The 56922-nt window shown below is 63.4% G+C and carries 60 protein-coding genes (2 of these 60 cut by a window edge); 43 read left to right on the top strand and 17 right to left on the bottom strand.

What is annotated here, in order from left to right:
* The 7 genes from AC1Q6C_RS21095 to AC1Q6C_RS21125 all read left to right on the top strand — a co-directional run.
* Positions 1-359 carry the 3' end of a 5-(carboxyamino)imidazole ribonucleotide synthase gene (locus tag AC1Q6C_RS21095; protein ID WP_371698842.1) on the top strand. Its footprint begins 841 nt before the window's first position, so 359 of the gene's 1200 nt are visible here — the last part of the coding sequence; its start codon lies beyond the left edge, outside the window; the stop codon is at positions 357-359.
* A complete protein-coding gene (gene purE / locus AC1Q6C_RS21100) occupies positions 343-855 on the top strand; it encodes a 5-(carboxyamino)imidazole ribonucleotide mutase (RefSeq protein ID WP_030535024.1) in 513 nt (170 codons plus the stop codon). The genes AC1Q6C_RS21095 and purE overlap by 17 nt, the downstream gene beginning before the upstream one ends.
* A gap of 7 nt (positions 856-862) precedes the next feature.
* Positions 863-1240 carry a hypothetical protein gene (locus AC1Q6C_RS21105; RefSeq protein ID WP_065352221.1) on the top strand — a complete coding sequence of 126 codons (378 nt, stop codon included), beginning with the start codon at positions 863-865 and terminating at the stop codon, positions 1238-1240.
* Positions 1241-1275: 35 nt separating this feature from the next.
* A complete protein-coding gene (locus AC1Q6C_RS21110) occupies positions 1276-2463 on the top strand; it encodes a sensor histidine kinase (RefSeq protein ID WP_030535022.1) in 1188 nt (395 codons plus the stop codon).
* 35 nt (positions 2464-2498) lie between these two features.
* Positions 2499-3191 carry a response regulator gene (locus tag AC1Q6C_RS21115; protein WP_003940960.1) on the top strand — a complete coding sequence of 231 codons (693 nt, stop codon included), beginning with the start codon at positions 2499-2501 and terminating at the stop codon, positions 3189-3191.
* A 135-nt stretch (positions 3192-3326) separates the two neighbouring features.
* The gene (locus tag AC1Q6C_RS21120; RefSeq protein ID WP_042450120.1) at positions 3327-4124 is read left to right on the top strand and encodes an ABC transporter ATP-binding protein; all 798 of its coding nucleotides are present in this window, start codon (positions 3327-3329) and stop codon (positions 4122-4124) included.
* A complete protein-coding gene (locus tag AC1Q6C_RS21125) occupies positions 4121-6571 on the top strand; it encodes an ABC transporter permease (protein ID WP_047271709.1) in 2451 nt (816 codons plus the stop codon). Before AC1Q6C_RS21120 ends, AC1Q6C_RS21125 begins: the two co-directional genes overlap by 4 nt.
* Positions 6572-6574: 3 nt before the next feature.
* On the opposite strand, the gene AC1Q6C_RS21130 is transcribed toward AC1Q6C_RS21125, so the two are convergent.
* Together AC1Q6C_RS21130 and AC1Q6C_RS21135 are read right to left on the bottom strand one after the other, a co-directional pair.
* On the bottom strand, positions 6575-7288 hold the full coding sequence (locus AC1Q6C_RS21130; protein WP_003940786.1) for a TIGR03089 family protein: 714 nt from the start codon (positions 7286-7288) through the stop codon (positions 6575-6577).
* Positions 7289-7326: 38 nt separating this feature from the next.
* Positions 7327-8859, bottom strand: a complete 1533-nt coding sequence (locus AC1Q6C_RS21135; RefSeq protein WP_269465951.1) for an LCP family protein — start codon at positions 8857-8859, stop codon at positions 7327-7329.
* Between the two features lie 66 nt (positions 8860-8925).
* Between AC1Q6C_RS21135 and rfbD the strand changes: the two genes are divergently transcribed.
* Genes rfbD through AC1Q6C_RS21155 form a run of 4 tightly spaced genes read left to right on the top strand, consistent with a single transcriptional unit; the run spans position 8926 to position 12605 of the window.
* Positions 8926-9765, top strand: a complete 840-nt coding sequence (gene rfbD / locus AC1Q6C_RS21140) for a dTDP-4-dehydrorhamnose reductase (RefSeq protein WP_230359719.1) — start codon at positions 8926-8928, stop codon at positions 9763-9765.
* 43 nt (positions 9766-9808) lie between these two features.
* A complete protein-coding gene (locus AC1Q6C_RS21145) occupies positions 9809-10723 on the top strand; it encodes a glycosyltransferase family 2 protein (protein WP_492666763.1) in 915 nt (304 codons plus the stop codon).
* Positions 10720-11802, top strand: a complete 1083-nt coding sequence (gene manB / locus AC1Q6C_RS21150) for a mannose-1-phosphate guanylyltransferase (protein WP_037125580.1) — start codon at positions 10720-10722, stop codon at positions 11800-11802. Before AC1Q6C_RS21145 ends, manB begins: the two co-directional genes overlap by 4 nt.
* Before the next feature lie 32 nt (positions 11803-11834).
* On the top strand, positions 11835-12605 hold the full coding sequence (locus tag AC1Q6C_RS21155; protein ID WP_003940765.1) for an SGNH/GDSL hydrolase family protein: 771 nt from the start codon (positions 11835-11837) through the stop codon (positions 12603-12605).
* Here the strand turns inward: AC1Q6C_RS21155 and AC1Q6C_RS21160 are convergent.
* Genes AC1Q6C_RS21160 through cofD form a run of 3 tightly spaced genes read right to left on the bottom strand, consistent with a single transcriptional unit; the run spans position 12596 to position 15535 of the window.
* On the bottom strand, positions 12596-13156 hold the full coding sequence (locus AC1Q6C_RS21160) for an NUDIX hydrolase (protein WP_003940680.1): 561 nt from the start codon (positions 13154-13156) through the stop codon (positions 12596-12598). The genes AC1Q6C_RS21155 and AC1Q6C_RS21160 overlap by 10 nt on opposite strands.
* Before the next feature lie 4 nt (positions 13157-13160).
* Positions 13161-14546, bottom strand: a complete 1386-nt coding sequence (locus AC1Q6C_RS21165; protein ID WP_230359720.1) for a coenzyme F420-0:L-glutamate ligase — start codon at positions 14544-14546, stop codon at positions 13161-13163.
* On the bottom strand, positions 14543-15535 hold the full coding sequence (gene cofD / locus AC1Q6C_RS21170) for a 2-phospho-L-lactate transferase (protein ID WP_003940958.1): 993 nt from the start codon (positions 15533-15535) through the stop codon (positions 14543-14545). The genes AC1Q6C_RS21165 and cofD overlap by 4 nt, the downstream gene beginning before the upstream one ends.
* A 380-nt stretch (positions 15536-15915) precedes the next feature.
* On the opposite strand from cofD, the gene AC1Q6C_RS21175 reads away from it, so the two are divergent.
* Positions 15916-16194: a WhiB family transcriptional regulator gene (locus tag AC1Q6C_RS21175; RefSeq protein WP_020907098.1), complete on the top strand. Its 279-nt coding sequence runs from the start codon at positions 15916-15918 to the stop codon at positions 16192-16194.
* Between the two features lie 175 nt (positions 16195-16369).
* Here the strand turns inward: AC1Q6C_RS21175 and AC1Q6C_RS21180 are convergent, their stop codons facing one another.
* Entirely contained in the window at positions 16370-16858 is a 489-nt protein-coding gene (locus AC1Q6C_RS21180; RefSeq protein ID WP_003940797.1) for a metallopeptidase family protein, read from the bottom strand.
* Positions 16859-16937: 79 nt separating this feature from the next.
* On the opposite strand from AC1Q6C_RS21180, the gene AC1Q6C_RS21185 reads away from it, so the two are divergent.
* The 18 genes from AC1Q6C_RS21185 (at position 16938) to secA (ending at position 37421) form a co-directional block, all read left to right on the top strand.
* Positions 16938-17324 (top strand): DUF3499 domain-containing protein, encoded by a 387-nt coding sequence (locus AC1Q6C_RS21185; protein ID WP_007731177.1) that lies wholly within the window; start codon positions 16938-16940, stop codon positions 17322-17324.
* Between the two features lie 127 nt (positions 17325-17451).
* The gene (locus AC1Q6C_RS21190; protein ID WP_492666764.1) at positions 17452-18825 is read left to right on the top strand and encodes a phosphomannomutase/phosphoglucomutase; all 1374 of its coding nucleotides are present in this window, start codon (positions 17452-17454) and stop codon (positions 18823-18825) included.
* Positions 18826-18988: 163 nt separating this feature from the next.
* Entirely contained in the window at positions 18989-20083 is a 1095-nt protein-coding gene (locus AC1Q6C_RS21195; protein WP_269609984.1) for a tobH protein, read from the top strand.
* A complete protein-coding gene (manA, locus tag AC1Q6C_RS21200) occupies positions 20084-21316 on the top strand; it encodes a mannose-6-phosphate isomerase, class I (RefSeq protein ID WP_063316634.1) in 1233 nt (410 codons plus the stop codon).
* An 8-nt stretch (positions 21317-21324) separates the two neighbouring features.
* Positions 21325-22284, top strand: a complete 960-nt coding sequence (locus tag AC1Q6C_RS21205) for a cation diffusion facilitator family transporter (protein WP_042450115.1) — start codon at positions 21325-21327, stop codon at positions 22282-22284.
* 86 nt (positions 22285-22370) lie between these two features.
* On the top strand, positions 22371-23867 hold the full coding sequence (locus AC1Q6C_RS21210; RefSeq protein ID WP_007731185.1) for an amino acid permease: 1497 nt from the start codon (positions 22371-22373) through the stop codon (positions 23865-23867).
* A 111-nt stretch (positions 23868-23978) separates the two neighbouring features.
* Positions 23979-25205 carry an alkane 1-monooxygenase gene (locus AC1Q6C_RS21215; RefSeq protein WP_492666765.1) on the top strand — a complete coding sequence of 409 codons (1227 nt, stop codon included), beginning with the start codon at positions 23979-23981 and terminating at the stop codon, positions 25203-25205.
* A complete protein-coding gene (locus tag AC1Q6C_RS21220) occupies positions 25205-25390 on the top strand; it encodes a rubredoxin (RefSeq protein WP_003940827.1) in 186 nt (61 codons plus the stop codon). Before AC1Q6C_RS21215 ends, AC1Q6C_RS21220 begins: the two co-directional genes overlap by 1 nt.
* Positions 25387-25569, top strand: coding sequence for a rubredoxin (locus AC1Q6C_RS21225; protein WP_003940894.1), 183 nt, complete (start codon positions 25387-25389; stop codon positions 25567-25569). The genes AC1Q6C_RS21220 and AC1Q6C_RS21225 overlap by 4 nt, the downstream gene beginning before the upstream one ends.
* 48 nt (positions 25570-25617) lie before the next feature.
* On the top strand, positions 25618-26259 hold the full coding sequence (locus AC1Q6C_RS21230) for a TetR/AcrR family transcriptional regulator (RefSeq protein WP_003941024.1): 642 nt from the start codon (positions 25618-25620) through the stop codon (positions 26257-26259).
* Positions 26260-26319: 60 nt separating this feature from the next.
* Positions 26320-27798: an adenosylhomocysteinase gene (gene ahcY, locus AC1Q6C_RS21235; protein ID WP_003940766.1), complete on the top strand. Its 1479-nt coding sequence runs from the start codon at positions 26320-26322 to the stop codon at positions 27796-27798.
* A gap of 80 nt (positions 27799-27878) precedes the next feature.
* A complete protein-coding gene (locus tag AC1Q6C_RS21240; protein WP_007731190.1) occupies positions 27879-28520 on the top strand; it encodes a dTMP kinase in 642 nt (213 codons plus the stop codon).
* A 116-nt stretch (positions 28521-28636) separates the two neighbouring features.
* The gene (gene mtrA / locus AC1Q6C_RS21245; protein ID WP_003941013.1) at positions 28637-29314 is read left to right on the top strand and encodes an MtrAB system response regulator MtrA; all 678 of its coding nucleotides are present in this window, start codon (positions 28637-28639) and stop codon (positions 29312-29314) included.
* On the top strand, positions 29311-31050 hold the full coding sequence (gene mtrB, locus AC1Q6C_RS21250; protein ID WP_019747781.1) for an MtrAB system histidine kinase MtrB: 1740 nt from the start codon (positions 29311-29313) through the stop codon (positions 31048-31050). The genes mtrA and mtrB overlap by 4 nt, the downstream gene beginning before the upstream one ends.
* Positions 31047-32825, top strand: coding sequence for an MtrAB system accessory lipoprotein LpqB (gene lpqB / locus AC1Q6C_RS21255; protein ID WP_492666766.1), 1779 nt, complete (start codon positions 31047-31049; stop codon positions 32823-32825). The genes mtrB and lpqB overlap by 4 nt, the downstream gene beginning before the upstream one ends.
* A 33-nt stretch (positions 32826-32858) precedes the next feature.
* On the top strand, positions 32859-33590 hold the full coding sequence (locus AC1Q6C_RS21260; protein ID WP_064074961.1) for a ComF family protein: 732 nt from the start codon (positions 32859-32861) through the stop codon (positions 33588-33590).
* Positions 33591-33765: 175 nt separating this feature from the next.
* Positions 33766-34446, top strand: coding sequence for a ribosome hibernation-promoting factor, HPF/YfiA family (gene hpf / locus AC1Q6C_RS21265; RefSeq protein WP_003940893.1), 681 nt, complete (start codon positions 33766-33768; stop codon positions 34444-34446).
* 131 nt (positions 34447-34577) lie between these two features.
* Complete coding sequence (gene secA, locus AC1Q6C_RS21270) at positions 34578-37421, top strand: preprotein translocase subunit SecA (RefSeq protein ID WP_007731191.1); 2844 nt, start codon at positions 34578-34580, stop codon at positions 37419-37421.
* 36 nt (positions 37422-37457) lie between these two features.
* Here the strand turns inward: secA and AC1Q6C_RS21275 are convergent, their stop codons facing one another.
* Complete coding sequence (locus tag AC1Q6C_RS21275) at positions 37458-37976, bottom strand: Rv3235 family protein (RefSeq protein WP_277376881.1); 519 nt, start codon at positions 37974-37976, stop codon at positions 37458-37460.
* A 130-nt stretch (positions 37977-38106) separates the two neighbouring features.
* Here AC1Q6C_RS21275 and AC1Q6C_RS21280 point away from each other — a divergent pair, with 130 nt between their 5' ends.
* The 6 genes from AC1Q6C_RS21280 to AC1Q6C_RS21305 all read left to right on the top strand — a co-directional run bounded on the left by AC1Q6C_RS21280 (position 38107) and on the right by AC1Q6C_RS21305 (position 44337).
* A complete protein-coding gene (locus tag AC1Q6C_RS21280; protein ID WP_003940859.1) occupies positions 38107-38532 on the top strand; it encodes an HAD-IA family hydrolase in 426 nt (141 codons plus the stop codon).
* The gene (locus AC1Q6C_RS21285; protein WP_007731194.1) at positions 38526-39935 is read left to right on the top strand and encodes a WS/DGAT/MGAT family O-acyltransferase; all 1410 of its coding nucleotides are present in this window, start codon (positions 38526-38528) and stop codon (positions 39933-39935) included. The genes AC1Q6C_RS21280 and AC1Q6C_RS21285 overlap by 7 nt, the downstream gene beginning before the upstream one ends.
* 23 nt (positions 39936-39958) lie before the next feature.
* Positions 39959-40459: a DUF6912 family protein gene (locus AC1Q6C_RS21290; RefSeq protein ID WP_030535010.1), complete on the top strand. Its 501-nt coding sequence runs from the start codon at positions 39959-39961 to the stop codon at positions 40457-40459.
* Positions 40460-40551: 92 nt separating this feature from the next.
* Positions 40552-41670, top strand: coding sequence for a ferredoxin reductase (locus AC1Q6C_RS21295; protein ID WP_492666767.1), 1119 nt, complete (start codon positions 40552-40554; stop codon positions 41668-41670).
* A gap of 24 nt (positions 41671-41694) precedes the next feature.
* Complete coding sequence (locus AC1Q6C_RS21300) at positions 41695-42957, top strand: fatty acid desaturase family protein (protein WP_003940901.1); 1263 nt, start codon at positions 41695-41697, stop codon at positions 42955-42957.
* A 138-nt stretch (positions 42958-43095) separates the two neighbouring features.
* A complete protein-coding gene (locus AC1Q6C_RS21305; protein ID WP_003940700.1) occupies positions 43096-44337 on the top strand; it encodes a fatty acid desaturase family protein in 1242 nt (413 codons plus the stop codon).
* Positions 44338-44435: 98 nt separating this feature from the next.
* Here AC1Q6C_RS21305 and rsgA read toward each other — a convergent pair whose 3' ends face one another.
* On the bottom strand, positions 44436-45473 hold the full coding sequence (gene rsgA, locus AC1Q6C_RS21310) for a ribosome small subunit-dependent GTPase A (protein WP_037129054.1): 1038 nt from the start codon (positions 45471-45473) through the stop codon (positions 44436-44438).
* Complete coding sequence (aroA, locus tag AC1Q6C_RS21315; protein ID WP_042922161.1) at positions 45422-46735, bottom strand: 3-phosphoshikimate 1-carboxyvinyltransferase; 1314 nt, start codon at positions 46733-46735, stop codon at positions 45422-45424. The genes rsgA and aroA overlap by 52 nt, the downstream gene beginning before the upstream one ends.
* A 49-nt stretch (positions 46736-46784) precedes the next feature.
* On the opposite strand from aroA, the gene AC1Q6C_RS21320 reads away from it, so the two are divergent.
* The gene (locus tag AC1Q6C_RS21320) at positions 46785-47537 is read left to right on the top strand and encodes an SOS response-associated peptidase (protein ID WP_492666768.1); all 753 of its coding nucleotides are present in this window, start codon (positions 46785-46787) and stop codon (positions 47535-47537) included.
* Positions 47538-47540: 3 nt separating this feature from the next.
* Here AC1Q6C_RS21320 and AC1Q6C_RS21325 read toward each other — a convergent pair whose 3' ends face one another.
* The gene (locus AC1Q6C_RS21325) at positions 47541-48254 is read right to left on the bottom strand and encodes an SIMPL domain-containing protein (RefSeq protein ID WP_065352229.1); all 714 of its coding nucleotides are present in this window, start codon (positions 48252-48254) and stop codon (positions 47541-47543) included.
* Positions 48255-48278: 24 nt separating this feature from the next.
* Entirely contained in the window at positions 48279-48773 is a 495-nt protein-coding gene (gene ybaK, locus AC1Q6C_RS21330) for a Cys-tRNA(Pro) deacylase (protein WP_030535005.1), read from the bottom strand.
* 207 nt (positions 48774-48980) lie between these two features.
* Between ybaK and AC1Q6C_RS21335 the strand changes: the two genes are divergently transcribed.
* Positions 48981-49679: a sigma-70 family RNA polymerase sigma factor gene (locus AC1Q6C_RS21335; RefSeq protein ID WP_054782092.1), complete on the top strand. Its 699-nt coding sequence runs from the start codon at positions 48981-48983 to the stop codon at positions 49677-49679.
* Positions 49676-49957, top strand: a complete 282-nt coding sequence (rsrA, locus tag AC1Q6C_RS21340) for a mycothiol system anti-sigma-R factor (RefSeq protein ID WP_003940722.1) — start codon at positions 49676-49678, stop codon at positions 49955-49957. Before AC1Q6C_RS21335 ends, rsrA begins: the two co-directional genes overlap by 4 nt.
* A 102-nt stretch (positions 49958-50059) precedes the next feature.
* Here rsrA and AC1Q6C_RS21345 read toward each other — a convergent pair whose 3' ends face one another.
* Positions 50060-50134: a 50S ribosomal protein bL37 gene (locus tag AC1Q6C_RS21345; RefSeq protein WP_022597109.1), complete on the bottom strand. Its 75-nt coding sequence runs from the start codon at positions 50132-50134 to the stop codon at positions 50060-50062.
* 136 nt (positions 50135-50270) lie between these two features.
* Here AC1Q6C_RS21345 and AC1Q6C_RS21350 point away from each other — a divergent pair, with 136 nt between their 5' ends.
* Entirely contained in the window at positions 50271-50486 is a 216-nt protein-coding gene (locus AC1Q6C_RS21350; RefSeq protein WP_007731208.1) for a biotin/lipoyl-binding carrier protein, read from the top strand.
* An 8-nt stretch (positions 50487-50494) separates the two neighbouring features.
* The gene (locus tag AC1Q6C_RS21355) at positions 50495-51997 is read left to right on the top strand and encodes a sensor histidine kinase (protein WP_003940890.1); all 1503 of its coding nucleotides are present in this window, start codon (positions 50495-50497) and stop codon (positions 51995-51997) included.
* Positions 51998-52116: 119 nt separating this feature from the next.
* Here AC1Q6C_RS21355 and AC1Q6C_RS21360 read toward each other — a convergent pair whose 3' ends face one another.
* Complete coding sequence (locus AC1Q6C_RS21360; protein ID WP_003940950.1) at positions 52117-52371, bottom strand: WhiB family transcriptional regulator; 255 nt, start codon at positions 52369-52371, stop codon at positions 52117-52119.
* A gap of 255 nt (positions 52372-52626) precedes the next feature.
* Entirely contained in the window at positions 52627-53583 is a 957-nt protein-coding gene (locus AC1Q6C_RS21365; protein ID WP_007731209.1) for a diacylglycerol/lipid kinase family protein, read from the bottom strand.
* Positions 53584-53624: 41 nt separating this feature from the next.
* Here AC1Q6C_RS21365 and AC1Q6C_RS21370 point away from each other — a divergent pair, with 41 nt between their 5' ends.
* Positions 53625-54095, top strand: a complete 471-nt coding sequence (locus AC1Q6C_RS21370; protein WP_019747799.1) for a membrane protein — start codon at positions 53625-53627, stop codon at positions 54093-54095.
* Between the two features lie 42 nt (positions 54096-54137).
* On the opposite strand, the gene AC1Q6C_RS21375 is transcribed toward AC1Q6C_RS21370, so the two are convergent.
* Positions 54138-54617 carry a GNAT family N-acetyltransferase gene (locus AC1Q6C_RS21375; RefSeq protein WP_003940724.1) on the bottom strand — a complete coding sequence of 160 codons (480 nt, stop codon included), beginning with the start codon at positions 54615-54617 and terminating at the stop codon, positions 54138-54140.
* Between the two features lie 17 nt (positions 54618-54634).
* A complete protein-coding gene (locus AC1Q6C_RS21380) occupies positions 54635-55258 on the bottom strand; it encodes an acid phosphatase (protein ID WP_080552758.1) in 624 nt (207 codons plus the stop codon).
* Between the two features lie 71 nt (positions 55259-55329).
* On the opposite strand from AC1Q6C_RS21380, the gene AC1Q6C_RS21385 reads away from it, so the two are divergent.
* On the top strand, positions 55330-56127 hold the full coding sequence (locus AC1Q6C_RS21385) for a ParA family protein (RefSeq protein WP_003940948.1): 798 nt from the start codon (positions 55330-55332) through the stop codon (positions 56125-56127).
* Between the two features lie 15 nt (positions 56128-56142).
* Here the strand turns inward: AC1Q6C_RS21385 and AC1Q6C_RS21390 are convergent, their stop codons facing one another.
* Positions 56143-56922 carry the 3' portion of an Rv3212 family protein gene (locus tag AC1Q6C_RS21390; RefSeq protein WP_047271684.1) on the bottom strand. The gene runs 423 nt beyond the window's last position, so the window shows 780 of its 1203 coding nt (coding positions 424-1203); its start codon lies beyond the right edge, outside the window; its stop codon occupies positions 56143-56145.

The raw sequence follows: 56922 nt of genomic DNA on the forward strand, positions 1-56922 counted from the left end.
CACGCACCTCTCAGTTCGAACAGCATCTGCGTGCAGTTCTCGACTACCCGCTCGGCGACACCTCGCCGATCGCACCGGTCACGGTGATGGCAAACGTTCTCGGTGCGCCGGAAGCGCCCGAGATGACGATGGACGAGCGCGTCCATCACCTGTTCGCGCGGATGCCCGACGCGAAGATCCACCTGTACGGCAAGGGTGAGCGCAAGGATCGCAAGATCGGTCACGTCAACATCGTGGGCGGCGCCGGATCCATCGACGATCCGAATTACGTTGCCGTAGTTCGGGAACGCGCCGAGCGTGCAGCACATTGGCTTTCGTACGCAGTTTGGACCGACGGATGGGATGTACACGGTGAGTGAGAGCGCGCAGGTCGGCCTGATCATGGGCAGCGATTCGGATTGGCCGACCATGGAAGCTGCCGCCGAAGCTTTGGCCGAGTTCGGTATCCGCTTCGAGGTCGGTGTCGTCTCGGCGCACCGCACGCCTCAGCGGATGCTCGACTACGCCAGGGAAGCCGCGGGCCGCGGAATCAAGGTCGTCATCGCCGGTGCCGGTGGCGCCGCGCACCTTCCGGGCATGGTTGCCTCGGCCACGCCGTTGCCGGTCATCGGTGTTCCGGTGCCGCTCAAGTACCTCGACGGTATGGATTCGCTGCTTTCGATCGTCCAGATGCCGGCCGGCGTCCCGGTGGCGACAGTGTCGATCGGTGGCGCTCGCAACGCCGGTCTGCTGGCTGCTCGGATTCTCGGTGCTTCGGATCCCGCACTGCAGCAGCGGATGGTGGCGTTCCAGGAGAGCCTCGAGTCGATGGTGCTCGACAAGGACAAGGCGCTCCGCGAAAAACTGCTGGGCTGATCTTCTCGTGTGTGCACGACGCGGGCTGCCGCTGATCCGAGCGAGTCGGGGCAGCGCGCAGTCCGCGTTCGTCACCCGCGTCGCCCTGCTGTACGCCAGGATTCTCGGCGCGGACATCCGCTTCGACGACGAGTTCGGAATCTTTGTCGCCTCCGGACTGCGCTGCGGGTTCGCCAGAGGCGGAACAACTCTCGGTGGTGTATATCTCACGCGGCGAAACGCGACGCGACCCGTCCTTCGCCACGAGGCAGTCCACGCGGACCAATGGGCCAGGTACGGAATCATATTCGGGTTGCTGTACCTGCGTGAGGAACTGCGTCATCGCGGGCCGCGGAACCGCTTCGAAATCGAGGCCGGTCTCGAAGACGGCGGTTACCGCACCTGAGTGAGAGCTCGTCAGTAAAAGCTACTCTTGGCGGCATGGCTCGTTTTCCGACTAGTGAACGCTTCGTCCGCTGGAGCGCGGAACATGCTCGCGGTGTGGACATCTGCATTGCGACGGTTGCCGCACTGTTCAGCGTTGTCGTTGCGGTCGAGGCGAGTCCGCTGGCGGTGTTCATCTCGCTGGGTATGACCGTTCCGTTGGCGTGGCGACGCTCGCGCCCCGAACTCTCCGGCATGGTGATCGCAGGGTTCGCAGTTCTACACGTGATCTTCATCGGCAACACACTGCTCGCATCGGCCGTTGTCGTACCCATCTCCCTGTACGCGCTGGCCGCTTACGGCGCTCGGTGGAGTTCACTCACCGGGCTGGTGCTCGCGTTGCTCGGCTCGATTGCCGGAACTGTTCGATACTTCGGCTACGACGGAATCCCGGTGTCCTCCCAGGTCATGCAGTCCGTGGCCGTCATGATCTTCATGCTCGCGGTCTGGGCGTTCGGTGACCTGCGTCGAGTCCGCACCAAACAATTGGAAGGCCTGACCGAGCGCGCACGGTTGCTCGAACTCGAGCGTGCGCAGGAAGCGGAAATCGCGACGATCAGCGAACGCTCGAGGATTGCGCGCGAGATGCACGACATCGTTGCTCATTCGTTGACCGTTGTCATCGCTCAGGCCGACGGCGGACGCTACAGCGCGGCCAAGGATCCTCAGGCTGCAATTCAGGCACTCGAAACAATTGCCTCCACCGGCCGCCAGGCGTTGACCGACATGCGATCGCTGCTGTCCGTCCTGCGTGAGGACACGCCCCGTGATTTCTCGGTGATCCCGGGCGCCGGCGACATCGACAGTCTCTTCCACGAGTTACGCAGCAGCGGACTCGACATCGCCGTCAGCGTGACCGGGGAACCACGCGAACTCTCTGCGGGTGCGGGGTTGACGGCGTATCGCATCGTGCAGGAATCGCTGACGAACGTTCTCAAACATGCGGGGCCTGGAGCACAGGCGAGCGTCGAGATGACGTGGGCTGAAACCGAACTCGTTCTCGGTATCACCGACGACGGACGAGGCGGCAGCGCCGCGCTGGTCGAATCGTCACCAGGCGGACAGGGACTGATCGGAATGGCCGAGCGAGCCAAGCTGCACGGAGGCAAAGTGACCGCCGGACCGAAATCAGGCGGCGGATACAGCGTCCGGGCCGTCTTGCCGTACGAACGAACGTCTGGGTAGGTCTAGAAACGCCCGAAGGTCTTAAGGTGAGTGGCATGGACGAACACGTGGCTCCGATCGCAGTGGCACTGATCGACGATCAGCAGCTGGTCCGCGCAGGTTTTCGAATGGTCATCGACTCACAGCCGGATCTGTCGGTGGTTGTCGAGGCTTCGGACGGTCAGCAGGCGTTGACCGAGTTGGCCGCCCGTCATGTCGACGTCGTTCTGATGGATGTCCAGATGCCGAAGATGGACGGCATCGAGGCGACTCGTCGGCTCCTGGCCGACCCCGATGCGCCGAAGGTCGTGGTGCTCACCACCTTCGACAACGACGAGTACGTGATGTCGGCTATCCGGGCGGGCGCCAGTGGTTTCCTGCTCAAGGACGTGCCACCGGAGCAGTTGCTCGACGCCATCCGCACCGTGCACCGCGGGGACGCGGTGATCGAAGCCCGGGCCACTCGGCGACTGCTTCAGCACGTCGGGCCACTCCTGGAAGGCTCGGCGCCCGAAGCGCAGTTGCCCGAAGAGTTGACGCCGCGCGAGGTCGAGGTGCTCGAAGCCATGGCGTACGGGCTGTCGAATTCGGAGATCGCTGCGAAATTCCACGTCTCCGAGACGACAGTGAAAACCCATGTCGGACGGGTTCTTTCAAAGACGCATTCTCGTGATCGTGTGCAGGCAGTCGTCTTCGCTTTCCAGATCGGACTTGTCCGGCGCGCGGATCTCCTCGGTACCGAGGGCTGACGAGCAGCTCTGTTCAGTCCTACCCCGGGATGACACCGGGCTTTCCAAGATCGCCCCGCGCTCCGACGCGGAGACCACTTGCGCTGCAATAACGTCGATTCCGTCATAGCGAGAAGCTTTACGGAGGGCAAAAGAATGCATGCGCACACCACGACGGAACCAGCCGCAGTGCCGGCGATCACTGCCCGCGGTGTCACCAAGGTGTACGGCACCGGTGAGACCACGGTTCACGCGCTCGGCGGAGTCGACGTGGACTTCGGTCGCGAGCGGTTCACCGCGATCATGGGCCCGTCCGGCTCCGGAAAGTCGACGCTCATGCACTGCCTGGCCGGACTCGACACGGTCTCGGGTGGGCAGGTTTTCCTGGGCGACACCGAAGTCACGAAACTCGGCGACACGGAGCTCACCGAACTGCGACGCGAGCGGATCGGATTCGTCTTCCAAGCGTTCAACCTGCTACCGGTGCTCACTGCTCGGGAGAACATGCTGCTGCCGATGAAGCTGGCAGGTAGTGAACCCTCGCCCGAGTGGATGGACGAGGTGATCGGCAAGCTGGGCCTGTCGCAGCGCCTCGACCACCTGCCGCACGAATTGTCCGGCGGTCAGCAGCAACGCGTAGCCGTCGCCCGCGCACTACTGCCGCAGCCCGACGTGATCTTTGCCGACGAGCCTACCGGCAACCTGGATTCCCGTTCCGGGACAGAGGTTCTGGGACTCTTGCGCACCAGTGTCCGGGAGACCGGTCAGACGGTCGTGATGGTGACACACGATCCGGTGGCGGCGTCGTACGCGGATCGAGTCGTGTTGATCGCGGACGGGCGTATAGCCGGAGAGATCGACCATCCCACCGTCGACTCGGTGATCGGTGCCATGCGAGCTCTCGGTGCCGACGACCTGGCCGATGTTCCTGCAGTTTCGGGTGCACTGCGATGAGAGGTCTGGCTTTTGCGCAGGCGCGGGCACATGCCGGGCGCTATGTGGCGTCGATACTCGCGGTGGTGATCGCCGTCGGATACATCGTCGCGACTTTGACCTTGAGCTCGACGGTCGACGCGAGTGTGAGCAAATCACTTGCGACGCAATACGAAACCACAGATGTCGTCGCGTCCGGTCCAGGCGTGACAGAAGCACTGCTGAGCGCGGTGCCGGGCGTCTCGGCGGTGGCCGACGACGTGTCGACCTATGTTCGTGTCGACTCCGAGGCAAAGGGCGCGTCCTACGGGGATGCGCTCTCGATTGCCGACAATCCCGAATTGCGTTGGGAGAAGGTGTCGGAGGGATCGATTCCGGCCGGTCTGGGGCAGGTGTTGGTGAGCGCGGACTCCGGGATACCGATCGGTGCCCGAATCACAGTCACGGCACGGGATTCGACGGTCGGTGCCGCCGCACCCACCGCGGAGGTAGTCGGACTGGTCGACCTCTCCGGTTCGGCGCAACGACTGGGCGGGATCAAGATATTCACCACCGCCGAGCAGGTGAGCGCGTGGGCCGGTGACAGTGCCGAACGTGAGTTCCGTGTCGCCGGTGACGGTTCACGCTCTCAGCAACAACTCGTGGATTCGATCGCGAGCGCGTTGCCCGCGGACTCCACCGTGCTGACCGGCGAAGAAGCCACAGACAACGCCGCAGCCGAATACATGGGCGGCACCAAGATCCTCAGCACGGTGTTGCTCGCCTTCGGCGCCATCGCCGTTGTTGTTGCCGCGCTGGTGATCGCCAATACATTTGCCGTGCTGCTCGCGGCGCGCACTCAGGAACTTGCGTTGCTGCGATGCGTCGGCGCCACGGCCAAACAGGTTCGCCGGAGCATTCGCAGTGAAGCCGCGGCGGTCGGCGTGATCGCCTCGGTGATCGGCGTCGGACTCGGTGTCGGACTTGCCTGGGCAATCGGTCGCGTAGCAACGGCCGCAGATGTGCCGGTTCCTCTTTCGTCACTGAGCGTCACCCCGGTGACCGTGCTCGTCGGTCTTGCCGTCGGCATCGTGATGACGATGCTCGCTGCATCTGCGCCCGGGCGGGCGGCAACGAGGCTCTCCCCGCTGGCAGCACTGCAGCCGATGGAGTCCAAGCCCGAGAGCGTTCAGGTATCGGTGGTGCGCCGGGTTCTCGGCGTCGTGATCCTGCTCGCGGGCATCGCGATGACCGTCCTGGGAGTGACGAATCAGCAGGTGCCGGCCGCAACCGCCGGTGGACTGTTCTCGTTCCTGGGGATCGCGGCACTGTCCGGTCGAATCGTGCCTGCACTGATCAATGCGGCCGGCGGAGTGTTGGCCAGACTGATCGGTCCGGTGGGAAGCCTGGCAGCAGGCAACGCCGGTCGGAACCCACGCCGCACCTCGGCGACAGCCACCGCATTGTTGATCGGTGTGGCCTTGACGAGCACGCTCGTCGTGGGAATCGCGACGGTCAAGGAAGCCGCACCCGCGGCGATGGACAGTCAATTCCCCGTCGACGTCATGGTGAGCAGTTCAGGTTCGGCACCGCTTCCCGCAGGGTTGGGCACAGACATCGCCGCGGTCAACGGTGTCGGCGCGGTGAGCGGTCTGGACAAGGCCGAACTGACGATCGACGGGCGCGGTTCGTTGGCCGGATTCGGCGTCGACGCTGCGCGGGTGAAAGATGTTCTGCGTACCGAGATCTCGGTACCCGCGGCCGGTCAGTTGGTGCTCTCGCCCGCTGACCTGACCGAATACAAGCTTTCGGCGGGCGATACGGCGACGGTGCGTGGGGATCGCGGCGTCGTGAACGTCAGCGTGGTCGAGGGCGTGAAAGGTCAACCAGCACTACTGGATCGAGGCGATCTCGGTGCAGCGGCCACCGCGCCGACCACCGATTCGTACTGGGTAAGGCTGGGGACGGATACTGACGAACAGGCTTTGGCCGCCACCGACCGCATCACGGAACTGGCACGCCAGGAAGCGCCGGGCAGCGATGTTCAGGGCATGACCGAGATGCGTTCAGCTCTCGATTCGATCCTCGACACCATGCTCATGGTGGTTGCCGGATTGCTGTCGGTAGCGGTGTTGATTGCTTTGATCGGCGTCGGAAACACCATGGCACTGTCCGTTCTCGAACGGCGCCGCGAATCCGGACTGCTTCGCGCACTCGGACTGACCAAGAAGGGAATTCGAGCCATGTTGATCTGGGAAGCGCTGCTCGTGGCAGGAGTCGCATCGGTGATCGGAGTGCTGTTCGGGATGGTGTTCGGTGTAGCCGGTACCGCATCGGTATTCGGGATCGAGGACGTCGCCCTCAGCGCAGTGCCGTGGGTGCAGTTGGTAGCCATCGTGTTGATCGGCGGAATCTGCGGTGTGATCGCGTCACTGCTCCCCGCTAGGCGGGCGGGGCTGGTGTCACCGGTGACAGCTCTCGCGAGCTAGCGGTCAGAACTGTTTCGTGACCTTCTCGGTGCCCACTCGGCGCGCGGTAGCTTCCGCGTCCGGGTGGGCCACCTGCACGAGTGAGGCGCCCGCGGCGAGAACTGCCAGAAGCCCGTCGATCAATTCGTCTGCCGTGTCCCACGTGCGACTGGAGAGGACACGATCCGTCGACACCAATTCGACGTTCTTCGCCGATGCCCGTGCCGCGTCGATCGTGTCCGCTACGGACCGGCCTTCGAGCGCCGAACCGGCTCCGGCGCTACGGAACTGGTCGCCGTGCACACGGATGGAGGTTGCGTAGTCGGCGACGCCGAGCGGAAGATCGCTCAAACCTTTGCCGAACGCGTCGAGTGAGAGTGCGGCTACCTCCGGTACGTCCGCAACATCGTCCAGTCGGTCGGCAGTGACGAAAGCCAGTTCGGCGTCGGCGTCGGGGGAGAGGACCACCTCACCGCCTGCCCACCACACACCCAGCAAGACGGCGACGCTCTGCCAGTGCGCGGGAAGCAGCACGGCAACTTTGCCGCCCGGCTCGAGAGCGAACTCGTCGCGGACCATATTCGCTGTCTTTGCCGCCCAGTTGGCCAGAGTGCTCGCAGACAATTCGATGCGCTCGCCGGTGGCGTCGTCGTAGTAGGTCACGCGAGGGCCGGCCGGGTCGGCAGCCAGGATCGGTCCGAGGAGGGCGTCGGTCAGGTTGTCTACAGGCGAAGGCACGTCGTCAGCTTACGCAGCCGTTCAGTTCACACAATTTTTCAGTTGACACAGCGCGGGCCGTTGGAGGCCGCGTCGATCGGCGGGCCGGGAGGGGCGGGAGTGGGGCTGGTCTCGGTGGTGCTCGACGATTCAGTCGTGCTTGTCGCTCCTTCGGGCGGGGATACCGCGTCCGCGGACTGCGGGCCGCTGTAGTCCTCGGCAATGACAACCCGAACCTTGCCCGAGGACAATGACGAATCCGCCTTGACCGTCAGACCGCCGAGTGCCTCGGCCACCGCGAGTGCTGCGTCGTCGTCCGCGGACTTTGCGAACACCGTAGATTCGGTGACGTCGGAGCCGGTGTTGTTGCCGACCTGACCCTGCTTGTATCCGAGGGCACTCAACGCTTCGGAAACCCCGCTGGCCAACCCTGCGATGTCACTGGCGTTTGCGACGTCGACCGTGATCGAGGACGCATTCACCGTGGTCGGTGCTTCGGAGGTCTCCTCCGAGTCCTCGCTGTCGGCGCCGACCAATCCCGCGATGTACTTCTTGACGGCCTTGGGATCGACCTTGACGATGGACTCGCCGTAATCGGTCATGCCGTTGATGTCGAGAACGGGAATTGTCTCGAATTGCACCTTGCCGCCGGCCAGATTCTGCAACTGCTTGGCGAACTCGATGATGTCCCAGTCGTCGTCGATCACGACGGAACGCTGGACAGCCGAGGTCAGCTGACTGAGCTTGCCGGGGTCACTGAGGGTTTTTGCGCTGAGTACCTTGCTGACGAGAGAAGCCATGAACACCTGCTGGCGAACGATCCGGTCCAGGTCGCCGCGAGGAAGATCGTGTCGTTGTCGCACGAAGCTCAGCGCGTCGGCACCGTCGAGTGTCTGTTTCCCGGCCGCGAAATTGGCTCCGGACATCGGTTCGTCTACCGGCGCGTTGAGGCACACGTCGACTCCGCCCACTGCGTTGGTCAGCAGGACGAATCCGAGTAGTCCGACTTCGGCGTAGTGATCGACGGTGATGCCGGTCAGATTCGCCACCGCTCCGATGAGCGCGGTCCGGCCGGCTTCCGTCGACTTCTTGTCTGCGTCGCTGTCGGACGACCCGTTGTTGACCAACTTCAGCCGTTCGGTTTCCTTGGTGGCACCGAACGCGGCGTTGATCTTCGACATACCGATACCCGGGACGTTGACGTACGCGTCGCGGGGAATCGAGATCGCGGTCGCGGAACTCCCGTCGTTGGGGACGCGGATCAAGATGATGGTGTCGGTATTGGACGCAACTTCCTCACCTGCGCGCAACGAGTCGAGCTCGCTTTGTGAGAGCGGGTTGCCGTGCGCGTCCGTTCGACTGTCCGTTCCCACCATCAGAATGTCGATGGCGCCGTCCTTGCCGCCACCGAGGCCGAGTCCGCTGGCAGTGGCAAGGCTGTTTCTCAACGAGTCCACACCCCGCCACGCGAACCCGGTGACCAGCAGTACGAGCACGGACAGCACCGCGACCGCTATGCGAGCCGGGCTCGTCTTGGTCCGAATCGGCGCAGGTCGTGGACGCGCGCGGCGCTGCGGTTGCTGGTGGGACACCCCTTCAGGTTACTGGTCCGATGCTCGGCCGCGGGTACCTCGACGCGGCGTGCCAGACTCAACCGTGTGACGAATATCCTGCTCACCGGCGCCCGAGGGCAGCTCGGAACACGTATCGATGCTCTCGCAACGTCGGCGGGTCACACTGTGACGGCCGTCGGTTCCCGCGAGCTCGACATCACCGACAGCCGCGCGGTCGACGACTTCGTCTCGCCTGGTTCGGTGCTGATCAACTGCGCTGCGTACACGGCCGTCGATGCTGCCGAGACCGACCAGGAGGCGGCGAGGGCGGTCAACGAGATCGGACCGCGGAATCTCGCGCAAGCCTGTGCGCGGGTGGGTTCGCGGTTGATCCACGTTTCGACGGACTACGTCTTTCCGGGCGATGCAAGCTCGCCATACGACGTCGATGCACCGACCGGTCCCGCGACGGTCTACGGCCGAACCAAACTGGACGGCGAGATCGCTGTTCGAGAGTCGGGGGCTGACGCGGCCGTTGTCCGCACCGCGTGGGTGTACTCCGGTGTCGGCACGGATTTTGTCGCCACGATGAGAAGGCTCGAAGCCGAACGCGAATTCGTGAACGTCGTGGACGACCAGATCGGGTCACCCACGTACAGCGTCGATCTGGCCGGCGGCATCGTCGAACTCGCGCTGCTGGACTTCACGGGTGCGTCGACATTCCACGTGACCAACGGCGGGCAAGCAAGTTGGTACGAGTTGGCGCGAGCTGTTTTCGAGGAGATCGGAGCAGACCCTGCTCGGGTGCGCCCGTGCAGTAGTGCGGAGTTCGTACGCCCTGCCTCTCGCCCGGCATATTCGGTCTTGTCCGAGCGCGCGTGGGTTACCGCGGGAATGACGCCGCTGCGTCCGTGGCGAGAGGCTCTGCACGCCGCTCTGGCGTGAGCATTGTTCGGGGCAGTGGCCGCGGACGGCTAGGCTGACCGGCGTGAGTCCCAAGCTGGCCGTGGTAACGGTGACCTACTCGCCAGGCGAGCATCTCGAGAATTTCTTGAGCACGCTCGCTGTGGCGACGACAGAAAAACCCCAGGTCATCATGGCCGACAATGGGTCGACCGATGGTGCCCCCGAGGCCGCCGATGCCAAGTACGAGCATGTCCGTCTGCTTCAAACCGGCGGAAACATCGGGTACGGGGGAGCGATAAATCGGGCTGTAGCGGAGATCGATTCGTCGATCGAATTCGTCGTGATTTCCAACCCGGACGTCCAATGGGCACCCGGTTCACTCGACGAATTGGTGGCTGCGGCAAATCGGTGGCCAAGGGCCGGTGCACTGGGGCCGAAGGTCCTCGAACCGGACGGCAGTGTCTATCCGTCGGCGCGAACGGTGCCCGACATCACCTCGGGCGTCGGGCACGCGTTGCTCGGTACCGTATGGCCGAAGAACCCGTGGACTGCTCGTTACCGTCAGGAGAACGAGGCCGTCACCGAGCGTGCAGTGGGGTGGCTTTCCGGGTCGTGCCTGCTGGTGCGACGCGACGCCTTCGACACCATCTCCGGTTTCGACTCTCGTTACTTCATGTACATGGAGGACGTGGACTTCGGTGACCGCCTCGGAAAAGCCGGGTGGCTCAACGTATTCGTCCCCTCGGCCGTCGTCACCCATGCCAAAGGCCATGCGGCAGGACGTCATCCGGAACTGATGTTGCCTGCCCATCATCGCAGTGCGTACCAGTTCCAGGCTGATCGCCATCCGCACTGGTGGCAGGCTCCGCTACGACTTGCCTTGCGCGGTGGCCTCGCGGTGCGATCCAAGATCGCCGTAGCTTCTGCAGTTCGCGAGCGCGCTCGCACCGACAACTCGACCGACAACCCATCAGTTTCGAACCACGGGGGAAAATGATGTCCGATCCGAATCCGACCGACGCCGTAATCCTGGTAGGCGGCAAGGGCACTCGGCTGCGTCCGTTGACGCTGTCGGCGCCCAAGCCGATGCTTCCGACAGCCGGCCTTCCGTTCCTGACGCACCTGCTCGCCCGCATCGAGGCAGCCGGAATCAAGCACGTCGTGCTCGGAACGTCCTTCAAGGCAGAGGTATTCGAGGACTACTTCGGCGACGGCTCCAAGATGGGCCTCGAGATCGACTACGTCTTCGAGACCGAACCGCTGGGCACCGGTGGCGGAATCCGCAACGTGCTGCCGAAGTTGCGCGGTGACAACGTCATGGTGTTCAACGGCGACGTGCTCGGTGGCACCGATCTGAACGGCATTCTCGAGACCCACGAGAAGACGGACGCCGACGTGACCCTGCATCTGGTTCGTGTGGGAGACCCGCGAGCATTCGGTTGTGTTCCGACCGACGAGGACGGACGAGTCTCGGCATTCCTGGAGAAGACCCAGGATCCGCCGACGGATCAGATCAACGCCGGCTGCTACGTCTTCAAGCGCGAAATCATCGAACAGATCCCCGAAGGACGACCGGTATCGGTCGAGCGCGAGGTGTTCCCGAATCTGCTGGCCGAGGGCAAGCGGGTGTTCGGTCACGTCGACTCGTCGTACTGGCGTGACATGGGAACCCCCGAGGACTTCGTTCGCGGTTCCGCCGACCTGGTGCGAGGTATCGCACCTTCGCCGGCTCTCGAAGGTCCGCGCGGCGAGTCGCTGGTTCACCCCGGAGCCGGAATCGCGCCGGGCGCTGTCCTGATCGGCGGCACGGTTGTCGGTCGGGGCGCAGAAGTCGGCGCAGGCGCTCGCCTCGACGGTGCAATTCTCTTCGACGGCGCCGTCGTGGAAGCCGGCGCGGTGGTCGAACGATCGATCCTCGGATTCGGCGTCCGTATCGGACCCCGAGCGCTGGTCCGCGACGCTGTCATCGGCGACGGCGCGGACATCGGTGCGCGGTGTGAATTGTTGCGCGGCGCACGCGTGTGGCCGGGGGTGACGCTGCCGGACGGTGGCGTGCGCTTCAGCACAGATGTGTGATCGTTAGCTGACCTACTGGAATACTGGCGGGTATGACTTCTCTTCCGAGCCGTTACGTTGCCCTCGGTGACTCGTTCACCGAGGGCGTCGGCGACGCCGACGAACGATTCCCCAACGGTCTGCGCGGGTGGGCAGACCGAGTGGCCGAGCAGCTGGCGGTGAACAATCCCGACTTCCGCTACGCCAACCTGGCGATTCGTGGTCGCCTACTCGGACCGATCATCGACGAGCAGTTGGAACCCGCTCTGGCGTTGAAGCCCGATCTGGTGACCATCTACGCCGGCGGAAACGACATGATGCGTCCGAAGCTCGACATCGATGCGATGGTCGCCCGCTACGATTCGGCAATCGGTCAGCTCACTGCATCCGGCGCTCGGGTTCTGATGTTCACCGCGTACGACACCGGATGGTCCGCCTTCTTCGGCAAGCTCCGCGGACGTCTGGCGATCTACAACGAGCTTGTTCGCGAGGTGGCCGACCGCCACGACGCGACCCTCGTCGACTTCTGGCGATTCTCCGAATATCAGGACCTTCGGATGTGGGACTGGGATCGCCTCCACATGTCGCCCTCCGGGCACGAGAACATGGCGACGCGTGTGCTCGACGTGCTCGGCGTCGAACACGGATTGACCCCGCCCGATCTCGGGCCTGCGCCGGTTCTCACGAAAGCCGAAACTCGTCGCGAGGATCGTCAATGGGCGCGAGAGTTCTTGGTGCCGTGGGTAGCTCGGCGCGTGAAGGGAACATCTTCGGGCGACGGCGTGAGCGCCAAGCAGCCCCAGCTTTCTCCGATTCAGTCCTGATTCTTGCGCTGACGGGCGAGCGCGACCAGGTGGTCGATGGTCTCGCGTTCCGCTGTAGGTGGGAGCGCGTCCACCGGCCACCATCTGAGGTCGGTGGACTCTGCGCTGCGGACGATATGTGAATTGTCCGGCGCCACAACAAGAAACCGTAGATCGAGATGGCGAGTCGGTACTCCGAGTGAGCACGTGATCGGATGCGTGTGGGCGGAGAGTAGGTCCGCGTCTATCCGAACGTCGTGAATTCCGGACTCCTCGCGAGCTTCCCGCAATGCCGCATCTACCACCGTCTCGTCGTCGGGCTCGCAGTGGCCGCCGAGCTGAATCCACCTGCCCACCTTGGGATGCAGGGTCAGCAAGACGTGGCAGCCACTCTCGTCGAGAACGAGAGACGACGCGGTGATGTGTCCCGGTGCGTGGCGACGAAGGCAGCCGTCCGGAGCCGAATCGAGGAACGCGAGCATCGTGTGCCGCAATGATTCGTCCGCTTCGGAGGACGTCTCCCAGCCCTCCAGGACGCCCTTGGCGGAGGCGTGCAGCGATTCGGCTGACATGGACCTACAGCTCCACCAACGCGTCCCCGGGGGCGGAGACAGAGCGCGGAGTCAGTGGTTCGAGGGGGTGCCCGATTGCGATGGCACCGAGTGGCTGCCAATCCGCCGGGAGATCGAGTTGTTCGCGTACGAGATCGGCGGCGAAGATCGTCGATCCGATCCAGCAGCTTCCCACGCCGCGGGTGGCCAACGAGACCAGCAGTCCCTGCACTGCCGCGCCGGCGGCGACCGTGAACATCGTCGACTCCGCCGCGGTTCGTCCGGCATCCGGATAACTGTGTGCGCCATCGGGCACGCAGAAGGGAATGACGACCTCGGGGGCGTCGAACAGGATGTTTCCGCGGGCAACCCGGGCCTCGACGGATTCGTCACTGCGACCGTCGGCGCGAAGATCGGCGGCCCACTTCTCGCGCATCTGCTCGAGAAGAGCCGTGCGGACCGACTCCGTGCGTAGCCACACGAATCGAACCGGTCTCGTGCGGTGCGGTGCGGGAGCGGTGAGTGCCTCGGCGATCGAGCTGCGAATGATCTCCGCGTCGACGGGATCACTTGCGAACTGTCGAACCGATCGACGCAACAGCAGCGCCTGGCCACGGCCCATCGCCGTAGCTTCCTCGGTGCCCAGCCAGAACAGATCGTCCGGGCCGCGGCGAATCAGATCCTGGCCACTCGAACCGTCGTCCTCGAACCGAAGCCCACGAACGACGGCGACGGGAACGCCGCCTAGCTTGCCCTTGACCAAGTCGCCCGCAGCGGCGATTTCGTCCGCGATCGCGATCTCGGTGACGATCAGATCGTTGCCCTGACTGTCCTGTGCTCCGAGGTAGCCGTGCAGGACCGGAATGCCGGAGGAACCGATTGCGGCGTCGGTCTGCCCGTTGCGCCACGCACGACCCATCGTGTCGGTGACGACGACGGCGACGGACTTGCCCGTGCTCTCGAGAATTCGGGCGCGCAGACCCGCAGCGCTCGCATCCGGATCCACGGGGAGTAGCGCCAATTCGGCACCGTCGACGTTGGAGCCGTCGATGCCCGATGCGGCCTGCACGATTCCGAGTTTGTTCTCGGTGATCAGAGTGCGGCCCTTGCGTGCCACGACGCGGACGGCTTCCTGATCCACCAGGAGGCGTCGTGCCGCGTCGCGCTCTTCCGGATCGGTCGGTGAGGAAACGATGCGACCCTCGACTTTGGAGAACACCTTGCTCGTGACCACAACGACGTCGCCGCTCTCGAGCCACGGCGTCGCGTCGACGACAGCGGTGGCCAAGTCGTCTCCGGGCCGGAACTCGGGAAGCCCGAGCACGGGAATGACTTCGATTGCGGCGCCGGGGGAGTGATCACCGGGAGAGTGATTTCTGTCGCGGCTTGCTTCGGTTCCGGGCTCGGTCACAGTTCGACTCCGGCGATCTCGAAAGCCGTGCGAACCATTTTCGCGGTCTCTTCGGGGGACGTCATCAAAAGTGGGATGCTTCGCACGTCCACCCCGTCGATGTCGGCCGTGTCACCTTCGTCGACGAGCCAGCCGTCGAGAATACCGTTGATCGAACGAGCTCCGTAGTGGCGACCGATCGCCTCCGAAGTCGTCTCGACCCCGATCACCTCGAGGCACTCGTCAGCCATGCCGCGCAACGGTTTTCCGCCGATGACGGGGGAGAGGCCGACAACCTTGGCCGCGGTTGTTCGCAGGGCACCGCGAATGCCGGGCACCGCGAGGATCGCGCCGACGCTCACGACGGGATTGGACGGTGCGATCAGCACGATGTCGGCACCGTCGATCGCCTCGACTACCCCTGGCGCAGGCTTGGCCTGCTCGGCGCCGACGTGAGCGAAGCTGTGCGTTTCCACCTGTGCCCGATGGCGTACCCACCACTCCTGGAAATGAATCGCCTTCTGCTCACCGTCTTCCGGATCGGTGATCACGACGTGTGTTTCGCTGCGGTCGTCGCTCACGGGAAGCAGTGCGACACCGGGATTCCAGCGATTGCACAACGCTTCGGTGATCGCGGACAACGGATATCCCGTGCGGAGCATCTGGCTGCGAATCAAATGCGTTGCGATATCGCGATCTCCGAGGCCGAACCAGTCCGGCTTCGCGCCGTACGCGGCGAGTTCTTCTTTCGCATTCCAGGTTTCGCCGGCGTGCCCCCACCCGCGTTCGGTGTCGATACCGCCGCCGAGTGTGTACATACAAGTGTCCAGATCGGGGCAGATGCGCAGACCGTGCATCCACACGTCGTCCCCGACGTTGACGACGGCCGTGATGCGATGTGGGCCTTCGTATTTCTCGAGGGATTCACCACCGGCGATTCCGAGCGCGTTTTGAACACCTTGAAGGAAACGGGCCCCGCCGACGCCGCCAACCAATACAGTCACGTTCACGACAACAGAGCCTAGGCGGTCGGCGCGTCGTCGTGTCTGGCGGGCAGAAGGTCCCGTCAATTGAGGGCCGGAATACTAATGGATTCATCTCGTTTAGCTTGACCGCGACACGCTGGACGTGTGTAATCTCAAATGTGTCATTCCAACCGCTACTTGTGAGTTCACTTGCAGCGGGGCCGGTTTCGAACACAGTTTCGAACGGTCGACGGGGTGGGGTTGAAGATGGAGTGAAAATTCTGCGCTATTACAGGTGAGGAGGCGGAACGATGCCCAATGAAAATGTCGAGATCAGTTCTCTCGCAATGACAGTAAGCGACGAACCGCAGACCGATTCCCGAGCAGGCGCAGCAGAAGGTGCCTGCAGCAGTGAGTTCGACGGTATGAGTACTCGGCCAGTGCTGAGTCTCGTCACCGGCTTCGAAGAATTGTTCGACACCATCGAGGATCAGTGGCAGGAGCGTGCTCTCTGCGCGCAGACCGATCCCGAAGCGTTCTTTCCTGAAAAGGGAGGATCGACGAGGGAAGCAAAACGGATCTGCCTCGGTTGTGAAGTTCGTGACGAGTGCCTCGAGTACGCGCTCGCGAACGACGAACGGTTCGGAATCTGGGGAGGGTTGTCCGAGCGCGAGCGTCGGCGACTCAAGCGGGGGATCATCTGATCTGCTGCTGAATCGGTTCTGTCAGCGTCGGGGCTGACGGGCGGTCTTCGAAAGTCTGACCTGCAACGGGGAATTGCAGGTCAAGCAACGACTGTTTTGTTCTTCGTGTGGATTTACTTCTTCGTGTGACATCAGTTTTTTCGTCTGACAGTGCGTCAGTCCTCGTCGGGCAGTATCAGTCCTCGTCGGGCAGCGTGGGGTCGATGACCTGTGGGTCGACGCCCAGATACGTGCCGACTTGATGGACCAACACGTCGTGCACCAGATCCGTGAGTTCTTCCGGATCCTTCGCTCGCTGCTCCAATGGGCGGCGAAACAGCACAATTCTTGCGCGAGTCGTATTTCCGTGACGGTCGATTCCGGCCGGAATCAGTCGTGACAGTGGAACCGGGCCGTCTGCGATGACCTCCGGCGGCCATGTGACGGACTCCGGATCGTGCGCGTGAATCTTCGGAACTTCGTCCACTGCGATGTCGAGTTTCGTCAGCCGGTCGTGCCATGCGAGGTCGACGGGAGAGAAGGCGTCGAGCACCAGGAGATCGAACTTCTCCGCGCGGGTACGCCTGGCGGGCACCTCCGGGGGAAGTAGCGGTCCGCGCAGGCCACGGCCGTGTCGCTCGATGGAACGAGTGGTGACCGAGCGTCGGCGGCGGGCTTGTGGCATGGCGCCAGATTACGACAGGAGAAACTGCTCGGTGTGTCCGAGTAGGTTCCGGACGTGGGGAGGGCTAGGCTCCGTACCTGTGAGATCTCTGCGTCGCTGCTGCCGCCCCGGGTGCAAGAACCCCGCCGTCGCGACGCTTACGTATGTCTACTCGGACTCCACTGCGGTTGTCGGGCCGCTGGCAACCGTCGCCGAGCCCCATTCATGGGATTTGTGTGACACTCACGGCTCTCGAATCACCGCCCCCAAGGGGTGGGAACTCGTCCGCCACGAAGGCGGATTCGCGTCGAGTACTCCCGACGAAGACGATCTGACCGCTTTGGCTGAAGCTGTACGTGAGGCTGGTCTCGGAGATCGCAGCAAGTCCAACGTCGATGCAGATGAGGACATACGTCCCGCAGCTCCGAGTACTGCCCGTACAGGGCGTCGTGGACACCTACGCGTTCTGCCCGACCCGTCCAACTGACGCGAGATTCGTCGCCGTAGACGCTAGGCTCGACCGAGTACTTCCACACCCGAGTACTGCGAATCTCCGGACGCCATGCGCCCGGACGTTCCCGTCTGTGAGGGTGCATGCACAAGGAGAGTTTTCAGTGGGGCGAACAGCCGAGTCGGTTGCTGCAATCATCAAGGCGTACGACGTACGCGGTGTGGTCGGTGAGCAGATCGACGAAGATTTTGTCCGCGACGTCGGTGCGTCGTTCGCCCGCCTGGTCCGCGACGAGGCCGGCGCCGCCACGACGGTTGTGATCGGCTACGACATGCGCGCATCGTCGCCCACACTGTCTTCGGCTTTCGGTGACGGCGTGCTTGCTCAAGGGCTCGACGTCATCTACATCGGATTGGCGTCGACCGACGAGCTCTACTTTGCATCCGGTTTGCTGAACTGCCCGGGCGCGATGTTCACGGCGAGCCACAATCCCGCCAAGTACAACGGCATCAAGATGTGTCGGGCCGGCGCCAAGCCGGTCGGTCAGGACACCGGCCTCGCAGTCATCTCCGCCGAGGTCGTCTCGGGTGTTCCCGCGTACGACGGACCGGCAGGCACCGCCAGCACCAAGGACGTCCTCGAGGAATACGCGAGCTACCTCCGCGGATTGGTCGACCTGGCTGCGTTGCGCCCGCTGAAGGTCGCAGTCGATGCAGGCAACGGTATGGGTGGCCATACCGCGCCGGCCGTATTCGGGCCGATGCCCCTCGACGTCCTGCCGCTGTACTTCGAGCTCGACGGCACGTTCCCCAACCACGAAGCCAATCCGCTCGATCCGGCCAACCTCGTCGACCTGCAGGCCTACGTGCGCGAAACCGGAGCGGACATCGGCTTGGCGTTCGACGGTGACGCGGACCGTTGCTTCGTCGTAGACGAGAAGGGCGACCCGGTCTCGCCGTCCGCGGTGACGGCACTTGTCGCCAAGCGCGAACTCGCGAAGGAACCGGGCGCGTCGATCATCCACAACCTGATCACGTCACGGGCAGTGCCCGAACTGGTCGAAGAACTCGGCGGCGTCGCTATTCGTACCCGAGTCGGCCACTCGTTCATCAAGCAGGAGATGGCCGAGACCGGTGCGGTGTTCGGCGGCGAGCACTCCGCTCACTACTACTTCCGCGACTTCTGGGGCGCCGACTCCGGCATGCTCGCGGCGCTGCACGTACTCGCCGCACTGGGCGAGCAGGATCGTCCGCTCTCCGAGTTGATGGCGGAGTACACCCGCTACGCGGCCTCGGGCGAGATCAACTCCACCGTGGCTGACGCGGCAGATCGTACGGCCGCTGTACTGGCGGCATTTGCCGACCGCACCGAGTCGGTGGATCGCCTCGACGGTGTCACGGTCAGTCTCGAGGGAAATGCCTGGTTCAACTTGCGCGCGTCCAACACCGAACCATTGCTGCGACTCAACGTCGAAGCACCCACGTCCGCCGATGTCGACGCATTGGTGAACGAAATTCTGGCGATCGTCCGGGCTTGAATCCGAGTCTGATCGGTTTGTCGGTGAGCCGAAGCCCTGGGATAGTTGGGGGACTATCTCAGGAACGACGGCCTCGGGAACGAGGGCTTTGCCACCACGGACCGCGTGGAGCTGGAATGCTGGATGGTGCGGGAACTGCTAACGGAGAAGGGGGTGCGGTGAGATGACAGCGCCGATGCCGCTTCTCGACCTCGACGACAGCGAGGGTTTGTCAGCTGCCGATTCGGAAGGGCTACTGCGGTCTGTAGCCATGGGCGGCGCACAGATTCGGGCCACCGCGTCGGCCGTCGGTGAGGGTGTGATCTCCCGATTGGCCGGTCTGCGTCCGCGCAGCGTCGTACTGATCGCCGGCGCGGGTGGCGCCCGGCACGGAGCCAGGATCGCGCTTGCTCTCGTCGGAGATTCGGTCGGTTGCCCGCTCCTCGTTCTCGACCGGACGCCGTCGTGGGCCGGGCCATTGGACGTGATCGTCGTCGCCGGTGACGATGCCGGTGATCCACGCCTCGTCGAATCCGTTGACAGTGCCGTACGCCGCGGCGCCGAGGTTGTTGTCGCCGTTCCCGACGAGGGGCCCATGCGAGCCGTGGCGGCCGGGCGCACCATGCCCTTGCCGCCGCGGCTCTACGCCTCGCCCCGGCACACGATGACGCGGTTCCTCGCCGTCTTCCTCGCGGTTGCCGCCGAAATCGAGGGCAAGGGATCGATCGAGGACCGTTCGGCGGTGCTCGGTCGAATCGCCGACGCAGTTGATGCGGAGGCGCTGCGGGACGGACCGGCCAACGAGGTATTCCACAACCCGGCCAAGTCGTTGGCCACCAGGATGAGCGGCCGGCGAGTCGTTCTGTGTGGAAGTGGTTCCGTGACAACAGCACTCGCAGAGTTCTCGAGCGTTGCGCTGATGAGCTCCGGCCTGAACGCCGCTGCCGCCGAGATGTCCGAGGTGATTCGTTCGGCGCGGGCACTGTTCGCGCCGGACGCAACTTCACGTGATTCGGTGTTCCACGACCCCTTCTTTCACGATCCGCAACTCGACGGCGCGCTGCCGACCCCGCCGGCGCGGGCGTTCGTCTTCGCGACCGAATCCACGCGCGGGGAGGCGAGGCGCCGGATGGACGCACTGGCCGACGCCGACCTGGTGGTCGCGGCAGACGAAGACCAGACCAACGTGGTCATATCGGAGATGGAGCAGGTATTCGTGTTGGCGTCTCGAGTAGACATGGCCGCGGCGTACGTGCAGTTGACGGGCGGTGCGAAGTAAGTGCGTGAACTCGAAGGTGCACTTCGTTCTTACGCGTGGGGCTCGCGAACGGCAATTGCCGAACTACGCGGTCTTTCGACTCCGTCGAATCATCCCGAAGCGGAATTGTGGTTGGGCGCGCACCCGGGTGACCCGGCGCGCGTGATCACCGAATCCGGAAGCGAGTCGTTGCTCGAGGTCCTGCACCGCGAACCCGAACGCGAACTCGGCCGTGAGAACCTCGAGGCATTCGGTGAGCGACTCCCATTCCTGCTCAAGCTGCTTGCGGCGGAAGAACCGCTGTCACTTCAAGCGCACCCCAGCGCCGTTCAAGCCGACGAGGGTTTTCGTCGTGAGAACGCACTCGGCGTTCCCATGGAATCGCCGATTCGCAACTACAAGGACGGCAGCCACAAGCCCGAACTCGTTGTCGCACTGAGCAGATTCGAAGCGCTTGCCGGATTCCGCGAGCCGACGCGGACTGTCAAACTGCTGCGCGCTCTGGCCGTCGACGAGTTGGAGCCGTACATCGGTCTGCTCGAAGGGCAACCCGATTCCGACGGACTGCGGGCGTTGTTCACGACATGGATCACGCTGCCGTCCACGGTGCTCGGGACCTTGCTCCCTGCCGTACTTGCCGGGTGCATCACCTACGTCGCACACCACGACGCCGAATTCGTGACCGAGATCCGCACCGCGCTGGAATTGAGCGAGGCGTACCCCGGCGACGCCGGCGTTCTGGCGGCACTGCTGCTCAACCGCGTCACCCTCGAGCCCGGCCAAGGACTGTTTCTCGCTGCGGGAAATCTCCACGCGTATCTTCATGGACTCGCGGTCGAGATCATGGCCAACTCCGACAACGTGCTGCGCGGCGGGCTGACGCCCAAACACGTCGACGTGCCCGAACTGTTGAGGGTTCTGGACTTCGTCGGGGCCGATATCGAAGTGCTCGATCCGGCCCCGTCATCAGGATCAGGTCAGTCAGGATCAGGTAGATACGAGTACGTCACGCCGGCGCCCGAATTTCGTTTGACGCGTCTGGAGTTCGACGCTAATTCCACGGACATCGTCGTCGACGCTTCAGGCCCGCGGATTCTGATCTGCACCGACGGCGCGGTCACTGCGACGTGCGGCGCCGACACTCTCGACCTCGATCGAGGCCGAGCGGCGTGGATCGCTGCCGACGAGCCTGCGATACACCTGAGCACACGGACCCCGACTGCGCAGGTTTTCAGTGCCGTAGTCGGAAACTAGGAGACATTGTGTCGGCTCATGGTGGCAAGAAGGCAATTCTGGCGGCCCTCGGAGCCAATGCCGGAATTGCCGTAGCCAAGTTCGCCGGATTCTTGATCACCGGATCGTCGTCGATGCTCGCCGAATCGGTGCACTCGGTGGCCGACACGTCCAATCAGGGTTTGCTGCTCCTGGGGCAGAAGAAGGCAGAACGTGACGCGGATCAACTGCACCCGTTCGGCTACGGGCGCAACCGATACTTCTATTCGTTCGTCGTTGCACTGGTGCTCTTCACCCTCGGTTCGCTGTTCGCGATTTACGAGGGTATTCACAAGATTCAACATCCGGAAGAACTCAATTCGGCTTTCGTGGCAATCGCGATTCTTGTCATAGCGATTTGTCTGGAGGGCTACAGCTTCCGGACCGCAGCGAAGGAATCACGACCGCTCAAGGGAAATGCGTCGTGGTGGAACTTCATCCGAACCTCTCGTAGCCCGGAACTCCCGGTTGTGCTGCTCGAGGACACCGGCGCATTGATCGGTCTCGTCCTTGCACTCGGCGGCGTCGGCCTCACGATGGTGACCGGAAATCCGGTCTTCGACGGCATCGGAACTCTGTGCATCGGTGTCCTGCTCGGCATCATCGCGATCATTCTGATCATCGAAATGCAGTCGCTGCTGATCGGTGAGGGCGCAACGGCGGTGGAGACCGAACTGATCCTCAACGCCCTGGTCGACGGAACTCGTATCGAACGCGTCATTCATTGCAAGACGCAGTACCTCGGTCCCGAGGAGATCCTTGTTGCTGCCAAGGTTGCGGTGCCGATCGGATCGACGATCTCGGACGTGGCGACGGCGATCGACGAGGCCGAGTCTCGCGTGCGCGCTGCAGTGCCTGCGGCGCGGGTGATCTACCTCGAGCCGGACCTGGATCGTCTCAGCGCAGGAGATCGCCCTGAAACAGATCTACAGGCTCCCGACAAACCCTGAACAAAGCTGCACCTGCGGGCTTAGGCTGATGCCATCTCTCTACTTGCCCATGGTGGGACCTGCTGGTCCCCAGCAAGGAGGCGGCAATGGCTGTCAAGGACGAGCAGGCCGGATCTGGACGGTCGAAGCTGTTTCGAACCAAATCGATCGAGCAGTCCATCAAGGACACCGACGAGCCGGAAACCAAACTCCGGAAAGAACTGAACTCGTGGGATCTCACGGTGTTCGGTGTCGCAGTCGTCATCGGTGCGGGCATCTTCACACTCACGGCTCGGACGGCGGGAAATGTCGCCGGGCCGTCGGTCTCGCTCGCGTTCGTCATTGCCGCCATCGCCTGCGGACTGGCAGCGCTGTGTTACGCCGAATTCGCGTCGACGGTCCCGGTTGCCGGTAGCGCGTACACGTTCTCGTACGCGACGTTCGGCGAATTCGTCGCCTGGATCATCGGCTGGGATCTCATCCTCGAATTCGCCTTGGCGTCTTCGGTGGTCGCCAAAGGCTGGTCGCTGTACCTCGGCGAAGTGATGGGCTCACGCAGCCCGATCGTCGAGTTGGGGCCGATCTCGTTCGACTGGGGTGCGGTGCTGGTGATCGCTGTCATCACGATCCTGCTCGCGACCGGCACAAAACTCTCGTCGAGGGTGTCGCTGGTGATCACGGCGATCAAGGTCGCGGTGGTGTTGCTGGTGATCGTCGTCGGCCTCTTCTACATCGACACCGACAACTACTCGCCGTACATTCCGCCGTCGGAGCCGGGCTCGACGGGAGAGGGCATCCACCAGTCGTTGTTCTCGTACGTGACCGGGGCCGGTGGCAGCACCTTCGGGTGGTACGGATTGCTCGCGGCAGCCAGTCTGGTGTTCTTCGCGTTCATCGGCTTCGACGTCGTCGCCACGACGGCGGAGGAGGCGAAGGAGCCGCAGAAGGCGCTGCCACGCGGCATCCTGGGTTCGCTCTTGATCGTCACGGTTCTGTACGTGGCGGTGACACTGGTGCTGACCGGGATGGTGAAATACACCGAGCTCGAGGGCGATACATCCAACCTGGCAACGGCATTCGCCTTCCACGACATCACGTGGGCGAAAAACGTCATCTCGTTCGGTGCGTTGGCCGGTCTCACGACAGTGGTGATGGTGTTGATGCTCGGGCAGACCAGGGTGCTCTTCGCGATGGCACGCGACGGTCTGATGCCACGACGCCTGGCGCCGACCGGCAAGCACGGAACCCCTGTGCGGATCACGATCTTGGTCGGCGTCGTGGTCGCGGTGCTCGCCGGCGTTTTTCCGATCGGCACCCTCGAGGAAATGGTCAACATCGGCACACTGTTCGCTTTTGTTCTCGTCTCGATCGGGGTTCTCGTGCTCCGTCGGACGCGTCCCGACCTACCTCGCGGATTCAGGGTGCCGCTGGTCCCGCTGGTCCCGATTCTGGCCGTCCTCGCGTGTCTGTGGCTGATGTTCAACCTGTCGGTGGAGACCTGGATGAGGTTCGTGGTCTGGATGGCCCTCGGCGTTGTCATCTATTTTGCCTACAGCAGGCAGCATTCGATGATCGGGAAGCGTGAACGCGGCGAAATCGAGTAGATGTACAAAGTTTATGATTTGTCTATGACTTGTACAAAATCAGTAGTACTGTCTACCTCATAGTGAACTGACTCACAGTTTTCGGGTCGGTCCGAATCGAGGAGGTAGACCGTGTCGACGCACGTGGACTCGCAATCCGGCCAGACGCTCCCGCCCGAGCAGTGGCGTGACAAGAAGAGATACCTCTGGCTGCTCGGCCTCGTGCCGCCGACGGCGGTCTTCATCGCCGTCGGATTGGTCGCGTTGTTCAACAGTCTCGGATGGAATGCGGTCTCGCCGGTGTGGTGGTGGATCGGGCCGCTTCTCGTCTACATCCTGCTCCCGATCCTCGACATCTTCTTCGGCCCGGACGGCGAGAATCCGCCGGACGAAGTGATGGAGCGCCTCGAGAACGACAAGTACTACCGGTATTGCACCTACATCTACATACCGTTCCAGTTGGTCAGCCTGGTCATGGCCTGCTACCTCTGGTCGGCGACCGATCTGTCCTGGCTCGGAATCGACGGGGGACTTGGGCTGATCTCCAAGATCGGTCTGGCGATCAGTACCGGTTGTGTCGCAGGAATCGGGATCAACACCGCACACGAGCTCGGTCACAAGAAGGACGATCTCGAACGCTGGTTGTCGAAGATCACTCTGGCGCAGTCGTTTTACGGCCACTTCTACATCGAGCACAATCGTGGACACCACGTGCGCGTCGCCACGCCCGAGGATCCGGCGTCGTCTCGCTTCGGTGAGAGCTTCTGGACCTTCCTGCCGCGCAGTGTGTGGGGATCTCTGCGCTCGTCGTGGTCCCTGGAAAAGGCCAGACTCGATCGACTGGGTAAGAAGCCGTGGACAATTCGCAACGACGTCCTGCATTCGTGGTTGATGTCCGTCGTACTGTTCGGTGTCCTCGTCGCCGTCTTCGGCCTCTCGGTACTGCCGTTCCTGGTGCTGCAGGCCGTGTTCGGATTCTGTCTGCTCGAAACCGTCAACTACCTCGAACATTACGGACTGAAGCGTCGTCGTCTGGACAGCGGGCGGTACGAGCGTGCAGCACCGGAGCACAGTTGGAACAGCGATCACATCTGCACCAACATCTTCCTGTATCACCTCCAGCGTCACAGCGATCATCACGCGAACCCGACGCGTCGTTATCAGACGCTTCGAAGCATGGACGGTGCGCCCAACCTGCCCAGTGGGTACGCGAGCATGATCATCCTCGCCTACGTTCCACCGCTCTGGCGAAAAGTGATGGATCCCAAAGTCCTTGCGCACTACGGCGGCGACATCACCCGCGTCAACGTTCAGCCGTCCAAGCGTGATCGCATCCTTGCTCGGTACGGAGCAGCGTGATGAGCAGCTATCGATGCCCGGTGTGTGAATACGTCTACGACGAATCGAAGGGTGCACCACGAGAAGGGTTTCCGGCGGGCACGCCGTGGGATGCCGTGCCGGACGACTGGTGCTGTCCGGACTGCGGCGTGAGGGAAAAGCTGGACTTCGAGCCGATGCCGGCAACGGCGGGGAGTGAATCATGAACGACTACAAGCTGTATCAGTGCGCGCAATGCGGCTTCGAGTACGACGAGGCGGTCGGCTGGCCGGAGGACGGTATCGAACCGGGCACTCGCTGGGACGACATTCCCGAAGACTGGAGTTGCCCGGACTGCGGGGCGGCGAAGAGCGACTTCTTCATGGTTGAGGTCGAACGACGGTGAGATGCGTCGGCGTCGAACGGACCTAGGTGCGGCGGTAGTGTCGTCACCATGACTTCGACGCCCACTCGTCTGCCGCAGAAAGAAGCGTCGCGCCTGCTGCTGCGTACGTCGGTGCTCGATTCGATGCGTGAGTTGTTGACCGAGCGCGACTGGTCCGAGGTGACGCTGACGGTTCTGGCCAAGCATGCCGGTGTGAGTCGTCAGACGCTCTACAACGAGTTCGGCTCGAGGCAAGGGCTTGCCGAGGCGTACGCGCTTCGCCTTGCTGACGGCTTCGTCGACGCGGTGGACGAGGCCATGGTGGCGAACGACGGACGTGCAGTCGAGGCATTGACGGCGGGTTTCGGATCGTTTTTCGCCTCCAGTGCAACCGACCCGTTGGTGATCTCTCTGCTCACCGGTGAGGCCAAGCCGGACCTGCTTCGCCTGATCACCACCGACAGTGCGGTCATCATCGAGCGCGCGTCGTCGCGGCTTGCGGAGAGTTTCCAGCGAGGGTGGATACAGGCGTCACCCGCAGACGCCGGAATTCTGGCCAGGGCGATTGCGCGTCTCGGGCTGAGCTACATTTCGATGCCGCCGGAGTCCGAGGCTTCGGTGGCGGAGGATCTGGGCATACTGCTCGGGCCGTTCATCGACGTGGCGCGCGAGGGCCGCGCAGTAGAGGGGCGGGCGGGAGAGGGCGTCTAACCGATAGCCTGGTACACCGATAGGCTTGTGCAGAGTATGCACGTCAACCAGGAGAGGCAGATGACGACCTCAGTTTCAACAACGCCCGTGGCCGAGAGCCGTAACGGCATCGACTTCAAAGTTGCAGATCTTTCGCTCGCGGAGTTCGGTCGCAAGGAAATCCGTCTGGCAGAGCACGAGATGCCCGGCCTCATGGCGCTTCGTCGCGAATACGCAGAGGTGTTGCCGCTCAAGGGCGCTCGCGTTTCCGGCTCGCTGCACATGACCATTCAGACCGCGGTGCTGATCGAGACGCTGACCGCGCTCGGCGCCGAGGTCCGCTGGGCTTCATGCAACATCTTCTCCACGCAGGATCACGCTGCCGCCGCCATCGTCGTCGGTCCGCACGGCACCCCGGAAGAGCCCAAGGGCGTTCCGGTTTTCGCCTGGAAGGGTGAAACCCTCGAAGAGTACTGGTGGGCAGCCGAGCAGATGCTGACCTGGCCGGGTGAGCCTGCCAACATGATTCTCGACGATGGCGGCGACGCCACCATGCTGGTGCTCAAGGGCGCACAGTTCGAGAAGGCCGGCGTCGTCCCGCCGACGGACGACGACCAGGATTCCGACGAGTACAAGGTCTTCCTTGCACTTCTGCGTCAGTCCCTCGAGTCCGACAAGGGCAAGTGGACGGCAATCGCCGAGTCCGTCCAGGGCGTCACCGAGGAGACCACCACGGGCGTTCTGCGCCTGTACCAGGTTGCCGCTGCCGGTGAACTCACGTTCCCCGCTATCAACGTCAACGACTCGGTCACCAAGAGCAAGTTCGACAACAAGTACGGCACGCGCCACTCGCTGCTCGACGGCATCAACCGCGGCACCGACGTTCTGATCGGCGGCAAGGCTGCGCTGGTCTGCGGTTACGGAGACGTCGGCAAGGGTTGTGCCGAGGCACTTCGCGGCCAGGGCGCTCGCGTCGCGGTCACCGAGGTCGACCCCATCAACGCCCTGCAGGCGCTCATGGACGGCTTCGAGGTCAAGACAGTCGAGCAGGCCATCGGCTGGGCCGACATCGTGATCACGTCCACCGGTAACAAGGACATCATCACGTTCGAGCACATGAAGGCCATGAAGCATCAGGCCATCCTGGGCAACATCGGTCACTTCGACAACGAGATCGACATGGCCGGCCTCGAGAAGTCCGGCGACGTCACGCGGATCAACATCAAGCCGCAGGTCGACGAGTTCACGTTCGCCGACGGCCACTCGATCATCGTGCTGTCCGAAGGCCGCCTGCTCAACCTCGGCAACGCGACGGGCCACCCGTCGTTCGTGATGAGCAACAGCTTCTCCAACCAGGTCATCGCGCAGATCGAACTGTGGACGAAGCCGGACGAGTACGACAACGAGGTCTACCGCCTCCCGAAGCACCTCGACGAGAAGGTCGCCAAGATCCACGTCGAGGCACTCGGTGGCACGCTGACCAAGCTCACGAAGGATCAGGCAGAGTACATCGGCGTCGACGTCGAAGGCCCGTACAAGCCCGAGCACTACCGCTACTGACCCGGTGATTCGTCGCTGAGGATGTAGTGGCCGCCGTCCCCCGGTCTGCGCAAGCAGGCCGGGGGATAGGCTTGTCCGCCGTGGGAACACTGGTGGCATTGGAAGGCCTCGACGGCGCTGGAAAGCGAACGTTGATCGGCAAAGTGGAGAGCGAACTCCGCCGCGGCGGCACGTCGATCGCGACTCTGGATTTTCCGCGGTACGGGAAGTCGATCCACGCGGATCTTGCTGCCGAGGCACTCAAAGGATCGCACGGAGACCTGGCTGAATCCGTGAACGCGATGGCAGTCCTGTTCGCCCTGGACCGCGCGGGTGCGGCGGATCGGATCTCGGACCTGTTGTCCGCCAACGACATTGTTCTCCTCGATCGCTACGTGGCGTCCAACGCCGCCTACAACGCGGCGCGCGCGCATCAGGGCGTGGACGGCGAGATGGTCGCCTGGGTCCGTGAATTGGAGTTGGGTCGACTCGCTCTTCCCGCTCCCGATCTGCAGTTGTACCTCGACGTACCGGTAGCTCTGGCCGAGCAGCGTGCCCGCTCGCGTGAGGCCGAGGACGCGTCGCGTCAGCTCGACGCCTACGAGCGCGACGGCGGCCTGCAGGCCAGAACCGGTGAGCTCTACAAGCAGTTGGCAGCGACGGACTGGGTCTCGCCCTGGTGGATCGTGGGGCCGGAGACGGACCCGGGCGAACTGGCGCGCAGGCTCGCGGATTTCGCGTGATCGGTCACCCTTGCGGCCGGGATTCGAACTTTCCGGCACAGTAGAGGGAAAGACGCGGCACGCCGCACGGCCTCGTAACGGTCTGATTCATCGCTCCGAGATGCAACGATAGGGATATGAAACCAAGGATTCTGGTTGTCGACGACGACACGGCACTCGCCGAGATGCTCACGATCGTGCTGCGTGGTGAGGGTTTCGATCCCTACGTGGTAGGCGACGGAACCCTGGCGCTCGCGGCAGTGCGTGAGACCCGGCCCGACCTCGTCCTGCTCGATCTCATGCTTCCCGGAATGAACGGGATCGACGTATGCCGAGTTCTGCGTGCGGATTCCGGCGTGCCCATCGTGATGTTGACGGCCAAGACCGACACCGTCGACGTCGTACTCGGCCTCGAATCCGGTGCGGACGACTACATCATGAAGCCGTTCAAGCCGAAGGAGCTGGTGGCGCGGGTGCGTGCTCGCCTGCGCCGTACGGAAGAGGAGCCGGCCGAACTGCTGAGCATCGCCGACATCGTGATCGACGTTCCGGCACACAAGGTCAGCCGCGGCAGCGAGCAGATCTCGCTCACACCACTCGAATTCGACCTGCTGGTCGCATTGGCGCGCAAGCCGCGCCAGGTGTTCACCCGTGAAGTCCTCCTCGAGCAGGTGTGGGGATACCGCCACGCCGCCGACACCCGCCTGGTGAACGTGCACGTTCAGCGTTTGCGCGCCAAGGTCGAAACTGATCCCGAGAATCCCGAAGTGGTTCTGACGGTCAGGGGGGTCGGCTACAAGGCCGGACCGCCGTGAGCGGAGTTTCCAGGTGGCGTCGTCGTCTCAACCGACGGCTGACGCCATTTCTGCGGTGGTGTCACTCGATGAGCAACACCCTCGCGCACACGTGGCGACGCTCGCTCCAATTGCGAGTGGTCGTCTCGACTTTGACGTTGTCCTTGATCGTCATCGTCATTCTCGGTGTCGTGCTGACCAGCCAGATCACCGATCGGCTGTTGGAAACGAAGATCACCGCGGCGACCGAGGAAATGGACCGAGCCCGCGGCATCGTCGAAGACCAACTCGCGGGCGTCGACGATTCGACGGCGCTCAACGTTCAATTGGAAAGCGCTGCATCCGGACTGACGAGCCGTCGAAACCAGACCTCGGGCCAGGCCTCCGGGTCGGCCGGCACCTTCGACCCGGTGCTCATCGTGCCAGGGGACGGGCCGCGCCAGCCGACGAGTTCGGGACCGGTCGATCAGATCCCCGACAACCTTCGCGAGTTCGTCAAACGCGGCCAGATCAGTTACCAATTCGCGACGGTGTCCAACCCGAACGGTTACTCCGGACCCGCGCTGATCATCGGTAGCCCCACCGCGTCGTCGATATCGGGACTCGAGCTGTATCTGATCTTCCCGCTCGCCAGCGAAGACCGAAGTCTGTCTCTTGTTCGAAGCACCCTGCTGATCGGTGGAGCCGTGTTGCTGGTGCTCTTGGCGGCGATTTCGCTGTTGGTTGCCAGACAGGTCGTGCTTCCCATCCGATCGGCCTCGCGAATCGCGGTGCGTTTCGCAGACGGCCGACTCAAGGAACGAATGCCGGTCCGCGGCGAGGACGACATGGCGCGCCTGGCCATGTCCTTCAACGAGATGGCCGAGAGTCTGTCCAAACAGATCACCCAGTTGGAGGAGTTCGGCAGCCTCCAGAAACGCTTCACCTCCGATGTCAGCCATGAACTGCGCACACCACTGACCACGGTCCGGATGGCCGCCGACCTGATCTACGACGGCAGCGAGAACCTCGACCCCATGCTGCGTCGGTCGTCGGAACTGCTTGTCGCCGAACTGGACAGGTTCGAAGGGCTACTGGCGGACCTCCTCGAGATCTCCCGTCACGACGCCGGTGTCGCGGAACTTGCGTCCGAACAACTCGACGTCCGTATGTGTGCGCGAGCGGCCGTTTCCACGGTTCGCCATCTCGCCCGCGAATCCGGCACCGAACTGATCGTGGACATGCCCGACGAGCCGGTCATGGCAGATGTCGATCCGCGCCGCGTCGAACGCATCCTGCGAAATCTCCTTGCCAACGCCATCGACCACGGTGAGGGGAAGCCGATTCTGCTTCGCCTTCGCGCCGACGACAATGCCCTCGCCTTCATCGTCCGCGACAGTGGCGTCGGGTTGCGTCCGGGCGAGGAGAAGTTGGTCTTCAACCGGTTCTGGCGATCGGACCCGTCCCGCGTGCGCCGCAGTGGCGGCACCGGACTCGGCCTCGCGATCAGTGTCGAAGACGCGAATCTGCACGACGGCAAGCTCGAGGCCTGGGGCGAACCGGGAGTCGGCGCCTGCTTCCGGCTGACGCTCTCGCGCACCCGTGGCAAGAAAGTCGTGTCGAGCCCACTGCCTCTCAAGCCGACGACCACAAAGTTCGTCCGCACGCCGAGCGAAGCCGACATCGTCGCCGATACAGTCGGCGAGGTCACGTCGTCCCTGCCGACTCCGCGCGAATCGGACTCGCGGAACGAGTCCAACGGTGGGGATCGATCATGATCGGAACCCGCCGCCGTCTGGCACTTCTCGCAACAACGCTCAGCGTGCTGTTGCTGACCGGCGCGTGCGCGAGTTTGCCGGACTCCTCCTCGCCGCAGGCAATCGGAACTCTGGCAACCGCTGTGCCCGGAACCTCCGTCGAATCACCGGCCTCGGGGCGAGAGCCGGACCTGCTGGTACGTGACTTCGTCAAGGCGAGTACCGATCCGTCCAACCGGCACGCCGCAGCCCGTCAGTACCTGACCAAGGACGCTTCGGCGCGTTGGGACGACGCGGCAAGTGCTGTCATCGTCGACAAGGTCGATGTGCTCTCGGTTTCTCGAACCAGCACCGAAGCCGTCTACACGATTCGTGTGAACAAGGTCGGTCGCCTCGACCCGGGAGGACTGTACGTTCCCGAAGAGGGCAGCTTCGAAGCGAGGATGACCCTGGCGTTGACCGACGGCGAATGGCGGATCAGTGATCTGCCTCCCGGCGTGATCATGGAGCGTCCGCAGTTCCTCGGCGCTTACCAGCGGAAGTCGTTGTTCTTCCTCGACCCCACCAGCCAGACGGTCGTCCCCGATCTTCGCTGGATCTCCGGCGGGCAGGACCAGGTGGCGGCTCAGCTGATCGGTCTGATGATCGACGGACCGAAGGCAGCGCTGGCGCCGGCTGTGCGAAACGAACTGGGCAATGGCGTGTCGGTGATCGGTCCGATCACCAAGGCCGACGGTAAGCCGGGACAGGTCGGAGTCGGTCTCGGTGGTGTGCGCATCAACTTCCGCCTTGACAACCCGATGGATGCTGCTACTCGCGGTTTGTTTGCAGCACAGGTCATTTGGACGCTCGCCAACGCCGATGTGGCAGGGCCGTACGTTCTGGAGATCGACGGCGAACCGCTGGACGCGGCTCATGCCGACGGCTGGACCACCGCCGACGTCGCATCCACCAACCCACTGGCCACCACGAGTGCAACAGTCGGACTGCATGCACTGCGCAACGGGTCACTGGTGAGTGTCACCGAGCAAGAGGCGACTCCGGTGCCCGGTTTCGCGGGCAATGCGGGCAACCTCACGGCGGCTGCTCTCTCACGGGACGGCAAGTTGGTGGCAGCCGTCGCGGACACCGCTCGGCCGGATCCCGGCACAAGATTCGACTTGTCGCTCGGGACATACGGCGAAGGGTCCGTTCCGGTACTCGAAGGCAGCGCCATCACCAGGCCTTCGTGGGAGTTGGACAACAACGCGGTCTGGACGGCTGTGAACGGCAATACCGTCGTTCGGGTCGTCCGTGAACCAGGCACCGGCCGGGTGTCGGTCACCAACGTCGACGTCGGGGCCCTGACGTCGGTCGGTTCCACGATCTCGGAACTGCGTCTGTCGCGGGACGGCGTGCGAGCGGCGATGATCATCGACGGCAAGGTCTACCTGGCTGTGGTCGTGCGCACCGCCAGCGGGGTCTACGCCCTGACGAGTCCACGCGCAGTGGCCTCCGGCTTGGGCAGTACCGCGCTCTCACTCGACTGGAGCAACAGCGACACCATCGTGATCGCGCGCAGTGGAGCCGACATACCGGTTGTCCAGGTCGCGATCGACGGCTCACGGATGGACGCGCTGCCGAGTGGAAACCTGACCGCTCCCGTCACCTCCGTGGATGCATCGCCGACCACCGAGTACGTCGCCGACGCGCGTGCGGTGTTCCAACTGAACAACAACGACCCCGCCGGGGATCGCCGCTGGCGTGAGGTGACCGTGCTGACCGGACAGAAGGCGATTCCGGTTCTGCCTGGCTGACGCCTCTGCGCTCTGGTGAATGTCTGCGCTCTGATGCATGTCGGTGCTCAGGTTCATGATTCGGCCATGGGGGACAAGAAATTCGGTGCCGGTCTGCTCGACCTGCTGTTGCCACGCGAGTGTGGTGGGTGTGGCCGCTCGGGGACTCTGTGGTGCGGTGAGTGCGCGGAACTGCTGCGCGATCATCCGCTTCAACTGAGTCCGCGCGTGGATCCGGGCGTGCCCGTCTGGGCACTCGGCCGCTACGACGGCCCCAGGCGGCGCAGTGTGATCGAGATGAAGGAACGGGGTCGTCGGGACCTCGCGATGCCTCTGGGGATCGCTGTGGCCGACGCGTTGGCCACTCTGGAACGGTGGGGCGAGCTCGGCAGCGGGGGTCGTCCGCCGATCGTGCTGGTGCCGGCTCCCACGCGCGCCCGAGCGGCGCGATCTCGCGGAGGTGATCCGATTCGCCGGATAGCCGAAAGTATGCGCGGAAAGCGGGAAATTGGTTCTGTCGCGGGTCGTCCGGTACGTGTCTGTCCGATTCTCCGGATGACGCGAGGTGTACGTGACTCGGTGGGACTGTCCGCGGCCGACCGGGTGACCAACGTGAACGGTCATGTGTCTCTCGACACCACTGCGATCTCTTCGATTGCCGGGGACAGTGACATCGTCCTGCTCGACGACGTCCTCACCACGGGAGCGACTGCGGCAGAGTCGGTTCGGGCCCTCTCGCTCAGTGGGATTCGGACAACTCTCGTGCTTGTCCTTGCAGGGGCTTAGATGAATTTCGTTGGAACAGTGGCACTCGCGCGCGTTACGTACTAGCGTCGGCGGCACACCCGAAAATACTGGTAGGAGGTGGTACTTCGATACTGGTGCCGGGCGGATCCCCTCTCGGTACTTGCAGAATTTGCCGCCGCCCACCGTGGGGCGGGGCCGTAATTGGGAGGTACGAGTGACGACCCCTTCGCAAGCCTCGTTTTTCATCGAGGACGCCACCATCGAGCGTTCCGAGAATGCCGCAGCTCCGAGATCCGACGTCGTAGTCAAGGGACGAAATGTCGAGATCCCCGATCACTTCCGAATCTACGTTTCGGAAAAGCTGGCGCGACTCGAACACTTCGACCCCTCCATATTCCACTTCGACGTGGAACTCCAACATGAACGCAACCGACGACAGGCCAAGAGTTGCCAGCGCGTCGAGATCACCGCTCGAGGTAAAGGCCCGGTGGCCCGAGCCGAAGCGTCCGCAGACAGCTTCTACGCCGCCTTCGAATCGGTGATCGACAAGCTCGAGAGTCGCCTCCGTCGAACCAAGGACCGCAAGAAGGTCCATTACGGCGACAAGCGACCGGTGTCCGTCGCGGAGGCAACCGCCTCCCTCGTCGACGCAGACTCACTCGGAGTCACACCGGACATTTCGCTGAACGGTCAAGAGCCGGACGAGTACGACGGCCCGGGACGCGTGGTCCGCACGAAGGATCACCCGGCCGAGCCGATGACCATCGACGACGCTCTCTACGAGATGGAACTGGTCGGACACGACTTCTTTCTCTTCCATGACAAGGAGTCGGACAAGCCGTCCGTCGTCTACCGTCGTCACGCTTTCGACTACGGATTGATCCGCCTGACATGACCCAATCGGTGGTGGGTTTGCTCGCTCGCCGCCGGTAGCGCCTACCATGGAATCCGGCCGGAGTTTTCGGACCCCGGCCGGATTTTCAGTGTGTGACCCCCTGTCGCCGAAGATTGAGGACGAAGAAGACTGTGCCGTCGCTGTCGCTATCGAAGCTGCTCCGTGTTGGTGAAGGTCGCATGGTCAAGCGGCTCAAGCACATCGCCGAGCATGTGGAATCTCTGTCGCCCGATGTCGAAGGCCTGACAGACGAGCAACTCAAAGCCAAGACCACCGAGTTCCGTGAGCGCTATGCCGCCGGGGAAACTCTCGACGAGTTGCTGCCCGAGGCATTCTCGGTTGCCCGCGAGGCGTCGTGGCGCGTGATCGACCAGAAGCACTTCCACGTGCAGATCATGGGCGGCGCGGCCCTGCACTTCGGCAACGTCGCCGAGATGAAGACCGGTGAGGGCAAGACCCTGACCTGTGTTCTTCCGGCATACCTGAACGCGATCGCGGGTGACGGCGTCCACGTGGTGACGGTCAACGACTACCTCGCCAAGCGTGACTCCGAGTGGATGGGCCGCGTTCACCGCGCCCTCGGCCTCGAGACCAGCGTGATCCTCTCGGGTATGACGCCGGCCGAGCGCCGCGTCGCCTACGCAGCCGACATCACCTACGGCACCAACAACGAGTTCGGGTTCGACTACCTGCGCGACAACATGACGCATTCGTTGGACGACCTGGTCCAGCGTGGCCATGCGTTTGCCATCGTGGACGAGGTCGACTCGATCCTCATCGACGAAGCCCGAACCCCCCTCATCATCTCGGGCCCGGCCGACGGCTCCAGCAAGTGGTACAGCGAGTTCGCGCGTATCGCGCCGCTGCTGAAGAAGGACGTTCACTACGAGGTCGACATCCGCAAGCGCACCATCGGTGTGCACGAGGCGGGCGTCGAACTGGTCGAGGACCAGCTCGGTATCGACAACCTGTACGAAGCCGCGAATTCGCCGCTGGTGAGCTACTTGAACAACGCGATCAAGGCCAAGGAGCTCTACACCAAGGACAAGGACTACATCGTCCGCGACGGTGAGGTCATCATCGTCGACGAGTTCACCGGCCGCGTGCTGGTCGGCCGCCGCTACAACGAGGGCATGCACCAGGCGATCGAGGCCAAGGAGAAGGTGGAGATCAAGGCGGAGAACCAGACCCTTGCCACCATCACCCTGCAGAACTACTTCCGTCTGTACGACAAGTTGTCGGGCATGACGGGTACCGCCGAGACGGAAGCTGCCGAGCTTCACCAGACTTACACGCTCGGTGTGATCCCGATCCCGACCAACCGTCCGATGGTCCGAGTCGACAACGGCGACCTCATCTACAAGACCGAGGAAGCCAAGTTCGACGCGGTGGTCGACGACGTCGTCGAGCGCCACGAGAACGGCCAGCCCGTCCTGATCGGTACCACCAGCGTCGAGCGCTCGGAGTACCTGTCCAAGCAGTTCACCAAGCGCGGCGTTGCCCACAACGTCCTCAACGCCAAGTTCCACGAGAAGGAAGCGACCATCATCGCCGAGGCCGGTCGCTCCGGCGCGGTCACCGTCGCGACCAACATGGCCGGCCGCGGTACCGACGTCGTGCTCGGTGGTAACCCGGACATCATCGCGGACATCGCGCTGCGCAAGAAGGGCCTCGACCCGGTCACGACGCCGGACGAGTACGAGGCGGCTTGGGACGCAGTCCTGGACGAGGTCAAGGCTGAGGTCAAGGCAGACGCCGAGAAGGTCCGCGATGCCGGCGGCCTGTACGTCCTGGGCACCGAGCGTCACGAATCGCGCCGAATCGACAACCAGTTGCGTGGTCGTTCCGGACGTCAGGGTGATCCCGGCGAATCGCGGTTCTACCTCTCGCTCGGTGACGAGCTCATGCGCCGTTTCAACGGTTCGGCACTCGAGTCGATCATGACGCGCCTGAACCTGCCCGACGACGTCCCGATCGAAGCCAAAATGGTCTCGAAGGCCATCAAGAGCGCTCAGACCCAGGTGGAGCAGCAGAACTTCGAAATTCGCAAGAATGTCCTCAAGTACGACGAGGTCATGAACCAGCAGCGAACGGTCATCTACAAGGAGCGCCGCCAGATCCTCGAGGGTGAGGACATGGAAGGCCAGGTCGAGCAGATGATCACTGACGTGGTCACCGCCTACGTCGACGGTGCCACCGCCGAGGGATACGTCGAGGACTGGGATCTCGAGCAGCTGTGGACGGCGCTGAAGACGCTGTACCCGGTCGGCATCGATCACAAGACGTTGGCAGGGGAGGACGGCGCAGGCATCAACAGTGACCTGAGCCGTGACGACCTGCGAACCGCTTTGCTCGAAGACGCCCACGCGGCGTACAAGAAGCGCGAAGCCGAGATCGATGCGATCGCCGGCGAAAACGGTATGCGTGAACTCGAGCGTCGTGTCTTCCTCTCGGTCCTGGACCGTAAGTGGCGTGAGCATCTCTACGAGATGGATTACCTCAAGGAGGGAATCGGTCTGCGTGCGATGGCCCAGCGCGATCCGCTGGTCGAGTACCAGCGCGAGGGTTACGACATGTTCATCGGCATGCTCGACGGATTGAAGGAAGAGTCCGTCGGATTCCTCTTCAACCTGCAGGTCGAGGCAGCTCCGGCGCAGCCCGCAAGTGGAATTTCCGTCACCGCGGGCTCTGCCGCCGCGGCGTCCGCCACGGCGCCCAAGCCGCTCCCCACGCAGGAGGCTGCGGCCAGGACAGCCGGAACTGCCGCCCCGACGGCGTTGCGCGCCAAGGGACTTGACGACGAAGGTCCGTCGCGTCTGACGTACACCGGCCCGGACGAGGACGGCAAGGCAAAGGCAACACGTGACTCGGCTGCCGACACCGGCGACGGTGCCGCCTCTCGTCGCGAACGTCGTGAAGCCGCACGGACGCAGTCGAAGAGCAATCGAGCTCCGAAGTCCAAGCGCAAGCGCTGAGGTATTAGCGCAGTCAGTACTCGGCAGGCTGGACGGTCACACCACGTGTAGTGCGGTGACCGTCCAGCCTGTTTCGTCTGTGTGGTCGATCCGGCCTGCGACGGCAAAAGTCTGCGTGCCTCGTGTGTACGTCGCACAGACTTCGGCGGTACTCTCCGACACTGCTTGAACGTGGGTGCGGTGAACGGCCGCGCCGCCCAGCTTCCGGGCCGAGAAATCCGAAGTGTAAAGTCGCGCAACAACTTCCAGGACGGACGGCGCCAACACGCCCTTGAGCTGCCGCGGATTTCGTCGTCGGTCGACGGTTTCGAGAACCAGACGTAGTGATCGGTTCCAGAAGATGTCGGCACCTACCGGCCGCGGTTCCGGAGCGTGAGTGAACCCGGTACTGGGCGACGTTCCGTTGTGTGGCGTCTTTCGCGGGCGACGCAGCATCCGGTCTGTTCGGCACTGCGTTCGGTCTGGCCGGCACTGTGGCCGCGACAGCACGACGGTATGCGGGTGAGGCTCGAATTGCGGCGCCGGCTCGAGAACGATCTTGCAGTCCTGCTCCATGACATCCCCCCGGATGATCCTGCGTCCGAGACAGCTGTCTCGGACTTCGCTCCCCCGAGCGATGGTGAGAAGCATGACACGAATCGCTCGAGATGTCGCCGTGATCACCATCGCGACTTAGGGTGATGGCGTGCGGGGACTTCTGTTGGATGTCGGTGGCGTGTTGTTCGGTCCGGGATCGGATCTCGACGGCTTGAGCGCGGTCGTGCGCGCGGTGAAGGCCCGCGGAATCGTGACGGGAATCGTCAGCAACGATCCCGGCGGCGCCAGTGCTCAGTGGTTGCGGGATCTCGGCGACGGGGTCTTGGTCGACGACGTGATCTTGTCCGGTGATGTCGAGATGGCGAAGCCCGACGCCGAGATCTATCTGTTGGCAGCGAGTCGTTTGGGCGTCGAGCCGGAGGATTTCGTTTTCGTGGATGATCTCGAAATCAACGTCCGGGCGGCTGTGGCCGTCGGGATGGTCGGGGTCCATCACGTCGGCTCGGAATCGACCATCGAGGAGTTGTCGATTCTGTTCGATCTCGGCGAAGGAGGGGACACGAAGCCATGGTGAACAGACTGACGACTCAGGATGCCGCTTTCTACTTCCTCGAAGCCGGGACGACGCCGATGCATGTCGGCTCGTTGGGGATCTTCAGGCAACTGCGAAACGGGATCGATCACGAGGAGTTGCTTCGACTGGTCGAAGAGCGGCTCGGATCGGTTCCGCGTTACCGCCAGCGAGTGCGTGAGGTGGCGTTCGGTCTGGCCCGCCCGGTATGGGTGGACGACTCGGATTTCGACATCACCTATCACGTACGCCGATCGGCTCTGCCCAAACCAGGTTCCGACGAACAGCTGATGGATCTGATCGCGCGGCTGACGTCGAGACCACTCGACAGCACGAGGCCGTTGTGGGAGATGTACCTGGTCGAGGGGCTGACCAGAAACAGATTTGCCATCTTCACGAAGTCTCATTCGTCGTTGGTGGACGGCGAGGCGGCTCCAGAGATCAGTCAGGTGATCTTCGATCCGGAGAAGAATCGAGCGCCAGGCCCCGAAGAATTGTGGATGCCCGCCAGGCCGCCGAGCGATACCAGCTTGTTGGTCAGTGCACTGGCGGATCTCGTGACGAGCCCGGGGGAGGGGATCGCACGGGCGCGTGCAGCGTTCAACGACGTGACCACATCCGTCACCGAGGCTGTGAGTGCACTCGGGAAACTCGCGGAAGTGGTTCGAACGGCGACGCAGGTAGCCCCGTCGAGCCCGCTCAACGCCACCATTTCGCGCAATCGACGCCTTGCGGTGGCCAAGACGTCTCTGGAGGACTATCGACGTATTCGCGCGCGGTACGGGTGCGAGATCAACGACGTGATTCTGACCGTCATCGCAGGGGCGATGCGGAACTGGTTGCTCTCGCGCGGTGAACCGGTGACCGAGGCGACCATCGTGCGAGCGATGGTGCCCATGTCGGTCTACACCGACGGCCCGGAGAGTCCTGACGTCGACGATCCGCAAGCGCCCGGACATGTTTCCTCGTTCCTCATCGACCTGCCTGTCGGTGAACCCAACGCGGTGGTTCGGCTCTCGCACGTGGCCCATGCGACGGAGGCATTCGCGCGTCAGGGTCGGCGGGTCACCGCGCAGACGATGGTGCGAATGTCCGGGTTTGCGCCGGCGACGCTGCATGCGATGAGCTCGCGTGCGGCCAGCAGTCTGTCGCAGCGAATGTTCAACTTGATGATCACCAATGCGCCAGGGCCGCAATTTCCGCTCTACCTCGGTGGGGCTCGGATGCTCGAGATGTATCCCGTGTCGCCACTACTCAAGAATCAGACACTCAGCATCGCCCTGACGTCGTACGACGGGAATGTCTACTACGGTTTGAATGCCGACCGTGACGCGATGTCGGACGTCGACGTCGTTCGTTCGCTGATCTTCGAGTCACTCGAGGAATTGACGGATGCGAGTCGGTGACGAACGAGCATGAAGGTGGTCTCATGAGGGTGTACGTACCGGCGACGGTCGAGATTTTGCAGCAGTTGGTCGCAGATCAGGAGTTCGACCCTATGAGCCGGACGGCTTTTGCGGTCACCCCGACTCTGCGTGAGTCGTACGCGGCGGGGGACGACGACGAGTTGGCCGAGGTCGCCATGGGTGAGGCTGCGCGTGCGTCGCTGCGACTGATCGCCGGAACCGAGGGTGACGTCACCTTCCGGCGTGCTGTCGTTGCCGCCGACGTCGACGATGCCGATGTGAAGTTACGGCCCGATCTCGACGATTCGGTAGTCCGATTGGCGGGTCCTGTCACGATGGCTCAGGTTGCATCTGTGCATGTCGACCTCGAACAGGCAGAATCGGACATCGAGCGCGCTGCTGGCATAGTCGACGCGGCGGATCTCGGTGACGCCGATGCCGAGTTCACGCTCGGTGACGCGGAGGACCACGAGTTGGCGTGGTACGCCGCGCAGGAGTTGCCGTTCTTGCTCGACCTGCTGTGAATGTGCTTACCGTGAAGTAACCTACGGTACCGTAACCTGATAACCTACGGTACCGTAGGCAGTGGGTTCGGAAGGTGAGAGGTGGAGGTCTGATGGGTCTGAAGGACTGGATCGAGGCACCGGCAGCGTCGGTAGTTCCGGCAGCGCGGTCGAAGCTCAATCTGCTTCGCGGTGCGGCGGCTCGGCTGACCACACCATTGCTTCCCGACGACTATCTTCACCTCGCGAATCCGTTGTGGTCCGCGCGCGAGCTGCGTGGTCAGATCGTCGAAGTCCGGCCCGAGACCACGGACTCGGCGACCATCGTCATCAAGCCGGGTTGGGGATTCGACTTCAACTACCAGCCGGGGCAGTACATCGGCATCGGTCTGCATATCGACGGCCGCTGGCATTGGCGGTCGTACTCACTTACCTCGCCTCCCAACTGGGAGAACAAGCGCATTTCCATCGCGGTCAAGGCCATGCCCGAGGGCTTTCTCTCGAGCCACCTCGTCAGCGGGGCCGTGCCGTCGGGAACCATCGTTCGACTGGCCACGCCTTCGGGCAACTTCGCGTTGCCGGATCCGCCACCGGAGAAGATCTTGTTCATCACCGCCGGCAGTGGCATCACTCCGGTCATGGGCATGTTGCGGACGATGAACCGGCGCGGTCAATTGCCCGACGTCATGCACATCCACTCGGCTCCGACGGAATCCGACGTGATGTTCGCCGACGAACTCACAGCACTGCACGCCGAGCACGAGGACTTCGTGAGCCACGTTCAACTCACGCGCCGTGACGGAAAGTTCAAACTCAGTTCTCTCGACACGGTCTGCCCCGACTGGCGCGAGCGCCACACCTGGGCGTGCGGGCCCCTCCCGTTGCTCGACGAGCTCGAAGACGTTTGGAAGGCGGAAGGCATCGAGGGTCGACTCCACATGGAGCGGTTCGCCGTATCGCGCATCGACGCTTCGGCCGACGGTGGCACGGTCACGTTCGAGAAGTCGGGTAAGACGATCACCGTCGACGGTGCGACGACGCTTCTGGAGGCAGGCGAGCAGTCCGGTGCCTTGATGCCGTTCGGTTGCCGCATGGGCATCTGCCAGACGTGTGTCGTACCTCTCGTTGCCGGCCACGCGATCGATCTACGCTCGGGGAAACAGCACGCGGAGGGCGAGCGCATCCAGACGTGCATCTCCGCCGCCGCCGGCGACTGTACGCTGGACGCATAGCTTCTAGGCACACGGAGGACCACGGTGGCCATCACCGATATCAAAGAGTTTTCGCACCTCACCGAGGCCGATGTCGAAGCTCTCGGACGTGAACTCGATCAGATTCGACTCGACATCGAAGACTCTCGTGGGATCCGGGACGCCCGCTACATTCGTCGCGTCATTCGCGTCCAGCGGGCGTTGGAGCTCGGCGGGCGTATCGCACTGTTCGGCAGTCGGTACCGACCGGCATGGTTGGTCGGCACGACCCTGCTGAGCCTGTCGAAGATCATCGAGAACATGGAGCTCGGGCATAACGTCATGCACGGGCAATGGGACTGGATGAACGATCCCGAGATTCACTCCGTCTCGTGGGAGTGGGATCAAACCGGTCCTTCCGAGCATTGGAAGCGCGCCCACAACTACCAGCACCACACGTACACCAACGTCGTCGGTATGGACGAGGATCTCGGTTTCGGGATTCTGCGTATGACTCGTGACGAGCCGTGGAAGCCGATCAACCTTTTCCAGCCGATCGCCAACGTGATCTTGGCGGCCACGTTCGAGTGGGGCATCGCGCTGCACGACCTCACGGCGGCAGCCGAGTTGGAGGGCGCGGAAAAGGGGCAGCTGAACTCGCAGGCGAACAAAGACTTCGCGCGCAAGATCTTTCGTCAGGTGGGCAAGGACTTCATCTTGTTCCCGGCGCTGACGGGGCCGGCGTGGAAGTCGACCATGTCGGCCAATGCGACCGCGAACCTCGTGCGCAACCTGTGGGCGTACGTCGTCATCTTCTGTGGCCACTTCCCGGACGGTGCCGAGAAGTTCACTGTTGCCGAATTCGAGCAGGAGACTCGTCACGAGTGGTACCTGCGCCAGATGCTCGGTAGTGCGAACTTCAATTCCGGCAAGCTCATGGGACTCATGAGCGGCAATCTGAGCTACCAGATCGAGCACCACGTGTTTCCTGATCTGCCGAGTAACCGCTATCCCGAAATCGCTGTGAAGATGCGTGCATTGTGCGAGAAGTTCGATCTCCCGTACACCACCGGCTCGCTCTTCAAGCAGTATCTTCTGGCTCTGCGCACCATCCACAAGTTGGCTTTGCCGGACAAGTGGCTGACCGCAACCTCGGACAATGCTCCGGAAACGTCTTCGGAACTGCGGTTCCGCGACTCGGGATTCCGGGACGCAGCCATGGCGATGGTCGAGGACCTTCGTACCGATCCGATCACCGGTAAGCGTCTCGGTTTGTTGACCGCACTCAAGTCGCAGGCCCGTTCCCGCATGCCGAAGCGCCGGAAGTGATATAGGTTACATCGGGAAAAACCTAACCTACGGTGCCGTAAGTTACGCTACAGTAGGTGCAGTTGATCTGAACGATTCGAATCGCTGATCGTTCTGCACTTACTACTTTGCGCCTAACTCACTGCTAGGAGGCTTTCCATGGCGATTGCAGATGTCAAGGAATACGCACATCTCACGGACGCCGACATCGAAGCGCTCGGCCGCGAACTCGACGCGATTCGTCGCGACATCGAGGAGTCGCGCGGCGAGAAGGATGCGCGATACGTGCGCAACGTCATTCGTCTGCAGCGTTCGCTCGAAATCGGCGGCCGCGCAGTGCTTTTCGCCAGCCGTCGTCGTCCGGCGTGGCTCGCCGGAGTTGGCCTGCTGACGCTCTCGAAGATCATCGAGAACATGGAACTCGGGCACAACGTGATGCACGGGCAGTGGGACTGGATGAACGACCCGGAGATCCACTCCACCTCGTGGGAGTGGGACGTCACCGGCCCGTCTGCGCACTGGAAGCAGACCCACAACTACCTGCATCACAAGTACACCAACGTCCTCGGAATGGACGACGACGTCGGATACGGACTCCTCCGCGTCACCCGCGATCAGCGCTGGAAGCCCTTCAACGCCGGCAACCTGGTCTACAACACGCTGCTCGCGCTGTTCTTCGAGTACGGCATCGCCGCTCAGCACCTCGAGCTCGGCAAGGTGGCCAAGGGCCGCGCCGACAAGGAAGAGACGCAGCGCAAGCTCCGTGAGGTCGGCGAGAAGATCGGCAAGCAGGTCCTGCGCGACTACGTCATCTACCCGGCCATCACCGGCCCGGCGTGGAAGAGCACATTGTCGGCCAACTTCACCGCCAACACTCTGCGGAACGTGTGGACCAACGCGGTCATCTTCTGCGGCCACTTCCCGGACGGTGCCGAGAAGTTCACCAAGGAAGACATCGACAAGGAAACGCAGGCTCAGTGGTACCTGCGTCAGATGCTCGGCAGCGCCAACATCGAGGGCAGCGCGCTCATGGACTTCATGACGGGCAACCTGAGCTACCAGATCGAGCACCACCTGTTCCCCGATCTGCCCAGCAACCGCTACAAGGACATCGCGGTCACGGTGCGTCAGCTCGCGGACAAGTACGACTTGCCGTACACGACGGGCCCGCTTGCCGTGCAGTACGCCAAGTCCTGGCGAACCATCGCCAAGCTGTCGCTGCCCAACAAGTACCTCAAGGACACCGTCGACAATGCGCCCGAGACGGCGTCGGAGCGGATGTTCGACGGCGAACTGACCTCGACTGTCGATCCCGTGACCGGGCGTCGCAGTGGCCTCAAGAGCGCCATCGCACGTAAGCGCAAGAGCGGAAAGCTGCGCAGCCTCCTCGGCCTGCGCTGATCGTCGACTGCGCTGACCGTAGACAGCAAGCGGCCCGACACCATTCGATGGTGTCGGGCCGCTTTGCTGTTCTCGCCCGGAACGTCGCTCGGGGACGCTCAGTACTGATCGTTGGACTTGATCGCTTCCAGCAGTTGTCGCACAGCGACGACGCGTCGAGCTGATTTGCCCTCCAGCAGGTCGAGCTTGCATTCGGGATCTGCCGGCGGTCCGAGGTGCGTGCATCCGCGCGGGCAATCCTCGATCGCCGCAGCGAGATCCGAGAACGCCGCCACCACGTTCTCGGGCGAGATGTGCGCCAGACCGAACGAACGGATGCCCGGGGTGTCGATCACCCAGCCGCCACCGGCGAGCGGGAGTGCCACCGATTGCGTCGACGTGTGCCGGCCCTTGCCGACGCCGGATACGATGCCGACCGCTCGATTGGCATCGGGGACAAGGCGATTGACCAGTGTCGACTTTCCGACGCCGGAATGTCCGATCAGGGCGGTCAACTTGTGCTCGAGGATCTGCGTCAGTTCGTCCAGGGGATCGTCGCGACCGGCGACGACCACTTGGATGTCGAGGTCGGCGAACGTGCTCGCGAATTCCTCCGGCGGTTCGAGGTCGCTCTTGGTCAGGCAGACGATCGGCGTCAGGCCACCCACGTAGGCGGCGACCAGTGCGCGCTCGACGAAGCCGGTGCGCGGTGGGGGATCGGCGAGTGCCACGACGATGAGAAGCTGCTCCGCGTTCGCGACGACGATACGTTCGAAGGGATCGGTGTCGTCGGCGGTCCGTCGCAGAACCGTCGAACGCTCGGAGACCCGGACGATGCGCGCCAGGGTGTCGGTTTTGCCCGACAGATCGCCGACTATGTCCACCTGATCGCCGACGACGATGGGGGTTCGGCCAAGTTCGCGGGCGCGCATCGTGACGATCAGCCGGTCGGGATCGCCGCCGAGGACGCAACCCCAACGGCCACGATCCTTCGACACCACCATCCCCGATTCGGCCGAGAGATGTTCGGGCCGAGTCTTCGTACGGGGGCGGGATCCGCGCCCGGGGCGTACCCGGACGTCGGACTCGTCGTACTGCCGCGGACTCAGAAGCTTGCCTTCGGTGTCGCAGGCGAACTCTCGAGCATGTCGATCCACATGTTCTCGAAGCCCGGCAGTGTCTTGGCTGTGGTTCCGACATCGTCGACCTCGACACCGTCGACGACCAGGCCGATGATGGCGCCGGCTGTTGCCATGCGGTGGTCGGCATACGAGAGCCATTGTCCGCCATGGAGTTCCGCGGGAACGATCGTCAGGCCGTCATCGGTTTCGGTGACGGAGCCGCCGAGTTTGTTGATCTCGTCGGCGAGGGCGGCGAGACGGTCTGTCTCGTGCCCGCGCAGGTGCGCGATTCCTCGTAGATGCGAGGTGCCCTCGGCGAGAGCGGCCAGGGCCGCCACGGTGGGGGTCAGCTCTCCCACGTCGTGGAGGTCGATGTCGATGCCGCGCAGTTTCTCCGGGCCGCGGACGGTCAGGACACCATCGGCGAGAGTGACGTCGGCCCCCATCGAGGCGAGGATCCCGCGGATCGCGTCGCCGGGTTGCGTCGTCGACGACGGCCACATCGGGACGCTGACGGTTCCGCCGGTCACTGCGGCAGCGGCCAGGAACGGTGTGGCGTTGGAGAGATCGGGTTCGATCGCCCAGTCCACGGCGCGCACCGGCCCCGGTGCCACACGCCAGGTGTCCGCGTCACCGCCCGTGGCTGGCGTCGTCACGGAAACTCCGGCCTCGCGGAGCATCTCGACGGTCATGTCGATGTGTGGCATGGACGGGACGGGCTTGCCGTCGTGATGGACGGTGACACCCTCTTCGAACGCAGCAGCCGAGAGCAGGAGACCGGAGACGAACTGCGACGAACCGGATGCGTCGATGGTGACCGTCCCGCCGCGTAGGGACCCGGTTCCGGTGACGGTGAACGGGAGTGCGTCACCCTCGATCCGAGCGCCGAGACCGCGCAGTGCTTCCAAGATGGTGCCGAGCGGTCGTGTGCGTGCTTGCTCGTCGCCGTCGAAGTGGACGATGCCGTCGGCCATCGCGGCGAGTGGCGGCAGGAAGCGCATCACGGTGCCGGCCAGGCCGCAGTCGACCTCGCCGCCGCGCAGGGGTCCAGGGGTGATGCGAAGCGTGGTCGCATCACCGGCTTCCTCGACGCCGATGCCGAGGTCACGCAGAGCTGCGATCATCAGGTCGGCGTCACGGCTGCGGAGTGCACCGGTGATCGTGGACGGGCCATCCGCAAGTGCGGCCAGAATCAGAGCTCGATTGGTGATGGACTTGGATCCGGGCAGCGTCACCACTGCATCGACGGGTGCTTGGGCCCTCGGGGCGCTCCACAGACTCAGACTCACATGGTCCATCTTCTCTCATCGGTGGGGGAATGGTCGAAACCGTGCCACCCTGGGTGTCATGTGCGGAAGGTATGCGACCACAGCGGACCCGGCCACCCTGGCGGTGGAACTCGATGCGCTCGACGAGACCGACCACTCGGCGCTCGTCGAAGCCGACTACAACGTGGCCCCCACGACCGAGGTGTTGACTGTCGTCGAACGCCACGATCGGGAGAACCCCGACAGCGATCCGACCAAGAGGATTCGGCGGATGCGGTGGGGATTGGTGCCGTCGTGGACCAAGGAACTGGGCAAAGGCCCGGTCCTGTTCAACGCCCGCGCCGATTCGCTGGCGGAGAAGCCGGCGTTTCGGACCGCCTTCAAGTTCAAGCGTTGCCTGGTCCCCATGGACGGGTGGTACGAGTGGCAGACCGAGGCCACCGGCGGGAAGAAGGCAGCGAAGATTCCTTACTACATGCACCCCGACGACGGATCACGGCTGTTCATGGCGGGCGTGTGGTCTGCCTGGCGGGACCCGAGGGTCGAGAACGCGAGCCCCGTCCTGAGCTGCTCGATCGTCACGGTCGACTCTCTCGGTCACCTCGAGCAGGTTCACGACCGCATGCCCCTCGCCCTGCCTCGTGACCGCTGGGAGGCGTGGCTCGATCCCGACAACACCGTCGATTCGGCCCTGCTCGAGCCGGTACCGGACCTCTTCGAGCGGATCGAGGTCGATCGAGTCCGGCCGTTGGTCAACAGTGTCAAGAACAACGGACACGAGTTGATCGAGCCGGACGTCGACCGTGCCGGCGAGCAGATCAGCCTGCTCTAGTGGTCAGCCGAGAGCCCAGGTGACGGTCACTTCGAACGAGACCTGCTGGGTTCCCGGGGCGAGAACCATGTCGGACATCGAGGCGTCGGGAGCGCGCATGGTCTGACCGCCACTCGTGTCGTGTGCCTCGGTGATGGTCACGACGTTCTCGAGCGACGTCCCGGACAGATCCGCGTACTGCTCGGCACGGTTCTTCGCGTCCTCGAAGGCCCGGGTGCGAGCGTCGGCCAGAAGCTGAGAGTCGTCGTCGATGGCGAAGGCGACGTTGCCGAGCCGTGCCGCATTTCCGCCCGCCGCGATGCCGGCGTCCAGGACAGAAGAGGCTTTGTCGAGATCGCGGACGACGATTCGTACCGAGTTGGTCGCCCGGTAGCCGGTCACGTTGCCGCCGACGAACGGTCCACCACTGGCGTCGTACTGCGGCTGGACGGACAGATCGCTTGTCTGTACGTCCTCGGGGGCCACCCCGGCGGCGACTATCGCGTCGATCATCTGACGGGCCTTGTCATTCGACTCGGAGACCGCCCCCGATACGTCCGGGGCAACCACTTCGATGCCGATGTCGGCATTGAGGATGTCCGGCGCTCCGCGGACCTGCCCTGATCCGACTACTGTGACTTCCTTGGCGGCATTGTCCGAACTCCCGCAGGCCGTCAGCGAGACGGTGAGGGCTGCCGTCGCAGCGGTCAGTGCAAGAGTTTTCAGGTGTGGTCGCATGGTGAGACCGTAGCGACCGGATACTCAGCCCGCCGTGATTTGCGCCGTGACCGCGCCACTGAGCTGCGCTAGGTCCGTCGGAGCCAGCTCGATTTCGAGCCCGCGTCGGCCGGCGCTGCAGAGAATGCGGTCCCAGTCGAGCGCCGACGCATCGATCACTGTCGGCAGTTTCTTGCGCTGGCCGAGCGGTGAGATACCGCCGAAGACGTAGCCGCTCGAGCGCTCGGCTTCGGCGCGATCGGCCATGACGGCTTTGCTCGCACCGAGGGCAGCGGCTGCACCCTTGAGGGAGAGCTTGTCCGGGACCGGCAGGACCGCGACGGCGAGCTTGCCGGTGTCGAGTTTGACGACCAAGGTCTTGAAGATCTGTGCGGCCTCGACGCCTGTCGACTCTGCCAGTGCAGTGACCGCCTCGTCGCCGAAAGATTCGGCGCGAGGATCGTGGTCGTAGCTGTGGACGCGGTGCGGTGTCTTCGACTTGTCGAGAAGTACGGTCGCAGGGGTCGCTGTTCCGGCCATGAGGAACACCCTATGTGGATCGCCGACAGGTGCATCCGACCAGGCCGGGAACAGAGTCGCTGACTCCCGTGTTGGTACCAGTTGATGAAACTTGTCCCGAGAAGCGAAGGAGCGACCGTGCTGGCTGTGTGTGAGCCACCACCGGCCCGTGGGTCGGATCTTCAGTTGGCGGTAACCTTGATCCCTACGGCTAGTGAAGGGATCAGAGTGCTGGAACACGACCGGCCCAAGGACGAACCGTCAGAGGTAGCTGAACCTATCGACGGCGCAGTGTCCGAAACGCCCGAAACTGCGGATGAGTTGATTGCCCGGTTCGAGCGCGACGCGCTCCCGCTGCTCGACCAGTTGTACGGCGCTGCCCTGCGCATGACGCGGAATCCCGCTGATGCCGAGGATCTCGTGCAGGAGACGTACGTCAAGGCGTACACCGCTTTCCGTTCGTTCCGTGCCGGTACCAACCTGAAAGCCTGGCTGTACCGGATTCTCACGAACACCTACATCAACTCGTACCGCAAGAAGCAGCGCCAACCCGCGCAGTATCCGACGGACGAGATCACCGACTGGCAGTTGGCCGCCACCGCCGAGCACACTTCGACGGGGCTGCGATCGGCCGAGGTGGAGGCGCTCGACGCGTTGCCTGACGACGACATCAAGGCGGCGCTGCAGTCGCTTCCCGAGGAATTCCGTATGGCCGTGTACTACGCCGATGTCGAAGGATTCCCGTACAAGGAGATCGCGGAGATCATGGGCACACCCATCGGAACGGTGATGTCGCGACTGCACCGTGGTCGCAAGCAATTGCGTGGTCTTTTGGCCGATGTCGCAAAAGACCGGGGATTCAATCGGGACGGCGCGGTCGACACAGCCACAGTCGCAGCCACCGAGACGGAAGGTGTCACACGATGAGTGAGCAGGACGAATTCGAAAGGCTCGACTGCTCGGCAGTCATCGCCGACGTCTGGTTGATGCTCGACGGTGAATGCGACGATTCAAGTCGTGCTCGCCTGCAGCGTCATATCGACGATTGTGGATCGTGCCTCGAGGCCTACGGGATCGAAGAGAAGGTCAAGAGCCTGATCAACCGTAAGTGCGGCGGAGACCATGCGCCGGAAAGCCTGCGTCAGAGGCTCACCGTCGAGTTGCGTCGGACCATCGTCATAACGACTACCGAAACCGACAGCTAGCCCGTCAGCGAAGATCTGAGCGGCAGCAGTCGGAAGGCAGTAACGCCGAGGGGCGGGGAAGCAATGCTTCCCCGCCCCTCGGACGTTTTGTTGCGCTACATGTCAGGCGTTTGGACGCTTGCCATGGTTAGCGGCGTTGCCCTTACGGCTGCGCTTCTTACGACCACGCTTACCCATGATTGGTCTCCCTTCTGTTTCTTTCGCGTCATTGTTTCACGCCGATGCCGGTGTGGTTCCATTGGCAGGTCGATCGAGTGATCCGTCGACGTATTTTCGTGGTCAGAGTGCAGTTCCGACAGAAGTGAGGTTCACGATGGCAGAAGACGTGCGCGCCGAGATGGTTTCGACGGTCTACCAGGTCGTCGTGAGCGAGGGAGACGTCGTTGCGGACGGCGACACCCTGGTCATCCTCGAATCCATGAAGATGGAGATTCCCGTCCTGGCCGAGGTTCCGGGAACGGTGACGACGGTGGGCGTCAAGGTCGGCGACGTGATTCAGCAAGGCGATCTGATCGCCGTGATCTCCTAAGCCGGACGATGTCCACTCTCAGCGACCTCCTCGCCGAACACACCGACCTTCCCGGTGCGGCGGTCGACCATCTCCAGCGCGTCGTGGGGGAGTGGCAACTGCTCGCCGACCTCTCCTTTGCCGACGTTCTCTTGTGGGTGGGCACCGAATCGGAGAAGAACCGATCCGAGGGGACGGTCATCTGCGTCGCGCATTGCCGGCCGACAACGGCATCGACGGCTTTTCCGGAGGATGCGGTCGGAACGGTCGTTTCCGAGTCCGAGCACCCGCAGGTTCTTCGCGCTCTCGTGGAGGGCCGCGTCGTGCGCGGGGAAGACGAGACGTGGCGTGAAGGAATGCCGCCGCGTCGGGAAGCCGTTCCGGTGCGTCTGGACGGGCGAGTCATCGCTGTTCTGAGCCGCGACACCAACTTGTCGCACCAGCGAGCGCAGAGTCCGCTCGAACTCGCGTATCTCGATTGCGCCGAAGACCTGTGTCAGATGATCAGCGACGGAACCTTCCCGATCCGAGAATCGCGCTCCGACACGAACTCGAGCCCACGTGCGGGCGACGGCTTCATCCGTCTCGATACCGAAGGCACAGTCGTCTATGCCAGCCCGAACGCGCTCTCGGCCTATCACCGGATGGGTCTGAGCTCGGATCTGGTGGGCCAAGACCTCGCGGCACTGACCCGTTCGTTGGTCACCGACCCGTTCGAGTCTCAGGAAGCTGCGGGATACATCCGAGATACGTTGGCGGACAAGCCCGGTCGCCGTATGGAGATCGAGGCGCGCGGGGCAACCGTTCTGCTGCGGGCCCTGGTTCTCAAGCCTGGCGGCCGGCATGTCGGTGCTGCGGTCGTCGTCCGCGACGTCACCGAGGTCAAGCGTCGTGATCGCGCTCTCCTGAGCAAGGACGCAACCATCCGCGAGATTCACCATCGAGTGAAGAACAATCTGCAAACCGTCGCGGCGCTTCTGCGTCTACAGGCCAGGCGAACCGGCAACGACGAAGCGCGACAAGCGTTGACAGAGTCGGTGAGGCGCGTGACGTCCATCGCCCTCGTTCACGACACCTTGTCGATGTCGGTGGACGAAGAGGTGGATCTCGACGAGGTGATCGACCGGTTGGTTCCCATGCTCTCCGATGTCGCGGGAGTAGGTGTGCCGGTGACGATTCGGCGTGAGGGCAGTTTCGGAGTGTTCTCCGCCGAGCGCGCCACCCCGCTGGTCATGGTGCTGACGGAGTTGGTGCAGAACGCGATCGAGCACGCTTTCGATCCGGGTGTGACCGGCACGGTCACACTCAGTGCCGAGCGTTCTGCACGCTGGTTGGACGTGATCATCCACGACAACGGGCGCGGACTGCCGGAGAACTTCGACCTCGAGAAGTCCGATCGGCTCGGACTCCAGATCGTGCGGACTCTGCTGGGCGCCGAACTCGGTGGCTCGCTCGGACTGCACCCGGGAAGCGGAGGCGGTACCGACGCGGTTCTGCGTGTGCCGCTCGGTAGACGTTCTGCGCGTTACTGATTCGAGCCGCGTTAGCGATTCGAGCAGACAAAAAGCCCGGCACCATGTGGTGCCGGGCTGTCGTCTTCGACTGTGCAGAGGGGCTGTTCTCCGCCGCGAGTCGAACGTCTCGGTTCTACCTAGACGGAAGTGCGTGCACGGGTACGTGCGTTACGACGCTTGAGTGCGCGACGCTCGTCTTCGCTCATTCCGCCCCAGACGCCTGCATCCTGGCCGGACTCGAGAGCCCACGACAGGCACTCGGCGGTGACGGGGCAGCGGTTGCAGACAACCTTGGCATCAGCGATCTGAGCGAGGGCCGGTCCGCTGTTTCCCACGGGGAAGAACAGTTCGGGATCCTCGTCGCGACAGATTGCGTTGTGGCGCCAGTCCATCTTTTTTCGCTCCTTAATTGGGTGTGTATTCACACCATTTGGTACCAATGAGTTTGTGTGTGCGTCATCAATGTTTCCGCACTGTTACTTGTGAATGCTTTCACGAACTCGCGGTATGTCAATAGGTTTGAACGGGTTCGTGGGCCAACTCACTAATTTGTGACACACCTGACGGCCACCTGGGCGTCGCCGGCATTTTACCCGATTTCGACCTTTTGGCACCAGAGTTTTTGCAGGTCAAACGTGTTGCCTGACTCACGTCGTAATCGGTGCGAACACTTCCAGCGCATCCGGGACCGAGGTGAATTCGACCTTTTCACGAAGTCCGATGTAGTCGCCGTCCATCTGCAGTCCGATCGGTCGCGACGATTCGATGGTGATTGTCGGGACGTCGTCGGTGCGTAAGAGGACCTTCGATTTCGGCTCCGCGCCGCGTGCGAGTAGTTGCCGCACAACCCGCAGGGACGGCAGAACTTTGGTGCTCGTCATGGCGAAGATGCCGAGTCCACTGTCGAAGGTCGTTCCCGGATTGGTGTGGACGGGACGCTCTTCCAGATATGTCCACGGGCTCGAGTTCGAGACGAATGCGTAGTGGACTCCGGAGACGGGATCCTGATCGGGAAGGTGGACGGTCAGCGCTGGTTCGGCTCGCTTGGCACGGAAGAACGCCGCGATCGCGGTTCGGACATACCGGGCGGGTGTGGCGGCGTCACCGTTCTTACGGCTGGCGTCGACGGCCTCGCACACATCGGCGTCGAGGCCCATTCCGGCGTTGAACGTGAACCAACGGTTGTCGCAGTGTGCGAGCCCGATTCGGCGCCTGGTCCGTTCGGAGAGGAGGTCGACGAGTTGGTTCGTGGCGTCGATCGGGTCGGCGGCAATACCGAGTGAGCGCGCGAAAACGTTTGCCGAGCCTCCCGGGACGACAGCGATCGTCGGGATCGGACCGACCGGAACCGATTTCATCGACGCGGGATGCGGTGACCCGAGCAGTCCGTTGACCACTTCGTTGACTGTTCCGTCGCCGCCGTGGACGATCACCGAGCCGAAGCCGTCTTCGTGGGCTTCGCGCGCCAGTTCGGCGGCATGACCCCGATGTGTGGTGTGCGCCACAGTAAGTCGCACCCGACTCTCGAGGGCGTGTGCCAACAGGTCACGACCGGCAGCGGTGGTGGAGGTGGCATTGGGGTTGACGATCAGCAGTGCGCGCACGGGGCATGAGCCTATCCGGTGTCGTGTTCTAGGCTGGCCTCGTGCCGAATACCGCCAGTCCGAACGCCCTGCCCAAGACAGTCACATGGGCAGGTGCCCTCGTGACGCTTCAAGGGCTGGTTGCCGCCGGGTTCGCGATCGTCGCAGTGATTCGCGGTGCAACCGGCCACGATCAGAGCGTCACCAACGGATACGGATTTGCCGCCTGGGTCGCGATCCTCGGCGGCGCGGTGTTGGCTGCCGGTATCGCTTTGCTGACGGGCCGCCGGTGGGGCCGGGCAATCGCCGTCGTCGCGCAGTTGCTGCTCCTGCCGGTCGCCTGGTCGCTCCTGACCGATTCGCATCAGGTGCCGCTCGGCATCGTTCTGGGTGTCGTCGTTCTCGGCGCTCTGGGCTGCCTGTTCTCGGCTCCGACGTCTCGATGGATGGCAGCGGAGTACGGAGCGTACGCAGACGAGGTGTCGCCGGAAGAAGGACGCCCGGACGAGACCGAAGAGCCGCGGGACAAGTAGGACGGAACGCCTACCCTGCTTCGGTCCTACTCAGCTTCCGCTCTACTCAGCTTCGGCGGCGAGAGCTCCGAGGTGAGTACCGGTCAGGCGATACGTGGTCCACTCCGTCTTCGCGTCGGCACCGAGTGACTCGTAGAACTTGATCGAGGGGGTGTTCCAGTTGAGCACCGACCAGGACAGCCGGGTGTAGTCGTTGTCGGTGCACTCCTTGGCGAGCGCGGCCAGAAGAGCCTTCCCGTGGCCTGATCCGCGCTGACTGGGCTTGACGTACAGGTCTTCGAGGTAGATGCCGTGAGCGCCGTCCCACGTCGAGAAATTGCGAAACCACAATGCCATGCCGACGACGTCGTCGGCCGAATTCACAGCGACGTGCGCGAAGGCCGTCGCGGCCGGCCCGAACAACGCCTCGCCGATCTGTTCCGCCTTCACGGTGCACTCGTCGAGGGCCTTCTGGTAGTCGGCCAACTCGTAGATCATGTCGGTGATCGGCTGGACGTCTGCGGGCGTGGCGCGTCGGATCATAGGGAGAATCTTAGGCCTCAAGCCTCGACGAGCGGCGGCACGTTGTGATGGACGAGGTGGGTGGCGCCGTGCTCGTAACCGAGAACCGAGTATGCGCCGGGGGACAAGGCGAAACGCTTTCCTTCCGTCACCGGGAGCTCGAGCCAGCGGGCGATGAGTGCGCGTGAGAAGTGGCCGTGCCCGATCAGGATCACGTCGCGTTCGGGTAGTTGCGAACGCACCATCGACAGCACCATGTCGGTGCGGGCGTGGATCTGATCGGCCTGCTCGCCGCCGGGGCACGGGTGCGTCCAGACGGTCCAATCGGGCACCGTAGCGCGGATCTCGGGCGTCGTGAGGCCTTCGTAGTCGCCGTAGTCCCATTCGGACAGTGCATCCCAGGTTCGCTCTTCCGGCAGGCCGGCGAGATCGCCCGTCAACTGTGCGCGCAGCCGCGGACTCGTCAGAATCATGGGGTTCCGGAGGTCGAGGGTTCGCAAGCGATTTCCGGTCGCGGTTGCCTGCATCTCGCCGAGCGGAGTCAGCGGAACCTCGGTCCGGCCCGTGTGTTTCCCGGTGCGTGCCCACTCGGTTTCACCGTGTCGCATGAGTACGACGCGAGCACCGAGGGGGATCGACGAGGGGGCGGACTGGGACGTCATGTCGACCATCATTGCAGGCTGCCTCGCGTGTGTAGCTCGCCTCCTGGCGCGAAGTGCGCAAGGATCTACGTGTGACGACGGTTCTCGCAGTGGCGAATCAAAAGGGCGGCGTGGCTAAAACCACCACCGTCGCTTCTCTCGGTGCGGCTTTGTCCGCGCTCGGACAACGAGTTCTGGTGGTGGATCTCGACCCGCAGGGCTGCCTGACGTTCTCGCTCGGACACAACCCGGATCGCCTCGAGCGTTCGGTCAACGAGGTCCTGGCGGGTGATCTCGACGCGGTCGACGCCGTGCTGAAGACGGACGACGGTATGGATCTCCTGCCGGCCACGATCGATCTCGCGGGCGCCGAAGCGCTGCTCCTGATGCGACCCGGTCGAGAGTTCGCGCTCAAGCGGGCGCTGTCTCCGCTCCTGGGCTCTTACGACGTCATCATCATCGACTGCCCGCCGTCGTTGGGTGTGCTCACACTCAACGGATTGACTGCGGCGCAGTCGGTTTTGGTTCCACTGCAATGCGAAACCCTCGCACACCGCGGCGTCGGACAGCTGCTGCGTACGGTTCGTGAAGTCCAAGCCATCACCAACCCGGATCTTGTTCTGCTCGGCGCACTTCCGACTCTGTACGACGCTCGAACCACGCACAGTCGCGACGTGCTCGCCGATGTCAGCGACCGCTACTCCCTGGCCGTTCTGGCGCCTCCGATCCCACGCACCGTCAAGTTCGCCGAGGCGTCCGCGTCGGGCGCGACGGTCCTCGCCGGACGAAAGAACAAGGGTGCGGATGCCTATCGTGAACTCGCGGACAATCTCGTAAAGCATTGGGCTGGAAACGAAGTCGTGACTTTCGCGCCGGAACTGGCGCTCTGAGGAAGGCGAGAGCTTCTAGCGCAGCGCGAACAAGGTATCGCCGCGCTGTTCCAGAATCGTCTCGCCCGCACTGGCGAGCACGATCGGCGTCGTCGTCTCACCGCGGTCGACTGCGATCATGCGCTGCACCGCTCCGTCCGACGGACTGACGGCTGCAATGCCGCCCGGAACCGGGATGAGCATCTGACCGGCAACCATGCTTCCGGGTCCTGACGTTCCGTTGACGATCCACGTCGGAGCCAGATCGCTCAGGCGCAGGTTGACGGTCTGCGAGCCGGTCCACCACGTGATCGAAGCCTTGTCGGCGTGGGTGCGGGCGCCTTCGGTCACCGTTCCCTCGATCGGATAGTCGACGATCGGATTGCCGGTTCCGTCGAAAATGGTGATGCGAGAAACGGTTCCGTTGGCTGCGGGGAGATAGACCGCCGTCTTTTCGCCGGCCACGGCAAGCAGGCGGGCGCCCTCGGAGTCGAGGAGAATCGCGGATCCGTACTCTTCGGGTTCCTGGGCGTCCTTGGGTGCGGGATTCATCACCGTCAACCTGTTGGAGGCTTCACCGGGGCAGCGTTCGAGTACCGAGACTCGGTTGGCGCTCGACGCAGCGTCGAGCAGCGTGCATCCGGTGCGGGGTTGCTTGTTGGGGTTGACCTTCGCGTCGACCCGGCCGTACTCGAGGGTTCGGACGAGGTCCGAGCGCCACAGCTCCATTCGCTCACTGCCGCGCGAAATCAGGTAGGTGCCGTCCGCTGAAAGGCTGACCGCAGAATCGGCGTCGCTGTTGCGCTGGTCCTTTCG

The organism is Rhodococcus sp. MT28 (genome assembly GCF_058792695.1).

Excerpts from the sequence above, each read along its gene's own strand:
- purE (WP_030535024.1), top strand. The coding sequence starts at position 343 with ATGTACACGGTGAGTGAGAGCGCGCAGGTCGGCCTGATCATGGGCAGC.
- AC1Q6C_RS21110 (WP_030535022.1), top strand. The coding sequence starts at position 1,276 with ATGGCTCGTTTTCCGACTAGTGAACGCTTCGTCCGCTGGAGCGCGGAA.
- AC1Q6C_RS21115 (WP_003940960.1), top strand. The coding sequence starts at position 2,499 with ATGGACGAACACGTGGCTCCGATCGCAGTGGCACTGATCGACGATCAG.
- AC1Q6C_RS21120 (WP_042450120.1), top strand. The coding sequence starts at position 3,327 with ATGCATGCGCACACCACGACGGAACCAGCCGCAGTGCCGGCGATCACT.
- AC1Q6C_RS21125 (WP_047271709.1), top strand. The coding sequence starts at position 4,121 with ATGAGAGGTCTGGCTTTTGCGCAGGCGCGGGCACATGCCGGGCGCTAT.
- manB (WP_037125580.1), top strand. The coding sequence starts at position 10,720 with ATGATGTCCGATCCGAATCCGACCGACGCCGTAATCCTGGTAGGCGGC.
- AC1Q6C_RS21155 (WP_003940765.1), top strand. The coding sequence starts at position 11,835 with ATGACTTCTCTTCCGAGCCGTTACGTTGCCCTCGGTGACTCGTTCACC.
- AC1Q6C_RS21160 (WP_003940680.1), bottom strand. The coding sequence starts at position 13,156 with ATGTCAGCCGAATCGCTGCACGCCTCCGCCAAGGGCGTCCTGGAGGGC.
- AC1Q6C_RS21175 (WP_020907098.1), top strand. The coding sequence starts at position 15,916 with ATGAGTACTCGGCCAGTGCTGAGTCTCGTCACCGGCTTCGAAGAATTG.
- AC1Q6C_RS21180 (WP_003940797.1), bottom strand. The coding sequence starts at position 16,858 with ATGCCACAAGCCCGCCGCCGACGCTCGGTCACCACTCGTTCCATCGAG.
- AC1Q6C_RS21195 (WP_269609984.1), top strand. The coding sequence starts at position 18,989 with ATGACAGCGCCGATGCCGCTTCTCGACCTCGACGACAGCGAGGGTTTG.
- AC1Q6C_RS21210 (WP_007731185.1), top strand. The coding sequence starts at position 22,371 with ATGGCTGTCAAGGACGAGCAGGCCGGATCTGGACGGTCGAAGCTGTTT.
- AC1Q6C_RS21220 (WP_003940827.1), top strand. The coding sequence starts at position 25,205 with ATGAGCAGCTATCGATGCCCGGTGTGTGAATACGTCTACGACGAATCG.
- AC1Q6C_RS21225 (WP_003940894.1), top strand. The coding sequence starts at position 25,387 with ATGAACGACTACAAGCTGTATCAGTGCGCGCAATGCGGCTTCGAGTAC.
- AC1Q6C_RS21230 (WP_003941024.1), top strand. The coding sequence starts at position 25,618 with ATGACTTCGACGCCCACTCGTCTGCCGCAGAAAGAAGCGTCGCGCCTG.
- ahcY (WP_003940766.1), top strand. The coding sequence starts at position 26,320 with ATGACGACCTCAGTTTCAACAACGCCCGTGGCCGAGAGCCGTAACGGC.
- mtrA (WP_003941013.1), top strand. The coding sequence starts at position 28,637 with ATGAAACCAAGGATTCTGGTTGTCGACGACGACACGGCACTCGCCGAG.
- lpqB (WP_492666766.1), top strand. The coding sequence starts at position 31,047 with ATGATCGGAACCCGCCGCCGTCTGGCACTTCTCGCAACAACGCTCAGC.
- AC1Q6C_RS21260 (WP_064074961.1), top strand. The coding sequence starts at position 32,859 with ATGCATGTCGGTGCTCAGGTTCATGATTCGGCCATGGGGGACAAGAAA.
- AC1Q6C_RS21275 (WP_277376881.1), bottom strand. The coding sequence starts at position 37,976 with ATGGAGCAGGACTGCAAGATCGTTCTCGAGCCGGCGCCGCAATTCGAG.
- AC1Q6C_RS21285 (WP_007731194.1), top strand. The coding sequence starts at position 38,526 with ATGGTGAACAGACTGACGACTCAGGATGCCGCTTTCTACTTCCTCGAA.
- AC1Q6C_RS21290 (WP_030535010.1), top strand. The coding sequence starts at position 39,959 with ATGAGGGTGTACGTACCGGCGACGGTCGAGATTTTGCAGCAGTTGGTC.
- AC1Q6C_RS21295 (WP_492666767.1), top strand. The coding sequence starts at position 40,552 with ATGGGTCTGAAGGACTGGATCGAGGCACCGGCAGCGTCGGTAGTTCCG.
- AC1Q6C_RS21305 (WP_003940700.1), top strand. The coding sequence starts at position 43,096 with ATGGCGATTGCAGATGTCAAGGAATACGCACATCTCACGGACGCCGAC.
- aroA (WP_042922161.1), bottom strand. The coding sequence starts at position 46,735 with ATGGACCATGTGAGTCTGAGTCTGTGGAGCGCCCCGAGGGCCCAAGCA.
- AC1Q6C_RS21320 (WP_492666768.1), top strand. The coding sequence starts at position 46,785 with ATGTGCGGAAGGTATGCGACCACAGCGGACCCGGCCACCCTGGCGGTG.
- AC1Q6C_RS21325 (WP_065352229.1), bottom strand. The coding sequence starts at position 48,254 with ATGCGACCACACCTGAAAACTCTTGCACTGACCGCTGCGACGGCAGCC.
- ybaK (WP_030535005.1), bottom strand. The coding sequence starts at position 48,773 with ATGGCCGGAACAGCGACCCCTGCGACCGTACTTCTCGACAAGTCGAAG.
- rsrA (WP_003940722.1), top strand. The coding sequence starts at position 49,676 with ATGAGTGAGCAGGACGAATTCGAAAGGCTCGACTGCTCGGCAGTCATC.
- AC1Q6C_RS21350 (WP_007731208.1), top strand. The coding sequence starts at position 50,271 with ATGGCAGAAGACGTGCGCGCCGAGATGGTTTCGACGGTCTACCAGGTC.
- AC1Q6C_RS21355 (WP_003940890.1), top strand. The coding sequence starts at position 50,495 with ATGTCCACTCTCAGCGACCTCCTCGCCGAACACACCGACCTTCCCGGT.
- AC1Q6C_RS21360 (WP_003940950.1), bottom strand. The coding sequence starts at position 52,371 with ATGGACTGGCGCCACAACGCAATCTGTCGCGACGAGGATCCCGAACTG.
- AC1Q6C_RS21375 (WP_003940724.1), bottom strand. The coding sequence starts at position 54,617 with ATGATCCGACGCGCCACGCCCGCAGACGTCCAGCCGATCACCGACATG.
- AC1Q6C_RS21380 (WP_080552758.1), bottom strand. The coding sequence starts at position 55,258 with ATGACGTCCCAGTCCGCCCCCTCGTCGATCCCCCTCGGTGCTCGCGTC.